The organism is Mycobacteriales bacterium (assembly GCA_035995165.1).
In the GTDB taxonomy this organism is placed as follows: Bacteria; Actinomycetota; Actinomycetes; order Mycobacteriales; family CADCTP01; genus CADCTP01.
This window is the reverse complement of record DASYKU010000080.1, coordinates 1-44574: the sequence shown is the minus strand read 5'-3', so window position 1 is coordinate 44574 and position 44574 is coordinate 1. Positions and strand designations below refer to the sequence as shown.

The 44574-nt window shown below is 72.1% G+C and carries 31 protein-coding genes and 3 pseudogenes; 15 read left to right on the top strand and 19 right to left on the bottom strand.

The features are described 5' to 3' along the window. On the bottom strand, positions 1 to 309 hold a 309-nt coding region (locus VGP36_13140; GenBank protein HEV7655658.1), incomplete at its 3' end, for a helix-turn-helix domain-containing protein. Positions 310 to 353: 44 nt separating this feature from the next. Beyond that, positions 354 to 1028 (bottom strand): hypothetical protein, encoded by a 675-nt coding sequence (locus VGP36_13135; GenBank protein HEV7655657.1) that lies wholly within the window; start codon positions 1026 to 1028, stop codon positions 354 to 356. A 572-nt stretch (positions 1029 to 1600) separates the two neighbouring features. Between VGP36_13135 and VGP36_13130 the strand changes: the two genes are divergently transcribed. Continuing rightward, the gene (locus tag VGP36_13130) at positions 1601 to 2119 is read left to right on the top strand and encodes a response regulator transcription factor (GenBank protein HEV7655656.1); all 519 of its coding nucleotides are present in this window, start codon (positions 1601 to 1603) and stop codon (positions 2117 to 2119) included. Positions 2120 to 2235: 116 nt separating this feature from the next. Here VGP36_13130 and VGP36_13125 read toward each other — a convergent pair whose 3' ends face one another. Next, on the bottom strand, positions 2236 to 3024 hold the full coding sequence (locus VGP36_13125; protein HEV7655655.1) for a tetratricopeptide repeat protein: 789 nt from the start codon (positions 3022 to 3024) through the stop codon (positions 2236 to 2238). A gap of 284 nt (positions 3025 to 3308) precedes the next feature. Between VGP36_13125 and VGP36_13120 the strand changes: the two genes are divergently transcribed. The 3 genes from VGP36_13120 (at position 3309) to VGP36_13110 (ending at position 6306) form a co-directional block, all read left to right on the top strand. Further along, entirely contained in the window at positions 3309 to 4277 is a 969-nt protein-coding gene (locus VGP36_13120; GenBank protein HEV7655654.1) for an alpha/beta fold hydrolase, read from the top strand. Between the two features lie 122 nt (positions 4278 to 4399). Beyond that, positions 4400 to 5215 carry a hypothetical protein gene (locus VGP36_13115; GenBank protein ID HEV7655653.1) on the top strand — a complete coding sequence of 272 codons (816 nt, stop codon included), beginning with the start codon at positions 4400 to 4402 and terminating at the stop codon, positions 5213 to 5215. Continuing rightward, positions 5212 to 6306 carry an LLM class flavin-dependent oxidoreductase gene (locus tag VGP36_13110; protein ID HEV7655652.1) on the top strand — a complete coding sequence of 365 codons (1095 nt, stop codon included), beginning with the start codon at positions 5212 to 5214 and terminating at the stop codon, positions 6304 to 6306. The genes VGP36_13115 and VGP36_13110 overlap by 4 nt, the downstream gene beginning before the upstream one ends. 40 nt (positions 6307 to 6346) lie before the next feature. Here the strand turns inward: VGP36_13110 and VGP36_13105 are convergent. The 5 genes and pseudogenes from VGP36_13105 to VGP36_13085 form a co-directional block, all read right to left on the bottom strand. Further along, positions 6347 to 6725, bottom strand: a pseudogene (locus VGP36_13105) (IS6 family transposase). Positions 6726 to 6835: 110 nt separating this feature from the next. Next, positions 6836 to 10510, bottom strand: coding sequence for a hypothetical protein (locus VGP36_13100; protein ID HEV7655651.1), 3675 nt, complete (start codon positions 10508 to 10510; stop codon positions 6836 to 6838). 290 nt (positions 10511 to 10800) lie between these two features. Then, positions 10801 to 11940, bottom strand: coding sequence for a hypothetical protein (locus tag VGP36_13095; protein HEV7655650.1), 1140 nt, complete (start codon positions 11938 to 11940; stop codon positions 10801 to 10803). 280 nt (positions 11941 to 12220) lie between these two features. After that, positions 12221 to 12845, bottom strand: a pseudogene (locus VGP36_13090) (transposase). A gap of 160 nt (positions 12846 to 13005) precedes the next feature. Beyond that, positions 13006 to 13193, bottom strand: a pseudogene (locus tag VGP36_13085) (transposase). Between the two features lie 312 nt (positions 13194 to 13505). On the opposite strand from VGP36_13085, the gene VGP36_13080 reads away from it, so the two are divergent. The 5 genes from VGP36_13080 (at position 13506) to VGP36_13060 (ending at position 21286) form a co-directional block, all read left to right on the top strand. Beyond that, on the top strand, positions 13506 to 14399 hold the full coding sequence (locus tag VGP36_13080) for a hypothetical protein (GenBank protein ID HEV7655649.1): 894 nt from the start codon (positions 13506 to 13508) through the stop codon (positions 14397 to 14399). A gap of 933 nt (positions 14400 to 15332) precedes the next feature. Next, on the top strand, positions 15333 to 16565 hold the full coding sequence (locus VGP36_13075) for an alpha/beta fold hydrolase (GenBank protein HEV7655648.1): 1233 nt from the start codon (positions 15333 to 15335) through the stop codon (positions 16563 to 16565). Then, positions 16562 to 18001 carry an MFS transporter gene (locus VGP36_13070; protein HEV7655647.1) on the top strand — a complete coding sequence of 480 codons (1440 nt, stop codon included), beginning with the start codon at positions 16562 to 16564 and terminating at the stop codon, positions 17999 to 18001. Before VGP36_13075 ends, VGP36_13070 begins: the two co-directional genes overlap by 4 nt. A 109-nt stretch (positions 18002 to 18110) precedes the next feature. Beyond that, on the top strand, positions 18111 to 19604 hold the full coding sequence (locus VGP36_13065; protein ID HEV7655646.1) for an oligopeptide:H+ symporter: 1494 nt from the start codon (positions 18111 to 18113) through the stop codon (positions 19602 to 19604). Then, positions 19601 to 21286, top strand: a complete 1686-nt coding sequence (locus tag VGP36_13060) for a thiamine pyrophosphate-binding protein (protein HEV7655645.1) — start codon at positions 19601 to 19603, stop codon at positions 21284 to 21286. Before VGP36_13065 ends, VGP36_13060 begins: the two co-directional genes overlap by 4 nt. A gap of 218 nt (positions 21287 to 21504) precedes the next feature. Here VGP36_13060 and VGP36_13055 read toward each other — a convergent pair whose 3' ends face one another. Then, positions 21505 to 22188, bottom strand: a complete 684-nt coding sequence (locus tag VGP36_13055; GenBank protein HEV7655644.1) for a replication initiator — start codon at positions 22186 to 22188, stop codon at positions 21505 to 21507. A gap of 80 nt (positions 22189 to 22268) precedes the next feature. On the opposite strand from VGP36_13055, the gene VGP36_13050 reads away from it, so the two are divergent. Further along, positions 22269 to 22526: a helix-turn-helix transcriptional regulator gene (locus VGP36_13050; protein HEV7655643.1), complete on the top strand. Its 258-nt coding sequence runs from the start codon at positions 22269 to 22271 to the stop codon at positions 22524 to 22526. A gap of 280 nt (positions 22527 to 22806) precedes the next feature. On the opposite strand, the gene VGP36_13045 is transcribed toward VGP36_13050, so the two are convergent. From VGP36_13045 to VGP36_13025, 5 genes are read right to left on the bottom strand one after another with little or no spacing between them, the layout of a single operon-like run. Next, complete coding sequence (locus VGP36_13045; protein HEV7655642.1) at positions 22807 to 23691, bottom strand: hypothetical protein; 885 nt, start codon at positions 23689 to 23691, stop codon at positions 22807 to 22809. Further along, positions 23691 to 25124 (bottom strand): metallophosphoesterase, encoded by a 1434-nt coding sequence (locus tag VGP36_13040; GenBank protein ID HEV7655641.1) that lies wholly within the window; start codon positions 25122 to 25124, stop codon positions 23691 to 23693. Before VGP36_13040 ends, VGP36_13045 begins: the two co-directional genes overlap by 1 nt. Positions 25125 to 25170: 46 nt before the next feature. Next, entirely contained in the window at positions 25171 to 28620 is a 3450-nt protein-coding gene (gene lysX, locus VGP36_13035) for a bifunctional lysylphosphatidylglycerol synthetase/lysine--tRNA ligase LysX (protein HEV7655640.1), read from the bottom strand. A 6-nt stretch (positions 28621 to 28626) separates the two neighbouring features. After that, positions 28627 to 29937, bottom strand: a complete 1311-nt coding sequence (locus VGP36_13030; protein HEV7655639.1) for an alpha/beta hydrolase-fold protein — start codon at positions 29935 to 29937, stop codon at positions 28627 to 28629. Further along, a complete protein-coding gene (locus VGP36_13025) occupies positions 29934 to 31289 on the bottom strand; it encodes an amino acid permease (GenBank protein HEV7655638.1) in 1356 nt (451 codons plus the stop codon). The genes VGP36_13030 and VGP36_13025 overlap by 4 nt, the downstream gene beginning before the upstream one ends. Before the next feature lie 270 nt (positions 31290 to 31559). On the opposite strand from VGP36_13025, the gene VGP36_13020 reads away from it, so the two are divergent. Continuing rightward, positions 31560 to 32381: a BTAD domain-containing putative transcriptional regulator gene (locus tag VGP36_13020; GenBank protein HEV7655637.1), complete on the top strand. Its 822-nt coding sequence runs from the start codon at positions 31560 to 31562 to the stop codon at positions 32379 to 32381. A 48-nt stretch (positions 32382 to 32429) separates the two neighbouring features. On the opposite strand, the gene VGP36_13015 is transcribed toward VGP36_13020, so the two are convergent. From VGP36_13015 to VGP36_12995, 5 genes are all read right to left on the bottom strand, one after another. Beyond that, on the bottom strand, positions 32430 to 33587 hold the full coding sequence (locus tag VGP36_13015) for a cation:proton antiporter (GenBank protein ID HEV7655636.1): 1158 nt from the start codon (positions 33585 to 33587) through the stop codon (positions 32430 to 32432). A gap of 77 nt (positions 33588 to 33664) precedes the next feature. Continuing rightward, the gene (locus VGP36_13010) at positions 33665 to 33868 is read right to left on the bottom strand and encodes a hypothetical protein (protein HEV7655635.1); all 204 of its coding nucleotides are present in this window, start codon (positions 33866 to 33868) and stop codon (positions 33665 to 33667) included. A gap of 350 nt (positions 33869 to 34218) precedes the next feature. Continuing rightward, positions 34219 to 35670 (bottom strand): NAD(P)/FAD-dependent oxidoreductase, encoded by a 1452-nt coding sequence (locus VGP36_13005; GenBank protein HEV7655634.1) that lies wholly within the window; start codon positions 35668 to 35670, stop codon positions 34219 to 34221. A 417-nt stretch (positions 35671 to 36087) separates the two neighbouring features. Continuing rightward, entirely contained in the window at positions 36088 to 36369 is a 282-nt protein-coding gene (locus VGP36_13000) for a hypothetical protein (GenBank protein HEV7655633.1), read from the bottom strand. Between the two features lie 23 nt (positions 36370 to 36392). Then, positions 36393 to 39017: a LuxR C-terminal-related transcriptional regulator gene (locus VGP36_12995; protein HEV7655632.1), complete on the bottom strand. Its 2625-nt coding sequence runs from the start codon at positions 39015 to 39017 to the stop codon at positions 36393 to 36395. Between the two features lie 262 nt (positions 39018 to 39279). Here VGP36_12995 and VGP36_12990 point away from each other — a divergent pair, with 262 nt between their 5' ends. The 4 genes from VGP36_12990 to VGP36_12975 form a co-directional block, all read left to right on the top strand. After that, complete coding sequence (locus VGP36_12990) at positions 39280 to 40236, top strand: MBL fold metallo-hydrolase (GenBank protein ID HEV7655631.1); 957 nt, start codon at positions 39280 to 39282, stop codon at positions 40234 to 40236. A gap of 283 nt (positions 40237 to 40519) precedes the next feature. After that, positions 40520 to 41431, top strand: a complete 912-nt coding sequence (locus VGP36_12985; protein HEV7655630.1) for an alpha/beta hydrolase — start codon at positions 40520 to 40522, stop codon at positions 41429 to 41431. A gap of 947 nt (positions 41432 to 42378) precedes the next feature. Beyond that, a complete protein-coding gene (locus VGP36_12980) occupies positions 42379 to 42975 on the top strand; it encodes a DUF308 domain-containing protein (GenBank protein HEV7655629.1) in 597 nt (198 codons plus the stop codon). Between the two features lie 505 nt (positions 42976 to 43480). Continuing rightward, positions 43481 to 44574: sialidase family protein (locus tag VGP36_12975; protein HEV7655628.1), on the top strand; the 1094-nt coding region annotated here is incomplete at its 3' end.

Below are 44574 nucleotides of genomic sequence, written 5' to 3'. Positions count from 1 at the left end.
CGTCACCCCGAGATGCTCCGGCGGCGGTTCCAGAGTGGCCTGCACGATCGCCGTCTCATCGATCTGCCGTGGCCGCCCCGACTTCGGCCGGTCCTCCAGACCACCGATCCCCTCGGCCGCGTACCGGCGCCGCCACGCGATCACCGTCGGCTTCGAGACCCCCACCCGATCCACGATCTCGTTCGTCCCGGCACCGTCGGCCGCCGCCAGCACGACCCGCGCCCGCATCACCAACCCGGCCGGCATCGACGGCGACCGCAGCCACCGCTCCAGCTCCGCGCGGTCCCGCGGCGGCACGTCCACGGCCATAGTCAACGCCATGAACCACGGTCCCACGAAGTAAAGCTACTTACCTAGCACGACACTAGCAGCACCGGGAAGACCCGCTCCGGATCGGCCAGCCAGGTCTTGTCCGCCGCCACCGTGACCGTGTAAGACGGCGCGGCGCCGGTCACCTCGTACCGGACCCCGGTCGAGGTCTGCCGATCCGGGTCCCCCGATGAGTCCCGCAACACCGGCGCCGGCAGCGCCGCGACCGTCTTCCCCGTACCGTCCACAAGGGACAGCGACCGGTCCGGCTCCGGGCGGAGGGAGTAGCCCGCCGGCACGGACAAGTCATAGGTGTATGAGGCCGGAGCCGATGGCGACCGCAGCCGCAGCGTCTGGTCCACAGAGCCGGCCCGGGTCGACACCAGCAGATCGGCACCCGGCAGCGCGTTCGGGTAGGTGGCCGTCGAGCCAGCCACCGCCGCCGCGGCAGTTGCCGACGCGCCGCGCAGCCGCATCGACACCACCGCCGGACCCTGCGAAGCAACCAGCGGCGCCGCGGCCGTCGCCGGCACCTGCACCGCGTACGAGTCCGCCGCCACCCCGATCGCCCCGGAGGGCTGCCGGACCAGCCGGTCGTCGATCGGCGTCCACCGGCCCTGCCCGTCCCGGTAGTTCACCGGCACCGGAGACGCCACCGTCCGGAAGCTCCCGTCACCGCGGACGTACGTCCGCGACATCCGGGTGCGCAGCGAGGGCACCTCGCCGTCTTTCGCTACCGCCGCCAACGAAGCGGTCGGCTCCACCGATCGCGGCAGCGCGGACCCGTCCGCCGACTGCAGCGTGTCCCAGGCAGCCGCCGTCGGCGGCAACACGGCAACCGCCGGCTCAGCCGTCGCCGGTGGCATGTCGACGGCGAGCAGCAACCCCGCCGTCACGGCCGACGCGACCGCTCCGGCCAACGCCCGCCCCACCCGGCCACGTCCCACACTTCGCACTCGCCTACCCCGCATCACAGCCGCCTCCCACCACACCACGACGTCCGTACCGGCGCGAAGCAACCGGCATGGACCGCGATCCCCCGATGTGGGGGGTCCTCGACGTTCCGGATGCTTTCAGCGGGCGGCACTGCCCGGACAGGTCGTTAACCGGCCATTGACCGGCAACTTGGGCAGTTGCGGCTGTCCACCGCCATCGACCTGGATAGAGAGGACCGGGGTGGTTGGACAGACCACGAGACGTGAACGCCCGCGCTGGTTGCATGACCCGGTCGACGCCCCGGACCGGGTCGCGTCACGACGTGCGCGGCGAGGCGCGACGGGCAGGAGCGACAGTGCTGACAACCGTTGACACGATCGGCCGCCAGGACTGCGGCAAGCCGCATCGGTCTCCGAACGCGGCCCAGCCTCCAGGTGAGCCGCCCCACCCGCGCGTCGAGCCCGATCCGGCTCCTGGGAGGGAACCCGCGGAGCGGTCCCCGGCGATCCGCCTGCTCATCGTCGACGACCATCCCTTCGTCCGGCAGGGACTCGAGCTGCTGTTCGGCACGGTGCCGGGCGTCGAGGTCGTCGGCCTCGCGGCGGACGGCCTGGAGGCGGTCGAGCTGGCGATCTCCCTGGCCCCGGAGGTCGTGCTGATGGACATCGGCATGCCCGGCCTCGACGGCATCGAGGCGACCCGCCGGATGACCGCGGCCAACCCCGAGCTCGCGGTCATCATCCTCACCGGCTACACCGACTCCCGACGCCTGGACCAGGCTCTGCAGGCCGGCGCCCGCTGCTGCCTCTTCAAGCACGGCGGCGACACAGAGGTCATCGACACGGTCCTCAGGGCGGCTGGAGGACGCCGGTAGTCTCGAGCCGATCGATGCACGGCGGTGCCGTGACGCCGGCCGCGGGCAGGACGCTCAGCACGGCGTCTCCGCCGGGATGGCCTCCGTCCCGCCGCCGCCGGGGTCCGGTCACAGGGTCAGCGCGAAAGGGCGGCCAGGGTGGCGCGGATGCGGTCGCCCCGCCAGGGCTCGAACCGAGAGGCCAGCTGCACGGCCCGGGTCAGCAGGTCCCGGGCCTGGTCCGCCGTCCCCTCGGCGGCCGCGACCAGACCCAGGCCCTCCTGCGCCCGGGCGCACCAGTAGCCCGCCTCCGTTTGCGCGAACCGGTCCCGGGCCGCGGCGAACTCGGCCGCCGCGGACCGCGGGTCGCCCAGCTGAAGCTGCGCCTCGCCGATACCGAGCCGGGCCAGCCCGACGATCTCCACGTCCGCCAGCTCCTCTCGCCCGCTGCGAGCGCCCAGCCCAGTGTGACGAGCGCGTCGGGCGGGCCCACACGTCGGGAGCTCGGCCAGACCCAGGTGCGCCGTCACGGTGGCGAGCAGATGTCGGTCGCCGAGCTGCTCGATCAGCGCGACCGCCCGGCGCAGGTACGGCAGGGCGTCTGCCGGTCGCCGCTCCCGCAGGTACGTCTGCGCCAGCACCGTCAACGCAATGGCATGGCCGCGCAGGTCGCCGGCCCGCTCGTGCACCGCCGCGGCCGCGGTGAAGCGGGTGCGCGCGGCCGGCAGGTCCAGCAGCGTGATCTGGACCATCCCGCGCTCGACGTTGACGTGGGCGGCGGACGCGTCCAGTCCGGCCGCGAGCAGGTCCGCGTGGGCCGACAACAGCTCGGTGAGGGCGTCCGCCGGTCGCAGGGTGAATCGCCGCATCGAGCCCAGCCGCAGCCGGGCCGCCCTCGCGCCGAGCAGGTCCCGGCCGCGTCGCACTCGGCGGCGGCGGCGCTGAGCGCCGCCGCGGCGAGGTGCCGGGACATCAGGTCTCCTGATGGGATGCGGGTGCCGCCAGGAGGCGGCCGGATCTTCGCACCGTGCCAACGGCCGTCGATAGTCCGTCGACATCCGGTCGACAGACCGATCGTGCAGTCCCGTCCGACGATCGAGCCGAGGACCGACTTGCGGGCGTGTTCTCCTGCTTTCTGCGTTGATCGCGGGTGTGCGAGCCTGGACGGGTGGGGCCGAGGATCAGGTACTGCAGCACGCCAGCGGGCCGCGTGGCTTACTCGACATCGGGCACTGGCCCGGCGCTGCTGTGCGACTCGGGCTGGATCACCGATCTCCGTGGGCAGCTGGAGCTGTTCTCCTTCGGCCCCTTTGTCGAGCGACTGGCTGAGCGGTTCACCGTGATCCGCTATGACAAACCCGGCTGCGGCCTGTCGGACCGGGAGGGGATTGATCTGTCGTTCGACGGGCAGGTGGCTGCGGCGCTGGCGGTGGCCGATGCGGTTGGCGCCGCCCGTTTCCGCCTGTTCGGGGCCTCGCAGGGCGGCCAGCTCGCCGCCGCGCTCGCGGCGAGGTATCCGGATCGGGTCGAGGCGCTTGTGGTGTACGGGATGTGCGCCAGCGGCAGGGATCTGGCCCCTGCTGAGATCAGGGAGTCGGTGGTCGCGCTGGTGCGGGCGCATTGGGGCCTGGGGCTGAAGGCGCTGACCGGGACGTTCGTCACCGATCCCACGGCCGAGGAATTGGCCGGGTTCACCACGTTTCAGCGGGCGAGCGCTTCGGCTGCAGTGGCTGCCCGGCTGCTGGAGGTCTACTACGAAACCGACGTCAGGGCGCTGCTTCCGGCGATCCGGGCACGAACGGCGGTCCTGCACCGCCAGGCGGACAGCGGTACCAGGTTCGAGCTGGGGCGCGAGGTCGCCACCCTGATCGGGGGCGCGACGCTGATCCCGCTGCCGGGTTCCAGCCACCTGTACTACCACGGCGACTGGCCGGCGGTGCTGGAGGCGACGCTCAGCTTCCTGTCCGAGCCGGTGAGCACGGGACCGCGGCTTACAGATCGCGAACGTGAGGTGGCCGAACTGGTCGCCGAGGGATTGACCAATCAGTCCATCGCCAGGCGCCTGTCCGTCGCGCCGCGAACGGCCGAGGCGCACGTGGAGAACATACGGCGCAAGCTGCAGGTGCGCTCCCGTGCCCAGATCGCGGCGTGGGTCACCGAGTACCCGCTGCGCCCCTGAATGACTGGGTAATTCGCCCGACGCGGGAGCCGGCGAGAGCACCGCGAACGGAGAAGGACGCGGCCATGTGTCCGTAGTTCACCCGATGCCGCATCAGGCCCCGGTGGTCCTAGCGTCGAGCCATGTCACACATCGCCGAGTCGGCCTGTCCTCCGAGGCCAGGCGAACGCTCACCACTGGCCCGAACGCCCGGGCTGATCATCCCGTCCCGGTTCCGCGGCCCCTCGCGCAGCGGTAACGGTGGCTACGTCTGCGGACGCATTGCCGCGTACGCCGATGGCCCGGCGACGGTCACGCTGCGCCGGCCGCCGCCGCTGGCCAGGCCGATGGCCGTCGAACAGGGCGATGACCGCTCGCTGCGCATCCTTGACGGCTGCACGCTGATAGCAGAGGCGACCCCCTCGCCCGGGCCGCCGGCGGTGGAGATACCACGCCCGGTTTCGATGGCGGAGGCGTGCATGGCGGCCGGCCGCGCACCATATTTCCAGGACCCGATCTTCCCCCACTGCTTTGTCTGCGGGATGAGTCGCCTGCCCGGCGACGGGCTACGGATCTTCCCCGGGCCTGTGCCTGGCCGAGCCGTGTGGGCGGCGCCGTGGACCCCAGATTCCTCGGTTGCCGGCACGGACGGGAGGGTGCGGCCGGAAGTGGTCTGGGCGGCGCTCGACTGTCCCAGCGGAATCGCAGCCGCCGAGGACGCCTGCCTGGGCAAGGACACCGCGATCGTGCTCGGCCGGATGACGGCGAGCCTGGCGATGCTGCCTGCGCCGGGCGACCAGTGCCGGGTGATCGCCTGGCCGGGCGGGGGTGAAGGCCGCAAGCTCACCGCCGGGTCGGCACTACTCGGTCCTGCCGGCGAGGTAGCCGCCGTGGCCTGGACCGTGTGGATAACCACGCCACGGCCCGTTCCGACGCTGGCTGGGGACGAAGCGTCATGACGACGCAGCGCCGCGGTGTGGGGCTCACGCCGATGGAGACCAGGCGAGATGTCATCGTCCGAGCCGCCATCCTCGCCGACGAGCTGGGCTATGAGGTCTTCGTGGTGCCCGAGGGCTGGGGTCTGGACTCGACCCCTGTGCTGGCCGAGATCGGGCTGCGCACCACCACGATCCAGGTCGCCTCCGGCGTTCTGTCCGTCTGGGGACGCACCCCGGCGACGCTGGCGATGACCGCCGCCACTCTCCAGCAGATCTGCGGCGGGCGGTATGTGCTGGGCCTGGGCGCCAGCACCAAAGCACTGGCAGAGGGGTTCCACGACATCCCGTTCGAGCACCCGGCCGGAAAGCTGCGCGACACCGTGACCGGTGTCCGCGCCCTCCTCGACGGCCTGCCCGCCCAGCTCCGCCGGCCTTCGGGCGCGCGTCCACTCCGCCTGGGCCAGCCGCCCGCTCCCGAGCTGCCCATCTGGGTCGCCGCGCTGGGCCCCCACACCGCCCGGGTGGCCGCCGAGCTCGGCGACGGCTGGATCCCGGCACTGGTGGCCCGCGACCGTCTCCCGGCCCGCGCCGCCGAGCTCAACCGGCTCCGCGAAACCACTGCACCAGGCGCGAAACCCCTCACGGTCGTGGCCGGGCCCATCACCGCGGCCGGCGAGAACGCTGACGCGGGCCGGGCCACCGTCGCATCCTGCATCGCCTGGTACCTAGGCGCCATGGGCGACGTCTATCTCAATTCCCTGTCCGGCCAGGGCTATGCCACCGAGGTCGCAGCGGTCCTGGCCGCAAACCCGCGGCCCAGCCCACAACGTGGGATCGTTCCGCGCGAGGCCCAGGTCATCCTCGACCAACTCGCCGCCTACGGGACCGGCGACCAGATCCGGCAGCAGCTCACGGCCTGGGAGCAGGCCGCCGACATCGTCACGATCCTTCTGCCACCAGGCATGTCCTGGTCGAGCATCGAGGCCACCCTCCTGGCCGCAGCACCGAGCACCGCGCCCGAGACCGGTCGCGGAGAACTCGCCACCACCGGCGATGGCACGCTCAAGCCGATCAGCCGGGCACTGCAGCCTGCAAGGCCGACATGGTCCTGACCCCGCCGGTTCGGCGCGCCGCGATACGAACCAGTTGGGAGCGGGCGGCGGCGGTGTCCCGCTGTTCGGACAGCAGTACGTCGATGACCCGCCCGTACCGGTCGACCGCGCGGTAGAGGTACGGCCACCGGCCGGCGATCTTCACGGACGTTTCATCGACGAACCACCGATACGCCAGTGGCGTGCCGGAGCGGACGCGCGGCGTCGGCGAACAGCGGCGTGAACCGCTGTACCCACCGGTGGACGGCGACGTGGTCGACCTCGACGCCGCGTTCGGCTAACAGCTCTTCCAGGTCCCGGTAGGAGAGGCTGTATCGGAGGTACCAGCGGACCGCGACCGTGACCACCTCGGGTGGGAACCGGAACCCGGCAGACGCCGACCGGTCGACGTTCGGACGGACGGCTCGAGGTCGACGCACCCGTCCAGCCTCCTCAGCCAAACCCGCTGCCTCCGCCGGGGTTCCGCGGATGCACCGGTCCCCGTGCGGATCGACATGCTCGTCCCTTCACGAAGCAGTGGTTATGGGTGTCACTCGGCGACCGCAGCGATCGCCTCACCGATGTCGATGGCGACGGTGGCGTAGTTGCCGAAGGTGTCGATGTAGAACTTGATCCACGCGGTGTCGTTGCCCAGCGCGTTGAGGGTGTAGCCAGCAGCGATGACGGCGTCGATGTAGGAGAGGTCGGAGATGACCGGCGGGATGATCGCCAGTGTCTTCTCGCCGTCGTTCGTGGCGTTGGAGTAGGAGTACCACGAACCGAGCAGGAGGTTGGCGAACGAGGCAAGGCTCTGCAAGGTCGGGACCGCGTTGTCGTTGAACCTCTTCCCGGCCTTTTTGTCGAAGGACGCGATGACGAAGCCGGCAGCCTCCATCAGCCAGGGAATGACTCCGGCGATCATGGACGGGTACAACAGCTTGTACTCGTTGCCCCAGAGTGCGCCGTCTTCGAAGTCGCGGTCGTGGAGGGGCGCGGGGGTCTGGCCGGTGTTGCCCGGTGGCACAGGCCACTGGAAGATCATGATCAGCATCGGGCAGATGATGTCGATCAGGGTGAAGAAGTCCAGCAGCGTTAAATCGAACGGGGTCGGCGTCCCGCCGGTGTAGGCGATCATCTCGATCCCGGCTTCGTTGGTGGCCCACACGAACTGGGTGACCGCTGCCGCGACGTCGAGTCCGAACCCGGCCCAGTCCGCGTCGCTGGAGCCGACCGCTGCATTGCTCGTCGGCTGGTCGAAGGGGAACAAGGGCTTGGTGCCGTCGCCCGCGGCGACGGCCCACAGGGCATGCAGCATGCTGGCCGGGTAGGCGACGGCCAAGGCAGTGAGGTGGAGCACGCGGGGCGTCCAGTCGACCCCGACCAGCCTGAGGAGCTCCCCGATGAAGGGAGGTGGGAACTCCGAGGTGATCAGGTCGTTGAGCGACTCGATAAAGGCCTTCAGCAGGTCGAGCAGGCTGTCGACCAGGTCGTCCAGGAGGGTGAGGACGTCGTCGGCGACGTTCTCGAACCCGGTGAACAGGTCGGTCATCTTCTCCGCGTTGAACGACGTGGCGGAGGTCGCTGCGTCCTCCAGCAGGTCGGCGAGGAGCTTCGCCATGTCGACGATGGTGTCGACCACCTCGTCCACGTCGTTGGCGAGGTCGGTGGCGAACGCGGAGAAGTTCGAGTACTGGATCGCGTCCAGGGCCCCGCCTTCCAGCGCGCCCAGGTCGGAGGTGAGCTTCTTCATGAACCACTTGCCCGGCGAGTGACCCAGGAAGTGGAAAACGTCCTGGGCTCCCTTGAAGTGCGACTTCGAGTCGTCGCCACCGGTCCCCGAGTCCGGTGTGGGCTGCTCGGTGTGCGTGCCGAACAGCTCGTCCTCCAGCTGGTCCTGCAGCGTGGTGAGCTTGGTGTTCACATCGGTCTCGAGGTTCTTGAAGAAGTTGTCGGCCTGGTGCTCGAGGCTGTTGATGGCGTCGACGGTGAAGTCCACGAGGTTCTCGACCCACGCCTCCATGTACTTCGCGTTGCTGCCGGCATCGACCAGAGCGCTCAGGACGACGTCCTTGACCCAGTTCCAGACGTGCTCGATGTCGGTGCCGAGGGAGACGAAGAAGCTGCTGACCGCGTGGTAGGCGTCCTCGATCCCGCTCACGACCCAGTTCATGAGTCGTTCGATGCCGTCGCCCAGGTCGATGACCAGGTTGATCGTCCACTGCGCCGCGTCCGCGGCCCACGTGGTGATCATCTTCTTGACCGCCATGGCGGCGTGGCGCAGACCGTGGTAGGCGGACTTGGCGTCGTGCTCCGCCTTGTCCCACCAGTGGGTGTCGCCGGTCTTGTGCGAGTCGTACGCCGTCGGGTCGCTGCTGGTCGCGAAGGACGGCGCCGAGCCGGTGAAGTCCAGCAGACCGGCCTGAGCTGTGCCACTGGGGTTGGTCGGGTCGTTGGGGTTGTTCGTGGGCAGCGACATGACATGGGCCATAGCGGTGGCGACCTGGTCCGACGCTGCGGTGCCGGCCGTGACCAGGGTGGGCATGAGCGGAGCCGACGGGGCGTAGCTCTGGGTGTTGCCGTCCCAGGTCCCGTTCTGCGCGCCCATGAGCGCGGTGCCGGTCAGCGGCGTGCCGCCGACGCTGTTGAGCGGGCTGGTGCCGGCGAGGAAACCCTGGACGTCGGTGTTCGGCACGATGGTCAGCGGCGGGCCGTTCGGCTTGCCGTCGGCGTCCAGGGGCAGTGCCGTGAGCTGGGCGGTGTCGAGCTCGCTGGTGGGGATGCTCACGCTGAGCTCCCCGCTGGCGGCCTGGGTCAGCGTGACGGGGCTGCTGGGGAGCAGGACGATCGAGGTGTTGTTCTGCCAGATGTCGATGGGCAGGCTGGTGCCGAGCTCGATGGAACCGTTGCCGCTGCCCACGCCGACGCCGTTGGCGTCGTACAGGCCGAGCTCGCAGCGCCAGGAGACGACCTCGAGGCTCGTCGCGGCGTCCTGGTGGACGACGTTCTGGGTCCAGCCCGTGACGGACTTGGTCAGCACGTTCAGCACACCGCCCGGGTCGACGGCGAACAGGGTGGTTTGGTTCGGGTCGGTGGGCACGCTGAACACCGCGGCGAGACCGACGCCGATGGGGATGGCCGAGCCCCATTGCGCGTCGTTGTTCTGGTCGGTGTATTGGGCGGTGGTGCTCAGGGTGTCGTTCGCGTCGAGCAGGTTGACGGTCCACAGCCCGCTGGACTGCCACACGCTGACCGCGTTGTTCCCCACCGTGGACTGGTCGGACAGGATCTGGTCGTTGCCGTTCTCGTCGACGAAGACGGTGCCGGCCGTGATGTTGTTGGCCGGGTCGTTCGTCCACTGCAAGGCGTAGCCGGGCTGCCCGGTGGTGCTGCCCGGCGTGGCCCAGGCCCAGATCAGCTCGGTGACGTCGATGGAACCGATGTCGTCGTTGATGGAGCCGTCGTTGAACTGCGCAGTGGCCTGGTCACTGAAGGGAACCTCCGTGTAGCCGGTCAGGTTGCCGTCCGTGGTCAGCACGAGCGAGTAGCCGACCGGGTTGGCGCTCGCGCTGGTGTCGAAGAGCACGATGTAGTCGGCGGCCGCAGCGGACGTGGAGTCGAGGGTCTGCAGCAGCTGGTAGTTGAAGTCGCCCGAGCTCCAGCCGGGTCCGGTCACCCAGCCGACCAGATACGTCGTCTGGTCTTCCACCGCCGACGCGTAGAAGTACGCGTGACCGGCGGGGTCGATGCCGCCCTTGAGCGCCCCGAAGGTGGCGTCCTCGGGGCTGATGTCGAGGTCGATGTAGCCGAGGTCGTCGTAGCTCGCGCCGTAGCCGGCATCCCACTCCGTGGCCGAGTCGAGCTGGGTGAGCCAGGCAGCACCGGGACTGCTGCTCGGGTCGGTGAGCACCATCAGGTAGACGGTCGAGTCGTCGGCGGCGACCGCGATATCGATCGGATACGGTGCGTACGCGCTGGTGTCGATCTGGGTGAAGCTCCAGCCCGAGGGGACCGACAGGTTGCGCTGCAGATGGCTGACCGAGGCCGGGTTGTCGTTGATGCTTGCGCTGAACACGATCGCCTCGACGACGTTGCCGTTCATCGGGTTGACGAACGGGATGACGCGGTCGCCGTTGCTGATGTCGAGCAGGATCTCGCTGGTCAGGAAGTAGTCCTCGGTCAAGTTGCACGAGGCGCGCACGGTGAACGGGCTCGGGTTGGGTGTCACCGACGTAGCGGGCGCCGGGGCCGGCAGGGTGGTCCCCGTGGCGGCGGCCGCCGGACCTGGAGCCGGCAGGTCGCCTGCCGCCATGGCACCCGGGGTGCCGAGGCCGGGGCCGGCCAGGACGCTGCGACGCCCCACACCGGGCGAGCCGGGCGAGCCGGAGGTCGGCCGGCGTGGATGCCGTCTCGCGAACCCTTCGATGGCGCCCTGGGCCGGGGAGACGGGACCGCTGTCGCTCATCGTGGTGGGGTCCTTTCCGACGGTGCGAGGAAGCTGAGACCCACCGGAGCCGGTCATCGTCCGACAGACGTGAGGGTGGCGAAGGAGTGGTAGCGACCGATGTGCAGACCGAGGAGCTTGACGTGGTCGGGCATCGGGACCCGGCGCGCGCGCAGCACGTCGTCGGTGCCGCCGGTGCCGTGCTGACCCCAGCCGGAGTGACCCCACGCGTAAACCCGGTTCGGCGCCCGCAGATACGAGGTGTCACCACCCGCCAGGACCTGCACCACCCGCCCCCTGAAACCCGGGACGACGACCTTCACCGGCTCCTCGTGGTGACTGGTGTCGCCGGTGCCCAGCTGGCCGAACCTGTTCAGACCCCACGCCAGCACCACCCCCCGCGTGGTCAAGGCCAGCGTGTGATTGTCACCCGCACTCAACGAGCTCACCCGACCCCATGACGGATGCAACGTCAGCGTCTGCGGCATCGCACGCCCGAACGCGTTCACGCCGAAGGTCACCAGCTCGCCATCGGGGGTCACCACCACCAGATGCCGTTGCCCCGCATCCACCAGCTCGGCCCCCGCACCACCCGGCAGGGTCAGCCGGACCGGCGCGGCCACCGTCCCCACCCCGCCGCGAGTCGCCCCCACCCCACCCGACGGGACCGCATCCCCCAACGGAGTGGCATGTCCCCAGGCATACAGCGCGCCGGTCGTACGCACCGCGAACGAGCACGCGTTGCCCGTCGCGATCTTGGTGACCTTGCCGTCGCCGGGCACCTTCACCGAGACCGGGCGCAGACACCGATCCGCCAGCGGCCCCGACCCCACCTGGCCCAGGTCGTTACGGCCCCACCCGTAGACCAGACCGTCCTTGCTCAACGCGACCACATGATCGTCACCCACGGCGATCGCCACGATGTGCGGGTGACCCTGCAGCACCACCTGGTCAGGAGCGAAGCGGTGCCGCGTCGTACCGTCACCCAGCTGACCCCACCGGTTGCCACCCCACGTGAACACCTGCCCGGCATCGGTCAGCGCGACAGTGAAGTCGGTGCCTCCCTGCACGTCGACCGTGCCCGGCGGCAGCCCGACCCGCGTCGGCGACAGCACCCGTGCGGTGTGCCCCGCACCCAACCCGCCGTAGTTGTTGTAGCCCCACCCATACGACTTGCTGGTAGCCTGGCCATGCAGCTTGGCGTCGGTCGGCATGCGTGCTCTCCCTCGTGCGCATTCGCCCGAGTGGAGTCAGCGAGTGACCTCAGTCCTGCTCTCCCTACCGGGGGGGCGCGCCCTGATCGCGATGCTAGCCTTGCCACCCGTCGCGCGACAGGATTGACCTTGCCTTTATCCCGCTCTTTAGGTAATGCGTAGATCTCGGCTCGGGCGATCTTGTTCGGGTGGGCGGGCTTGTTCTGCGGGTGGGGACGTGTGGGACTGGCCGGCGCGGTGGTCGGAGTCTCCGGGTCTGTCTACTGTGGATGGTCTGGGACTGGTGGCGCCACCCGTCGTGGTCGGTGAAGGTGAGCTGGGCGCCGGGGTGGGGTCGTTCGCGGCGCACGATCACCCGCATCCCGGCCGGCCACCCGGCCCCGGTGAGATCGCCGAGCATCCCGGTCAGCTCGGCGACGTCCGCGCCGTCGCGGAGGCTGCCGTCGGCGTCGACCGCCTCGACCCAGGCGGTCTCGGGCAGCGCGAGGATCGCGGCCTGGACGGTGGCGGTCATGGTGAACCCGACGGAGAACCGCAGGTCGACTCTCGCCGCGCTGGGCCCACAGTTGTTCCCGGGCCGTGGCTCGGGCCGCCCGCAACCGGTCCAGCCCGGCCGCGTCGACCTGGTCCAGGACCCGCCATGCAGTCGCCGTGGACGCGACCGGCCCGAAGAGCACCGGTTGGTCCCGCAGCACCGCCAGGTCGCTGATGCACCGCCCGCGATCCGCCAACAACACCGCGATATCGGTCAGGACCCGACCAGGGTCGTGACCCGAGCGGCGTTCCCGCGACCCGGCCAGCGCCTCGCTGAACGCCGCGGTCAACCCGGTCCGGTCGGCCAACCCGGCCAGCAACCGGGACCCGGCGTGTGACACCACCCCGGCCCCGTCCGTAGTCACCCTCATGGGCGGTCGTGCAGTTGTAGGGTGCACCCGCGAAGTGCCTCTCCGTGCGATCCGATCAGAGCCTCAGCAACTCCGATCCAACCGCCCTGAGCAGGCACTTTCGCGCGTCCAGACCCCGTGTCGACGCCCAACCTCAAGTCCCTACTGCAACAGCCGGGTTAGGGATCGCCACGTCCACGGTGCCGGCGCGGGTGTCGAAGTCCCGGCGCCGGTAGCCGTTGCGGGTGTTCGTGCGTTCCGGACTGCGCTCGCCGCAGACCGCGTCGGCCTCCGCGGACATGAGCGTGCGGCCTGAGCCAGCTGCTCAGACAAGAAGCGGACAGGGTCGACACTGCTCGGTGCGGTCATCCGTCGGTCTCCTGAGGACTGTGGAAGGTCTCCAAGATCACGCGATGGGCGCCCCACACGACTACGCCACGCCCGTCACCGGGCGGTCGCACACCACTCTGGTGGACGCCACTGGCGGGACCTCTACGGAGCTCGGCGGGTAACGCACATTTCCCCACGACGAGAGTCGGCCGGCCTCGGTCCTGATACATCCGTCGGTTGCCCATCGGCTTCCCAGCGGTTGCCCACCGCCCGGCTCCACTGTCTCGGCGTGGCCTCGCCATGCCGGTGTCCGTTCGGGGCCGGCTCGCTCCCAACCTTCGGGGGTTGTGAATGAACGCACTCAGATTGCGGCGGTCCGCGGGCCGGCTCGCCGCGCTGGCGGCCTCGCTCGCCGTGATGACCGGCGCGCTGGTCGGCCTGCAGCTGGCCGGGGCAGCGCCGGCGGGCGCTGTGACCGGCATCCACAAGGTGACCGGTACGGCGTCGCCGAGCAACTCACTGCCTGCCAAGACGGCATCGGCGCTCTGTCCGGTCGGCGAGCGGGTGATCGGCGGGGGCGGCTGGGCCTTCCCCAGTACGGCGGACGCCGACCGGGTCGCGCTGACCGAGCTGCGGCCGGTGCACCCGGCCAGCGGCCAGGACTCGTACGTGGTGTCCGCGGCGGAGGTGACGCCGAACATCAGTTCGAACTGGTCCGTACAAGCGTTCGCGATCTGCGCCGGTCCGGTGAGCGGGTTGAACATCGTCAGCAGCGTCTCGAACCCGTTCCGGGAGGTCGACGCCTTCTGCCCGGCCGGGCAGAGCGTGCTCGGCAGCGGTGCCCTGGTGAACAACGCGGGCAACCACACCAGGCTGGTCGAGGCGACCCCGTTCCTGGCCGGCGACCGGGTGCGGGCGGCGGCCCAGGACGACGGGTCCGCGGCGGTCGGTCAGTGGACGGTGACCGCGTACGCGGTCTGCGCACCCACGCCGGCCGGCTACCAGGTGGTCTTCGCGCCGTCGGCGACGAACCAGTCCGAGCCGGAGAAGGTCGCCTTCGTCAGCTGCCCGGCCGGGACGCGGGTGCACGGAGCCGCCGCACTCGTCGCCTCGCCGGCACCAGGAATCGCCCTCCAGGTGGTGTACCCGTTCAACGCCCTCGACAAGGTCGAAGCGTTCGGGGTGGAGACCCAGCCGAACAGCTTCAACTGGGACGTCCGCGCGGTGGCCATCTGCGCGACCTGACCACCGAAGCGACCATCGCCGGCCGGCGCCAGCACGGCGCCGGCCGGCACCCGGCCGTGCGGCGGTCGGTCGGCGAGGTCGTAGGCGGCAGCCGCGTCGGCACCTGCGGCGACGTCGAGACGCGCCCGCAGCAACGGGTTGGTCCTCGCCGCGAACACGAGCTGCTCCACCAGCCACGCCGGGTCCTGACCGAGCAGGAACTCTCCCAGCCGCCGGTCGGACACCAGCTCAGGCCGCGGTCCGCCGATCTCGGCACCATCCGCCAGCCAGGCGACCGCGACGCTTGCAGAAGACACCCTCCGACCCGTACGGACACGCGCACCGTCCGCGCAGACCGGACTCGATGACCTCCAGACGCACCCGGTAGACGTTGGTGCCGTCGACCGTCGCGGACACCGTCGTCCCGTCGACCTCCACCCGGCGCACCCGACCCGCCGCAACGTACGCCTGACCCGTTCGAACGAGCGGCCGGCAGCCAGCATGTGCACCGACCGCTCACTCACCCCACAGGAGCCGCTGACCTGCATATTTTGTATTCATGCAAGTCAGCGAGGTAGCGCGCCGTTGCGCCGGGACGGTGCCGCGTGCCGGTGCCGTACCGGCCCGCCAGCGATGTTCCACCATCCGGTGCTGGCGGTGCGGTGCCCCGCCGCCTGACGGCGTCAGCGCCTCGCCAAGCGAGGTACTGCAGAAGGGTCGTGGACATCCCGCAGTCGTGACATCGATACATCGGCATGCTTCGCTGTCTGGATGGCCCTGTCGCAAGGTGTCAGCGCCGGTACGCATCGGGTCTTCCAGGGGCAGCCGGGAGCGGGTGTCGATCCGGACTCTGCAGCCCCCGACTTCAATGCCACATCAACAGCCCCGGCCCCTCTGGCTCACCATCGACCGCCGTTTGACCGGGATCGGATCGGGGCGGCGCAGGCTCCGCCCATGACCACTTTCCTGAAGGACGAGCTGCTCGACGCGCAGGTGCAGCGGACCCTCGGCACCGCCGGTGCCGGCGGCGCCGACCTGGGCGAGTGCCTGGCCGCCGTCGCTGCGGTGGACGGGACCGACCTGGACTCCTGGCACGCCGCCTGGACCGCGGTGGCCGACCGGCTGCGCCGGCTGGCCGAGGCGGAGGAGGCGGCGGGCAACCGCGAGTCGGCCCGCGGGGCGTACCTGCGGGCGGGCAGCTACTACCGCACCGCCGGGGTGCTGCTTTTCACCGCGCCGGTGGACCCCCGGCTGGCCGAATGCGACGCCCGGCAGCGGGAGATGTTCACCGCGGCGTTCCGGCTGATGGACCTCCCGCCGGAGCGGGTGCGGATCCCGTTCGAGGGCGGCACGCTGCCGGGCTGGTTCTTCCCGGCCGCCGCCGACGGGCAGCCGCGGGCCACGCTGATCCTGACCGGCGGGTACGACGGGCCGTGCGAGGAGCTCTACCTGCTCACCGGGGCCGCGGCGCTGCGCCGCGGCTACCACGTGCTGGCCTTCGACGGTCCGGGGCAGGGCGCCGCCCTGCTCCAGCAGGGGCTGACGATGCGGCCGGACTGGGAAACCGTCGTGGCCGCGGCCGTCGACCACACGGTCGCGCGGCCCGAGGTCGACCCGGAGCGGGTCGCCCTGGTCGGTCTCAGCCTCGGGGCGCACCTCGCCCCCCGGGCGGCGAGCGCCGAGCACCGCCTCGCGGCCCTGGTCGCCGACTGCGGCGCATTCAGCCTGTACGAAGGGTTCCTGGCCCGGATGCCGGCGTCGCTCGCCACCGGCCTGCGGGAGAACAGAGCCTGGGCCCGCCTGGCGGTGCGCGTCGTCACGGCGCGGGTGCTCCGCAAGCCGACGGCCGGCTGGGCGCTGCGCCGCGGCATGCAGGTCCACGGCGTGCGCAGCCCGCTGGCGTACCTGGACGTGCTGCGCGACTACACCCTCGCCGGCCGGGCCGAGCGGATCACCTGCCCGACCTGGGTGTGCAACGCGGAGAACGACGACATCGGCGCCTCGGCGCCGGAGCTGGTCGCCAGGCTCACCTGTCCACACGAGTTCGTGCGCTTCACGGCGGCGGACGGCGCGGGCGACCACTGCGAGGCCGGCGCGCGCAGCCGCTACCACGCCGAGTCCTTCCGCTGGCTGGACGCGCTGCTGCGACCCCGCGAGGACTCGGAACGCATGAAGCCGGCATCGTGAGGACCGACAACCGGTGGCTCGTGCTCGTCGCGATGACGTGCTCGCTGTCCATGATCATGCTCGACCAGACGGTCGTCTCCGTGGCGCTGCCGTCCATGACCAGGGACCTGCCGCTGACGCCGTCCGGGCAGCAGTGGGTCGTCAGCGCGTACGTGCTGGGTATCGCCGCCGTGGTCGCCTTCGGCGCCCGGGCGGCGGCCCGGCTGGGTCCGGTGACGTGCTTCCGGATCGGCGTGGTGGGCTTCTTCGCCGCCTCGGTGGCGTGCGCGCTCGCGCCGCACGGCGGCGCCGGGCAGTCCTGGCTGCTGGCCGCCCGCGCGACCCAGGGGGTCGGCGCGGCGCTGATGATCCCGGTCTCCGGGACGCTGGTGATGAATGCGTTCCCGATCGCCCAGCGGGGCAGGGCGATGGGCCTGTACGCCGGCATCAGCCAGATCTTCCTCGCCCTCGGCCCGCTGATCGGCGGCCTCCTGACCGAGCACGTGTCCTGGCGGGCGGTCTTCTGGCTCAACGTGCCGGTGGGCCTGGCCGCGCTCGTGCTGGTGCACCGGGCGGCCCCGGACAACCGGCGGGACGTCACCGCCCGGGTCCGGCCGGCGCAGCTGGCCCTGCTCGTCGCCGGCATGGCCGCGACCGTGCTGGCCGTCCAGGAATCCAGCCAGTGGGGCTGGACCTCGGTGCGGACGGTCGCCGTGCTCGCCGCCGGCCTGGCGCTGCTCACCCTGTTCGTGTTCACCCAGCTGCGGGACACCGACCCGATCGTGGCGGTGCGGATGCTCGCCGGCCGCGCGTTCGCCGGCAATGTCGGCATCGGCTTCGCCATCCAGTTCGGACTGCTCGCCGTGGTGGTGTTCACCTCCCTCTACAACCAGAACCTGCTGCACTTCAGCCCGGTGGTCGCGGGGGCGTCGGCGCTGGCCGTCGTGCTGCCCATCACGCTGGCCTCCCAGCTCGGCGGGCGGTGGTACGACCGGGCCGGGGTGCGCCCGCCGGTCCTCACCGGACTGGTCCTGTGCCTGCTCGGGATGGTCGCGTGGACCGCGGCCACGCCGCACCTGCAGTACCGGGACCAGGTGCCCGGGATGATCCTCATGGGACTCGGGATCGGGCTCACCATCTCCCCCAACAACACCGACGCGCTGTCCTGCAGCGGCCCGGCCCAGCGGGCGCAGGCCTCCGGCATCCTGCAGACCTTCCGGCAGCTGGGCGGCACGCTCGGGGTCGCCGTCCTGAGCACCGTCGTGCTCGGCTACGAGCACCGGACGCCGGGGGCCGCCGTCACCCCGGCCCAGCACGCCGCCGACGCGATCACCGTCGGCTTCGCCGCGGCCGCGGCGGTGTTCGCCTTGGCGCTCGTCTTCGGCTGGTTCTTCCTGCCGCGCGGCCGGCGGCTCGGTGCGGCCACCGGCCAGGAGCCCGCCGCGGCGCTCGGCTGACCGGTCCGCCCGGGTCGAACGCCGGTTCAACCGGCCCGGGCGGCGTTCCACCGCGGTTGGTCCGGCGACTGCCACGGTCCGACCGACACACCACAGAGGGAGACCGACCATGACGATCGAGGCCACGCCGGCCGGCGGGACCGGCCCGACGCCCCGGCACCGGGCTCCGGCCCGCGCCCTCGCGACGCTCTGCGGCGTCGAGGGCTGGGAACGGTTCTCCTTCTACGGCATGCAGGGCGTCCTGCTGCTCTACCTCTACCACTCGGTGGGCAGCGGCGGGCTCGGACTGAGCCAGTCCACGGCGACCGGGATCGTCGGCGCGTACGGCAGCGCGGTCTACCTGTCCACGATCGCCGGCGCCTGGCTGGCGGACCGGGTGGTCGGCAAGGAGCGGGTGCTGTTCGGCAGCGCCGTCCTGATCATGCTGGGGCACCTCAGCCTGGCCGGGGTGCCGGGCCGGGCCGGTCTCGCGCTGGGGCTGGCGGCGGTCGCCACCGGCAGCGGCGCCCTCAAGGCCAACACCACCGCCGTCATCGGCGGCCTCTACCGCGACGACGACGTCGGCCGGGACGCCGGCTTCGCGCTCTTCTACCTCGGCGTCAACATCGGCTCCCTGTTCGGCCCGCTGCTCACCGGTGTCCTGCAGGTCACCTGGGGCTTCCACGCGGCCTTCGGCGCCGCCGCCGTCGGGATGGCCCTCGGACTGGCCCAGTACACCCGGGGCCGGCGTGCGTTCGCCGCCGCGTTCCGCTCGCCGCCGAACCCGCTGTCCCTCCGCGGCCGGATGGTCATGGCCGGCGCGGCCCTGCTGGGCGTCGCGCTGGTCGCCGAGCTGGTCCGGACGGGCATCCTGACCGCGGCCAACCTCAACGACGTCGTCCTGTGGGTCGTCGTCGGGAGCACGGTCGCCCTGTTCACGGTCTTGCTCGGCAGTCCCAGAGTGACGGCGCGGGAGCGGCGCCGGGTTCGCGGGTTCGTGCCGATGTTCCTGGCCAGCACGGCCTTCTGGGCGCTGTCCCAGCAGCAGTTCACCGTGCTCACCGTGTACGCGGACCAGCAGCTGAACCGGTCCCTGTTCGGCTGGCAGCTGCCGGTCGCCTGGATCCAGTCGATCAACCCGGTGTTCATCGTCGCGCTGTCCGCGGTCTTCGCCGCCGGGTGGACGCGGCTCGGCGACCGGCAGCCCTCCCGGCCGGTCAAGTTCGCGCTGAGCAACCTGATCATGGGCGCCGCGTTCCTGCTGTTCGTCCCACTGGCGAGCACCCGCCCGAACAGCGTCCCGCTGCTGCCGGTGGTCGGGATCCTGCTGCTGTTCAGCGTAGCCGAGCTCCTGCTGTCGCCGGTCGGGCTGTCCGTCGCGACGGCCGCCGCCCCGCGGGCGTACGGGTCGCAGATGGTCGCCCTGTTCTACCTGTCCATCGCGCTCGGCACGTCGCTGTCCGGCGTGCTCGCCGGCGTCTATTCCACCGCCCACCAGATCGGCTACTTCACCGTGCTCGGCCTGTGCTCCGTCCTCATCGGACTCGCCCTGCTCGCCGCCGCCCGCCGGACCACGACCGCGCTGGCCCCGTCCACCCACGACACCGGAGGAACCTGGTCATGACCGCCACCTACACCGTCGGCGATTACCTGCTCGACCGGCTGGCCGAGCTCGGCGTCGACCGCGTCTTCGGGGTCCCGGGGGACTACACGCTCAGCCTGCTCGACCACGTCGTCGCGCACGACCGGCTGTCCTGGACCGGCTGCACCAACGAGCTCAACGCCGGGTACGCGGCCGACGGCTACGGCCGGCTGCGCGGGATCGCGGCGCTGTGTACCACCTTCGGCGTCGGCGAGCTCAGCGCCATCAACGCGGTCGCCGGCAGCTGGGCCGAGTTCGTCCCGGTCGTGCACGTCGTCGGCGCGCCGTCCAGCACCGCACAGGCCGCGCAGCGGGTCGTGCACCACTCGCTCGGCGACGGCGTGTTCACCCATTTCCTCGACATGCACGCGGACATCACCTGCGCCCGGGCGGCGCTCACCGCGGCGACCGCGACCGCGGAGATCGACCGGGTGCTGGCCACGGTCCACGCCCGGCGGCTGCCCGGCTACCTGCTGCTGCCCGTGGACGTCGCGGAGCTGCCGGTCGACCCGCCGGCCGCGCCGCTGCCGGCGCCGGTCCCGGTCACCGACCCGATCGCGCTGAAGGCGTTCACCGAGGCCGCCCGCCGGCTGCTGGCCGGCGCCGAGGACCTCGCGGTGCTGGCGGGCGTGCTGGTGCAGCGGCTCGGCGCGGCCGACCGGCTGGCCGAGCTGCTCGGAGCCGGCAGCGTGCCGTATGCCAGCACGTTGTGGGGCAAGAGCGTCGTGGACGAGAGCGGCCCGGGCTACGCCGGCATCTACGCCGGCGCGGCCAGCGACCCGCGGACCCGGGCCGCCATCGAGGAGGCGCGGGTCCTCGTCGTCGCGGGGGTCGAGTTCACCGACCTCAACAGCGGCTTCTTCACCCAGCGGCTGACCCGGGAGCGGACGGTCGAGCTGGGCCCGGACACCGCCAGCGTCGGCGCCGCCCGCTTCGACCGGGTCGCGCTCCCGGACGCCCTGGAGCGGCTGACCGGGCTCGTCCGGCAGCGGACCCGGCCCGGCGCGGTTCCCGTCGTCCCGGCGGCCGCCCCCACCCCGGCCCCTGTGCCGGTCGGCACCGGCCCGCTGAGCCAGGAGTCGCTGTGGGCCGCGGTCGCGGCCGACATCCGCCCCGGCGACCTCGTCCTGGCCGACCAGGGCACGTCGTTCTACGGCCTGGCCACGCACCGCCTACCACCGGGCGTGACCTTCCTCGGGCAGCCGCTGTGGGCGTCCATCGGCTGGACGCTGCCGGCCCTGCTCGGCGCCGGGCTGGCCGAACCGGGCCGGCGGGCGGTGCTGGTGATCGGCGACGGCGCCGCGCAGATGACGGCGACGGAGCTCTCGTCGGTGCTGCGGCACGGCATTCCGGCGACCGTGGTGGTGGTCGACAACAGCGGCTACACGGTCGAGCGGGCCATCCACGGGCCGGACCAGCCGTACAACGACATCGACGCCTGGGACTGGACCCTGCTGCCCGCGCTGTGCGCGCCGGGTGCCGGCACCCTGGTCCGGCGGGCGGCGACGGAGCGGGAGCTGGTCGAGGCCCTGGCCGACGCGCGGACCGACCCGGGCCGGCCCGCCTTCCTCCAGGCATTGGTGCCGCGGCTGGACGTCCCGCCGCTGCTGACCACCCTGGCCGCGGCGGCCGCGGCCGCCAACGCCGCCCGGCCCGCCGGCTGACCGGCGGGCACGGGCTCAGGTTCCGGGCCGGTGGAGTGGCGGCGACACCCCGGCGTCGATGAGCCGCTGCAGGCCGGACCGGGCCGCCCCGGACGGGTCACCGCTCATCGCCTTCACCGCGGCGCCGGCCGGGCCCGGGGTCGGGACCCGGCGGGACGACGCACGGGTCTGTTGCGTCCAGCGTGCCGGGGCAAGCGTCGGGCGGGGAGAAGCGCAGGTCACATGGCCAGCGCGAGTTTGCTGAAGGCTGCGGCCAGGCGGAGTGGCGGTGGGACGTCGGTGGTGAGGTGCAGCCCGAGCAGCGCCGCGACGTCCTTGACCGTGTAGGTAGCCGGACCGGGCGGCTGACGCAGAGCCCGGATCTGCGAGGGAGTGGTCGGAAGAACCGCCGCCATCGGTGGTGCCTCTCCGTCTACTGTGGACTGGACATCTCCTCGCGGGCAGTACGCCGTCGCCAGCAGCGCCTCCGCCGTGGTTCGCCAACCAGAGCCGGCGTAGCTCCAGGAGCCGACGACCAACGTGGTCTCTTCGACGTGCTCGCGGGTCTCGACCAGCTCGCGCCGGCGCCAGGTCCGCCGGGAGGCCCGCAGCGCGCGGAGGGTGGTCGAGTAGCGGCGGGAGCGGGTGCCGAAGTGGCCGCCGAAGCCGAGCATGTGTGCCCAGCGGCGTAGGCCTCCCCAACCGTCGGCGTCGCCGAGGATCCAACAGGCGTCGACCAGCCGGCGGGCGTGCGTGTGCGGGGTCGGCGTAGTAGTCCACTGTGGACGCTGTGAGCCGCTTGGAGATGTGGCCGGTGTTCTCGGTGGACTTGGTGGCGTACTTGGCGAGGTAGGCGACGACGGCCCGGTCGGTGACGTCGCCGTCTCCGCGTGGCCGCAGCGGCCGGATGTCGAGCTGCTCACCCCAGGCGATCCGCCAGGCGACGGCCGGGGTATTCCAACATCTCGGAGCCGGACCCTGGGTCATCAGGGCAGGCAATGAGATGCGTGCCTCGGGCCGAACCCGCCGCCGCCACGACGATGTCTCGGCGGGCACGCTCACCCCGCAGGAACGTGAGATCGGCCTGATGGCGGCCTCCGGCATGTCCAACAAACAGATCGGCGAGAGCCTGTTCCTGTCTCCGCGAACAGTCGGGACGCACCTCTACCGCGCCTTTCCGAAGCTCGGCATCACGTCGCGAGCAGCGCTGCGCGACGCCTTGACCGAGGCCGCCCAAGGCGACACGTCCTCCGGAGACTAGGTGCGACCTCGCTTCGGACCTCTCTCCCGAGCCCTGTCCTGGAACCGGCCGATCGAGGTCCACCTCGGCCACGCAGAACCGACCATCCCCAACTTTGACCGAGCCGGATCCCTGCCACCTACCTGACGCGGGACACCCCGCATCCCGGGCGCCCACCGACTGTGACGGCACACTGCACAACAAGGGCTGCTCGTCCCGCGCGATCCGAAGTGATGGCGCGCTCCAGCCGCCCGTCACCACGAAGTCCGGGCAGCGGCCCGGGCGGCGGCCCGTGCCCCGCTCACCGGCCCGGGGACGGCCGATCGGTGGTGCCGGCGGGAACGCGGTCACGGTCGAGCCGGGTGAGCAGCCAGGCGGCGAGCACGGTGACCACGAACCCCAGCCCGGCGAGCCAGCCCAGGCCGGGCCGGGCCCGGTCGCCGAGCAGCAGCAGCCCCGCCATCGACGGAGCGACGGTCTCCGCGACGACGACCACAGCGGCCACGGTGGTGACCGGTCCTTCCCGCAGCGCCGATGCAAAGGTGACCAGGCCGATCGCGCCATAGCCGAGCAGGGCCCACAGCAGCGGGTCGGCGAGCAGGTGGAGCAGTCCCTGGGACAGGAACGAGCCGTCTCCTGCCGACAGCAGCCGCGCGGTCAGGGCCACCCCGCCGTACGCGAGTCCGCTGACCGCCGCGAGTGCGGACGCGGACCAGTCCGTCGGTCCGCGCCGGCTGACGAGCCAGGCCAGCACGGTCAGCACGGCCACCCCCGCGCACAGCCCGACCCACAGGCCAGTCGTCTCCGGTCGGGCTGCCTCGGCGGCGGCGCTGCCCGCCACCGCGACCAGCCCGGTGCCCAGCAGCCCGAGCACCGCCCAGCCGCGACGACCCAGCCGGAGGCCGAATACCACGGCGGCGACCACCGCCGTCACGCCGATGCTCGCGGCCACGCCGGCCTGCACGGCGAATACCGGCAGCCGGCGCAACGCGAGCAGCGACAGCAGGAAGCCGGCGCCGTCCAGGGCCGTACCGGCGACGTAGGGCAGCCGGCGGAACAGCCGGACGATGAGGAACGGGTCGGCGCCGGAGCGGCGGTCCTCCTGCCCCGCAGCCACGTCCTGGAACACCGTCGCGGTGCCGTAGCACAGCACGGTGGCCACCAGGGCGACCAAGGCGAGCACCATCAGTCGCTCCGGTCACCGGACCGGGGATCCGCGGCCGCCGGCAGTCCGGACCAGCGCTGAGAGCCGAGCGGGTCCTCGCTCGCCCCGGCCGCGGCCGCCCCGGGGGTCCAGTCCGGCCGCAGCGGCCCGGGCCGGGGAAGCGCCCGCGCCGAGACCACCTTGCGCGCGGGCGCGGGCTTCGACGGCGCCGGACGCCCCCGCATCACGATCCGCTCCACCACCGACAGGCGCCCGGGCGCCGCGAGCGGCCGCTCCCACAGGCTCACCTCGGCCCCGCCGACCGCGGGCAGCACCTCGACCCAGGTGCACGGGTACGCCGGCACGAAGACCGGCGGCAGCGCCAGCCACGTACGCACCGGGATCAGCGCCTGGATCCAGCAGCCGCTGTCCGCGACCACCCGGCCCCGGCCGCCCGGCACCAGGGCGGCCCGGTGGGTGTGCCCGGCCAGCAACACCGACGCGTCCGGGTCGCGGACGGTGAGCAGCTCCCCCATGGCGGCGGCCCGGTTGGCCAGGTCGGTGGCGTCGTCGTCCGGGGTGCCGCCGTAGACCGCGGCCGCATCCCGCAGCGACCGGCCCAGGAATGCGGCCAGCACGACGAACAGGGCCACGTCGACGAGCACGACGGCGAAGAGCCAGACGAACGCCCGGGAGGCCATCCGCGCCACCTCCTCCGACCGGCCGTGCAGGTCGTGCAGGACCAGCGTGACCACCGGCACGTGCAGCAGGATGAACACCCCGACCAGCGGCAGCGCGAACCGGCGCAGCATCCGGCGCAGGAAGCGGTAGAAGAAGTTGGACACCAGCCACACCGGGACCGCGGCCGACGGGCGGACGTTGTCAATCTGGTCCAGCCGGAGGTCGGGACGCTCCGGGGCCATCAGGTCGAAGCGGTTCACCACTTCCTGGACGACGTGGTCGCCGGCCGGGGTGTCCAGCGGGTCGTACGGGTCGGTGTGCCGGTTGTAGACGTCCATCGCGTGCCCGTGCTCGGCCAGCACGGTGACCGTACGGCCGTCGGGGCAGTGCACCTCCACCTGCGCGTGCAGGGCGAACCTGTCGACCCCGAACGCCTCTCCCACCTGACTCCGGGCCTCGGCGTCCCAGGCCAGCGCGGAGTCGTGGTTCCCGACCAGGTAGACGACCGTGCCACCGGTCCGGCCGGCGATCCGGGCCACCGCGGCCGCGACCGCCCGGGCGTCCGCGCCGGCCAGCACGCGGCCGACCGCCTCGACCGGGGTCCCGCCCGCCTGCAGCAGGTCGAGGATGTCCCCGCCGAGCATCAGCAGGACGTCGCCGTCGTGCCGGCCGAGGTCGTCCAGCAGCTCGACCAGCTCGTCGGTCGCGCCGAAGTCGGCCACCGGGCCGCCCCCGGTCAGGTGCACGTCGGAGACGAACACCAGCCGCCCGCTCGGACCGACCTCGAGCGCCACCTCCCGCGGGCACGGGAGGACGTCCCCAGTGGACGCTTTCGGCACGTCAGCGCCCCTCCGGCCGCAGCTGCGGGAAGAGGATGGCCTCCCGAATCGACGGGAGGTCCGCGAGCAGCATGACCAGCCGGTCCACGCCGACGCCGAGGCCGGCGTTGGGCGGCAGCCCCAGCTCCAGCGCCCGCAGGTACGGCTCGTCGACCACCATCGCCTCCTCGTCGCCGCCGGCCTTGGCCAGCGCCTGCTCCTCCATCCGGGCGCGCTGGTCGAGCGGGTCGGTCAGCTCGCTGTAGGCGTTGGCGTACTCGCGGCCGGCGATGACGAGCTCGAACCGCTCGGTGACCGACGGGTCGTCACGGTGCGGGTGGGCCAGCGGCGAGATTTCCTTCGGGTGATTGGTGATCAGCGTGGGCTGCACGATGGTCGCCTCGACCCGCTCGTCGTACAGCTCGTCGACGAGCTTGCCGGCCCCCCAGCCCGGTTCCCAGGCCACCCGCTCCCGGTCGCACAGCTCCCGCAGCTTCTCGACCGGCCAGTCGTAGGACAGGTCGGGGACGCCGAAGTGCTCGGCCACCGCGTCCAGCATGGTGACCTCGCGCCACTCGGCGCCGAGGTCGATCCGCTTGCCCTGGTAGGTCACCACCAGCGGTCCGACCGCGCCCGCCGCCTCCCGGAACAGCTCCTCGCACAGCCGCATCATGTCCCGGTAGTCGGCGAACGCCTCGTTGGACTCCAGCATCGTGAACTCGGGGTTGTGCCGGGTGTCCACGCCCTCGTTGCGGAACATCGGGCCGAGGTCGAAGACCCGGTCCATGCCGCCGACCAGCAGCCGCTTGAGGTAGAGCTCGCTGGCCACCCGCGCGTACAGGTCGATGTCGTACGCGTTGTGGTGGGTGATGAACGGCCGCGCCGTCGCGCCGCCCGCCTGGACCTGCAGGATCGGCGTCTCCACCTCGACGTACTGCCGCGCCGCCATGGAGGCTCGCAGGGTCTCCAGCACGGTCGAGCGGAGCCGGAACTGCCGGTGCGTCGCCGGGTTCATGCTCAGGTCGAGCTCGCGTTGCCGGGACCGCACCTCGACGTCGCCGACACCGCGCCACTTGTCCGGCAGCGGCCGCAGCGACTTGGTGAGCAGCTCGACCGCGGTGGCCTTGACCGACAGCTCGCCGCGCCGGGTCCGGACGACCGTGCCGGCCACCCCGATCCAGTCGCCCGGGTCGAGATCGAGCGCGGCCCGGTAGCGCTGGGTCCCGAGCACGTCGACCGCCAGCATGATCTGCAGCTGGTCGGTGCCGTGCCGGATGGTCCAGAACGTCACCCCGCCGATCGCGTGCCGGAGCATCAGCCGGCCGGCCACCCGCACCTCGTCGTCGGTCTCGTCACCCGCGGACAGCCCGTCCCAGCGCCGCCGGACCTCGGCCAGGGTGGCCGTCCGGGTGAAGCCCACCGGGTACGGGTCCACCCCGGCGTCCCGGAGCCGGGCCAGCTTGAGCCGGCGGGCCCGCTCCAGCCGGCTCGGCGGCTGCCGCTGCTCCCGCGCCGGGGGCGCCGCGGCGGGCCGAACCGTCGCCGGGGCGGTGCCGGCGGGTGCCATCCCGGCGGGTGCCGTCCCGGCGGGTGCCGTCCCGGCCGGCTCGATACCGGCCCCGGCGGTCCCAGCGACGGCGGTCCCGGCAACCGCACCGACGAGGGTGGCCGGAGCCGCGCCCGCCGGCTCCACCGCGCTGCCGGCCCGGGGTGTCCCGGCACTGGACCGGCGCCACGGCAACCGGACCGGGCTCTCCACGAACCCCTCGGCCCGGCCCATCGCGATCGCCACCCGCGGCAGGTCCTCCATCGACTGGATCGCGCAGTACCGCGGCACCCAGTCCGGGCCGAACTTCTGGTTGAACAGGTACAGCGACTCGATCTGGAACCAGCGCGACGCCCGGTGCAGGAACCACGCCTGGGCCCTGGTCCACGGCGAGGCGCCGGTGAGGTCGGCCGCGGTGATCAGCCCGCGCAGGAAGGCGAAGTTCAGCGACAGCCGGCGGACGCCCAGCCCGGGCAGCTGCAGTGCCGCCTCGACGATGAGGAACTCGTTGATCACGCTCGGTGCGGACTTGTCCCGGCGCATGACGTCGAGGCTCGCACCGTCCCGGTCCCAGGGCACGAGGTTGAGGAAGCCCAGCACCGTGTCCTCGGGGCCGCGGGCCAGGACCACGACCGAGTCGCGGTCCCGCGGGTCGAACAACCGGCCCAGCGACATCGAGAACCCGCGCTCGGCGCTGCCGCCCCGCCACCGGTCCGACAGCGCGACGAGCTCGGCGACCGTGCCGGGGTCGAGGTCCCCGGACCGGCGCACCTGGGCCCGCAGCCCGTCCCGGCGGCCACGGTTCCAGCCGCGCTTGGCGTGCTGGCGGCCCTTCGCGTCGATGTCGAAGTCGGTCAGGTCCAGCACCGCCTCGTCACCGAGGTACATCCGGTGCAGCCCCGCCCGCTCGTACGCCTCGACCGCGCTCTCCGAGCAGCCGATCACGGCCGGCACCCGGCCCTGGGCGGCGGACCGCTCGGCGAAGGCGCCGATGGCACCGGGCCAGCTGGCCGGCGGGCCGATCGGGTCGCCGGCCGCCAGCGCCACCGCGCCGGCCACCCCGTACGAGACCATGCCGGCGCCGTCGCGGGCCGAGATCCGGTCGTCGCGGGTGGCGAAGTAGGCCAGCGAGTCCTCGGAGTCGACCAGCTCCTGCGCGCTCGGCCCCGGGTCGCCGGCGACCCCGCGGCGCGGTGCCAGCGCGCGGACCAGGACACCGAGCACGCCGGTCCAGAACAGCGCCGCCACCGACGGCGGGAACACCTCGGCGAACCGGCCGCGCAGCGGCAGGTCGCTGCCCAGCCCGATCGCCATCTTGACCACGTCGCGCAGCACCGACCACAGACCGATCCGGCCGACCAGGCCCGGCTCGTTGGACCAGACGCCCACCACGCCGTACACGGCCGTGATCACGACCACGCCGATCGCCGGGCCGAGCACCCGCCGGCGTTCGCGCGGCCCGAACCCGGCGGTGAAGTACTGGTACTGGCCCAGCAGCCAGCCCGCCAGCACGGCCGTCACCCCGACCTCGACCAGGTCCAGGCCCTTGAGCAGATGGAACACCGCGCTGGCGGCCAGGGCGATGACCGCGGCCGCCCAGGCCACCCGGTTGCGCCGGCGCAGGCCGCCGGCCAGCAGCATCAGGGCGATGCCGAGCGCCGCGACCGCGACGAGCGCCCCGGTGGACAGGATCTCCGGGGTCATGAGCTGCACCGCCCGCAGCCGGCTGCGCTCGGCCGGCAGCGCGGCGGAGACCAGGTTCACCAGGCCGGCCAGGAAGGCGACCGTGCCGGCGATCTGGGCCGTGCGGGCGCCGCGGTCGGCCGCCACCGCCCGGTCCGGGACCACCGGCGGCCCGGCCGGCCCGGTGGTCCCGGTCCCGCCCTCGGTCCCGGCTGCGGCGCCCGGGTCGACATGCAACGCCATCGGTGGTCAGCCCCCGCTTCCGTCGGCGGGGACCTTGACCCGCTGGGAGAAGAAGACGAGCCCGTAGGGCAGGTCCATGGACGCACCCCGCCAGGTGTGGGTCGCACCCGCGACGATCTGCAGGGCGACGTCCTGGGTACGCGGTTTCGTCAGGGCGTAGAGCTGGCGGGCGGTCGCCAGCTGGTGGTCCTCGCTCCCGGCGATGTAGATGATCCCCAGCGGCTGGGTGAAGGTCGTCGTCGGGATGTAGAGGCTCGGCGTGTTGGCCTGCAGCAGCTGCTTGTTGCCGCCGAAGAGGCTGGCGAGCACCGCCCCGGGGTCGCCGTACGGCATCATCGAGACCGAGACCGAGAAGATGTCCTGATTGCGCAGGGCCAGGTTGAGCGCGCCGTAGCCGCCGCTGGACATGCCGCCGATGGCCCGGGCGGACCGGTCGGCGATGGTCCGGTACTTCCCGTCGATCGTCTGCGGCACGGTCTTGGTCAGGTAGGTCTCCAGCTGCGGGCCGCCGACCTGGTTGACCATCTCCGAGTCGTGCACGAAGCCGCCGCTGGCGTCCGGGGCGACCGCGATCATCGGCTGGATCAGCCGGTCGGAGATCAGCTTGTCCAGGATCGGCTGCATGTCGCCGGCCCGGACCCAGTCCACCGACTCGCCGGGGTAGCCGTGCAGCAGGTAGATGACCGGGTAGCGCTTGTTCCGGTTGGTGATCGAGGAGTAGCCGGGCGGCAGGTAGACGTACGCGGGCCCGGGCGGCACGTCCAGCTCCGGCGCCCCGATCGACAGCTGCTCGATCCGGGACCCGCCCCGGAGGTCGTTCCCCACGTCGCCGAACAGCGAGCGGACGGTCGGCACGTAGCCGACGTACGCGTTGGCGGTGGCCGCGCCGGAGAGCACGAGCAGCACGACGAGCAGCAGCGCGGAGCCGGACCGGCGCAGCACCGGGCGGGTCAGCCGGCGGTGGGCCCGGTGCCGGCGGACCCAGCGCCACCCCACCGCGACGATGGTGGCGGCCAGCAGCACCCACAGCGCGCCGGCCAGCCACGGGCTCTCCAGGTAGCCGGTGGTCTGCAGGCCGCTGTTCCAGTCGGCCGCCAGCGTGATGCTGCCGGTGCCGTTGGCCGGCGGGGCGGTCGCGCTCGGGTCGGCGAGGGCGTCGAAGGCGTCGCGCTCCCGGGCCGCCCGCCGGACCCAGTCCAGCACGAGCAGTACGGCTGCGGCCACCGCGAGCACCGCGACCAGATACCGCATCGCCCCCCGGCGTGGCGGCGGTGGCGGGAGCTCCGGCGGCCGGACCAGCGTCTCGGACGTGCTCACGGTCGACCTCCGGTGACGGGGACGGGCGCGCCCGGGTCCGGCTCGGGTTCCGCTTCGGCATCGGCGGCCGGGACCGGTCCGCCCGCCCGCGGCCGGCGCATCCACACGTAGACCGGGATGCCGGCCAGCAGCAGCAGGAAGCCCTTCAGGACGATGTCCGCGCCGGCCCCGGCGATCGCCCACAGCGTGTAGGCGAAGGCCAGCCCGGCGATGATCCCGTCCCGGACCAGCCGGCGCCCGGAGAACCGCTCCCGGTCGACCAGCATCAGCATCAGCTGGGCCGCCGCCGTGTACGTGTACGGCACCAGGATCGACAGCGTGGCCAGCAGGATGATCTGGGTGAACTGGTCGACCAGGCTGGCGGTGTAGTTCATCAGGATCAGCGCGGTCATCAGCACGCTGGAGATGATCAGCCCGGGCACCGGGGCGCCGGAGCGGGACGTGCGGGCGAAGATCGGCGGGAAGAGCCGGTCCCGGGCCGCGGCCAGCGGCACCTGGCCCTGCAGCAGGATCCAGCCGTTCAGCGCGCCGAACGTGCCGATCACCGCGCTGATGGCGACGACGGTGCCGGCCCAGTCGCCGAACATCACCTTGGCCGCGTCCGCGAACGGCGCCGTCGACTTGGCCAGCTCGGCCGCGGGGATCACCCCGAGGACGGCGACCTGGCCGAGGACGAAGATGACGGCGGCGGTGAGCGTGCCGACGATCGTGGCCCGCGGGATGGTCCGCTCCGGGTTCCGGACGTCGCCGGCCGCGACGGTGGCCGACTCCAACCCGACGAAGGCGAAGAGGGTCAGGGTGGCGGCCGCGGTGACCGCGTCGAGGCCGGACTCACCGCTGGCGTTGAACGGCCGGAAGTGGTCGAGGTGCACGAAGGCCAGACCGACGACGGCGATGAACAGCAGCGGCACGAGCTTGATCACGGTCGTGACCACCTGGGTGATCCCGCCGGCCCGGACCCCGACGGCGTTGATCCAGGTGAGCACCCAGATCGCGGCCACCGCGACCAGGGCGGCCAGCAGCCTGTTGCCGGCCAGCGAGGTCCAGAAGTCGTCCAGGTAGCTGACGAACCCGATCGCCAGGGCGGCGTTGCTGGTCCAGGTCGCGATCCAGTAGCCCCAGGCGGTCTGGAAGCCGATGAAGTCCCCGAACGCCCGGCGGCTGAAGGTGTAGGGGCCGCCGGTCTGCGGGTACACCCGGCCGAGGTTGGCGAAGACCAGCGCCAGCAGCACCGCCCCGATCGCCGTCACCACCCAGCCGAGGATGCTCAGGCCGCCGTACTTGGCCAGCGAGCTGGGCAGCAGGTAGTCACCGGAACCGACCATGTTGCCGACCACCAGAGCGGTAGTCATGGCCAGACCAAGGCTCCTCGTACGGCTCCCGACCCTGCCGTCCGCCACCAGTCCCCCGTCCGGACCCGTCCTCCGCCGACCCTCCCCGAGGTCGGTAGCCCGGCCGGTGCCCCCACGAGGCGTCCCTGCGATATGGCCACCGCCGGGCCCGACGCTGAAGCACCAGCGCAACTGCAGCGCAACTATGGCGGCGAATCAGGCCAATCCGGTTGTGACCACCTGATCACGCTGCGAGTATGCGACAAAGGGCAAGCTTCGGAAGCGGTGGCCATGGACGTGCGGGTGGCGCTCGCCGGTCGGATGCACGTCGACGCCTGGGGACGAACGCTTGATGAGGACGCGTTGGGCGGCCGACGCGGGCGGGTGCTGTTCGCCTACCTCGTCGTCGAGCGGGATCGGATCATCACCCGGGAGGAGCTGGCCGGCGTCCTGTGGGGCGACGATCTGCCGTCGAGCTGGCAGCCGGCGCTGCGGGTGGTGATCAGCCTCATCCGGACCGCGTTGACCGCGACCGGGCTGCCGGGCGCCGAGACACTGACCGGCCGGGCCGGGAGCTACCAGCTGGTGCTGCCGCCGGGGACGGTCGTCGACGTGGAGGCGGCCGAGAACGACGTGGCCGCGGGTCGTCGGCTGCTGGCCGCCGGCGACCCGGTGGCGGCGGGGGCGCGGGCCGAGACCGCTCGGGCGGTGGCCGCCCGGTCCTTCCTGCCCGGTCAGGAGGCGGTGTGGATCGACCGGCTGCGGGGGCGATTCACCCGGGTCCACGTGGCCGCGCTGGAGGTGGCCAGCGACAGCCTGGTGGCCGTCGGCGAGGCGGCCCGGGCCGTCCTCCCGGCCGAGTACGCCGTCGCACTGGAGCCGTTCCACGACTCCGCCCACCTCAGGCTGGTCCGCGCGCACGCCGCCGCCGGCGACCGCGGGGAGGCACTGCGGGCGTACGGCCGGTTCCGCGTGCTGCTCGCCGACGAGCTCGGCGTCGACCCCTCGCCGGAGCTGGAAGCGGCGTACCTGGAGCTGCTGCGCCCGAACGGCTCCGCCGGGGACACCCAGGCCTCCGGGCCGCCCGGCGCCCGGGTGGCGACCGACCCGTGACGGGGCCGCGCGACCCGTCCGGCCCGGCGCGAGCCGGTCCCGGCGCGGTCAGGCCGGCGGCACCGGCCGCCGGGCCAGCGCCACGGCGATCGTGGGGAAGAGGAGCACCGAGATCGCGCCGGCGCCGACGAGCGCGGCCGCGTTGTCCGACCGGACCGTGCCGTTGCGCAGCCCGATCGTCGCCAGCGCGACCAGCAGCGGCAGCGAGGTCGCGGTGACCAGGGTCATCTGGACCCGCTCCCGGCGCGGCAGCTCGGTGCGGTAGACGAGCATCGACGGCAGCCCGCGCACCGCCAGCAGCAGCAGGACGAACACCACCACCCGCGCCGGCGCGGCCGCGATCGCCCGCAGGTCGAGGGTCATCCCGGAGGAGATGAAGAAGATCGGGATGAAGAAGCCGTAGCCCAGCGCGTCCAGCTTGTCGGCCAGCGCCGGGGCGTCGGCGGGTGCCCACCGCCGCAGCACTATCCCGGCCATGAAGGCGCCGAGGACGGCGTCCAGCCCGGCGTCGGTCGCCACGACGAGCAGGAGCAGCAGCAGGACCATCGTCCACCGCAACAGGGTCTGCGAGGTGGCGTGCTGGCCGGCGGCGATGATCCCGCCCAGCCGGTTGCCGCGGACCACCCGCGGGAGCAGGGAGAGCAGCATCCCGAGCACACCCAACCCGGTCAGTGACAGCAGGGCGGTGAACTCGGTGCTCGCGCCGAGGAACACGGCGATCGCGATGACGGGGAACAGTTCGCCGACCGCGCCGGCCGCGACCACGTTGCGGCCGAACGGGCCGTCCAGGAGGCCGTGGTCGCGCAGGATCGGCAGCAGCGTGCCGAGCGCGGTGGTGGCGAGGGCGAGCGACAGCGGCACCACCGCCTGGACCTCACCGACGAACTTCAGCACGCCGATCAGGCCGGCGGCGAGCACGACACTGACCAGCCACCCGGCGATCGCCAGCCGGCCCCGGCGCTCCCGGAACAGCCGCAGGTCCAGCTCGTAGCCGGTGAGCAGGAAGAGGAAGCCGAGGCCCAGGTTGGACAGCAGATCGATGCTGCCCGGATCCCCCACCCCGAGCGCCTGGGGCCCGATGACGGCGCCGCCGGCCAGCAGCACCACCACCTGGGGCAGCCGCGGGCCGGGCAGCAGATCGACCAGCAGCGGGGCGATCGCCGCCACCAGCGCGACGGCGAAGAGGGTGTCCAGGGCGGCCCTCACCCGCGGGCCACCCCCCTCGGGGCCAGCGTCCGGCCGTCCCCGGCGCCGACCGGCCACTGCGGCGCGGAGCGCACCGGTCAGTAGCCGGACGGCGGCTCGTCCAGGACCCGGGCGGCGCTGTGACTCACCCCCGCCATGATCATGCCGATGCAGGCGCCGATCGCGAGGTTGAGCGCGCCGGTGGCGGTCGCCAGCGCGGCGAGGAACGACCCGGCTGCGTTCGCGGGCGCGTTCCGGTGGCCGCGACCGCGGTCCGGGAGATCCGGCGCGCCGTACACCATTCCGACCACCCATCCGGAATCCGGCCAGCGGCCGTGAGACGACACCGTTGCCCTATGTCGTGGACGATACGCGCTTCCGGCCCGCCGCCAGCGCCATTCCGCGATCGGGGTGCGGCCGGGACGGCGTCCATCCGCACCCCCCTGCTGATCACCGACCCGGACGCCGAGCAGTTCTGGCCCGGCCGGTCCCGGCAGCTCGCCGCGATGGTCCCCGGCCGGGCCGCCTTGGTCCGCTTCATCGCGGCCGAGACGTGGCCCACCTCTGCCGGCCGACCGGCCAGCTGCTCACCGAGAACCGGATGTTCGACCGGCTGGAGACCGTCCTCGCGGCGCCGCCGGGGCGGTAGCACTCAAGCGGCCATCGCGCGCCCGCGGTCGCGGCCGACGAGCTCGGCGACCGCGTCCCGAGCGGACCCGATCGCGCCGTCGATCCACGCCGGGTTCCCGGAGCAGTGCTCGCCGGCGAAGAAGAGGCCGCGCTCCGGCTGGGCCGCACGGCTGCGCTCCTCCTCCGCCGACGCGGCGTCCTGTCCCCAGCGGACGGTGCAGCCGCCGCCGGTCCAGCGGTGCTGGTCCCAGGCGACGCTCGCGGCGCCGAGGACCATGCCGGGCCGGCGCAGCTCCGGATGGATCTCGGCGAGCTCGCCGAGGACCGCCGCGTGCCTCGCGGCGGCGGGCATCCGGCCGAGGGCCTCGGCCTCGTCGCCGAGCGTGTAGCTGGCCAGCAGCACGGCGCCGAGCGCGGGGTCGCCGTCGACCGCCGGGTAGTAGGTCTGCCGCAGCAGCCCGCCGGTGCTGGCGGCAGCGTCGGTGATGCCGGCCCCGGACCAGAAGGCCTCCCGGCAGTGGAAGGCGACCTTGGTCGCGGAGACGTACCGGACCTGCTGGATGACGTCCCGCTTGTCCGCGCTGACGCCGGTGAGCTGCACCCGGCGCAGCACCGGGAACGGGATCGTGCAGACCACGTACCGGCTGCGCCGCAGGACCGTCCGGTCGTGCCGGCGGACCTGCAGCAGCACCTCGTCGGGACGCACCTGGATGCCGACGACCTCGCGGCCGGTCAGGACAGGGCCCTGGATGCGGCGGGCCAGGCGCTCGACCAGCCGGCTGGTGCCGCCGCGGATGCGCAGCAGGCCGTCGCCGGTCTCGGTGAGCAGGTCGTCGAGGAAGCCGCGCAGGTCCCCGCTGCAGGCGGCGCGTACCTGGGGGTGCGCGGTGAAGAACGCCCGGAGGTCCGGCTGGCCGGTGGCGGTCAGATGGGCCTGCAGGTCGAGCCGGTCGAGGCGGTCGAGCAGGACCGAGCGGGCGTCGTGGCGCACCTGGCGCCGGACCGAAAGCGGGGCGACGGCGTCGGCCAGCCCGACCAGCTCGGCGGCGAAGCGGAGCGTCCGGTCCCGGTAGCGACCGGCGGGCAGGCCGGCCCGGAGCTCGCGGAGCGCCGCCGCCACCGGATCGGCTTCCGGCCCGGTGCCGGGGCCGGCTCCGGGCCGGAGGCCGGGGAAGGTGCGCAGCTGGCCGGCCAGCCCGGTCAGGGCCACGTAATCGAGCGTGTGGCGGTGCCCGGCGGGGATCCGCATGGCCCCCAGCTCGGCGACGGGGCCCAGGAGGTCGGGACCAAAGCGGTGACTGTGGATCCGGCCGCCGAGGCGGTCGCTGCCCTCCAGGACCTCGACCCGGTAACCGAGCTGCTCGAGCTCGAAGGCCGCGGCGAGGCCGGCGACGCCGGCCCCCAGTACGGTGACGGTGCGGTCGGAACCACGGCTGTCGCCGGTCGTCACTTCTCCTGGACGGGTACGAATCATGTCCCGGAGGGTGGCGGCACCGGCTCCAACGGCGGTCAAAGCGGCTTTCACCGCGGGGAGTGCGGCGAGACCGGGCGCCGCTACAGGGCGGACGCCATCGGGACGACGGTGGCGGCGTAGCGAGCTTCTCAACCGCCGGCGCTGGCACGGTGGCGAACGACGCGCTCCCGCCGAGCATCACCGTGCCCGACGGCGACGGCGACGCTGTCCGGCCACGTCCGTACGTGGGCCGAACACGCCGCCGTGGTGGACGCGGCATGGCGGGCCGTCGGCGTCTACGACATCAGCGACTACCCCGCCATCACCGGCTGATCGCCGTACCAACCCATTCCGGAGACCGCCGGGCGAGGTGCAGATCCGCACCGACCTCGACGGCCCCGGGCGGACCCGGCCTGGGCCCGTCGTCGCGGGTGACCGTCACGGCAAGCACCCGTCATCCGGTTCGGCGACGCCGTCCAGTGTGAGCCGGCGGATCTCGAGCAGTTCGAGGCCGAGCGCCTCCAGCTGAGCGACGACGCCGTAGAGCGCCGACTGGTCCAGCAGACCAACGAGCACCGTGCGCGGGCCTCGACACTGCGCCACCATCGCCGGGAAGGCGGACAGAGCCGTGACACCGAGATGGCCGTTGACCTCGACGGCGTACCGGGCCTGCCCTGGGTCCATGCGGGGATGGTCGAGCGCCGGCAGGTGAATCCTCATCACCAGGATCCGGTGAGGACAGCTCAGCGGGCCCGGCCGGCCCCGAGCAACCCCAGCTGCCGAGCCCGCTCCACCGCCGCCGAGCGGTCGCGGGCCTGGAGCTTGGCGTAGATGTTGCGGACGTGGGTGTTGACCGTGTTCACCGAGACGGACAGTTCGCCGGCGATCTCTGGTCTGGACAGGTTCGTCGGGAGATAGCGCAGCACCTTCAGCTCGGTCGGGCTGAGTCCATCCACCGCCGAGGAAGGGTGGTCCTCGGCCGGCAGGGATGCGCCGTGCGCGGCGTCGAGGATGTCGCGCAGCAGCGCGGCATGGGCGGTCTCGTGCCGCGGCAGGCTCTCGAGGAGCTCGGCGGCGCCGGTCATCACGAACGGCAGGACCACCCGGTCAGGCTCCGCCAGGGAGAGCGCGGATTCGGCGGCCTGGTTCGCCGCACGCTGGTTCCCGAGCTGCCGGTGCGCCCGCCCGCCGAGCAGGTGCGCCTCGACGATCGTGATGTATCCGGTGACCGGCGCCCGGCCCTCGATCACGTCGCGGACAACGGCGAGAGCGGCCGCCGGATCGCCGTCGGCCAAGGAGATCGCCGCCCGGGCATTCCGGACCTCTCCGGAGCTCGCGCGCTCGTCGTCGAGCGTTGTCAGCGCGGCGCGCGCTTCGCCGGTCAGGCCGAGGCGCGCCTGCGTGGCCAGCAGCCAGCCGGTCACCTGGCTGGCCAGGGCGTGCGATCCCACCAGCTGCGACCGCAGGCGTTCGGCCGCACCGAACTCCTCGAGCGCCTCGGGGAGCCGGCCGCGGCCGGACCGCACCATCCCGGTCCCGATGTGCAGCAGCAGGCTGATGCCCGGACCGGTGTCCGATCCGAGGGCCTGCGCGGTGTGCTGAAGCCACCGCTCGCCGTCGTCGAAATCACCCATCCACGTGGCGACGCCGGCCAGCGTGAGCAGCGCGGGGGCGAGGATGGTCTCCGCGCCCCAGCCGTAGCGCTCGGCAAGGGCCAGCGCCTCCTGGCACCGTCGCCGGGTGGTCGCGAACGAGCGGATCTTCGACGCGAAGCCGAGCTGCGCGAGGCAGGCGACCTCGATGTACGGCCTGCCGTTCTCCCGCGCGAGGGCCGCACCCTCGAGGAGGTGGCGTTCAGCGTCCGGTGTCGCCAGCGACCAGGCCTCGATGGTCCCCAGATTCATCAGCGCGACGGCCCGCAGGTCGCTGTCGCGCCCGATGTCCTCCTCGGGCTGCCCGGTCACCGGCGAGGTCAGGAACTCGACCTGCTCCAGGACGCCGGCGACCGACCCGCGCCGCCGGGCCAGGGACAGCTTCAGCGACGCGACGGCGACCCGCAGACGGCGCCGGCGATCGGGTGGCGTCGTCTCGATGTGAGCCTCGGCGACCGTGAGGTAGCCGGCCGCCTTGTCCAGCCGTCCGAGTGCGACATCGATCGTGGCATGGGCCACGGCCAGTTCGGAGGAGTCCGTCCACGCATCCGGCGGAAAGGCCTCCAGCAGCGCCTGAATGGTCTGGGCCTGCCCGTCCAGGGTGAGGCCGAACGAATGATCGGCGAGCAGCCGGGCTGCGGTGGACCAGTCGCCGGCCGCCTGGCTGTGCTGGATCGCGTCCACGACCCGGCCGTGCTCGGAGAACCATCCGGCGGCCCGCCGGTGCAGCGTCGGCACCTCTTCGGGCAAGGTGCGGCGGAGCTCGAGCCGGAGGAAGTCGCCGACAAGGTGGTGGTAGCGGAACCAGGTGCGGTCCGGGTCGAGGGAGACGACGAACGCGTTAGCCTCCTCCAGGTTCAGCAGGATCCGCTCGTTCCCGGGGCGACCGGTCAGCAGGTCGGCCAGCTCGCCGTTGACCCGATCCAGCAGCGAGGTCCGCAGCAGGAGCCGCTGCACCTCGTACGACTGGCGTTCCAGCATCTCGGCGAGCAGGTACTCGGCGACCGTGCGGTCGGTGCCGGAGAACGCCGCGACGAAACGCTCGGGGTCGGGATGGCCGAGCAGTGAGATCACGGCGAGCCGGAGTCCCGCGGCCCACCCCTCCGTTCGCTGTTGCAGGTCGGCGATGCCGGCCTCGGACAGCCGGATCCCGGCGGCGTCCAGCAGCCGACGCGTCTCGGGTTCGGTGAAGCGCAGATCCGCGGCCCGGACCTCGGCCAGCTCGCCCGCGAGGCGAAGCCGATGCAGGCCCAGTCGCAGATCCCGCCGGGTGGCCAGGATCGCGTGAACGCCAGGCGGAAGGGTGGTCAGCAGCCCCGAGAGCTGCGCGAGTGCCTCCGGCGAGTTGAGCTCGTGCAGATCGTCGATGACCAGCGTGACACCGCCGGCGTCGGCGAGTTCCGAGCACACCCGGTCGACCATCGCGCGCGCGTTGAACTCGGGCGTCGCCACGGGCGGTTCCGCGCGGCCGGTCGGGGCCGCGGCCCGCCGGACCGCCCCGAGCACGGCCACCCAGAACGCCTGCGCGTCGTGCTCGTCGCGGTTCACCTGAACAACGGCGAGCGAGCCCCGGCGGTCGGCCCAGGCGCGCAGCAGGGACGTCTTCCCGCTCCCGGCCGGAGCCGAGATGACCGTCACCTTGCTCGCCGCCGCCCGATCGAGGGCCGCGAGAAGATCCTCCCGGTCGATCAGACCGGTCGTCGCTGGAGCCACCATCACGGGGGGCCTGCCTCGGGTACGCCTGCTCGGTATCCGTGTGGCGTGCTGCGCCCGACGGCCCAGCCGAAGCGCCGCCCCCTCCGTACCAGCCGCTGCGCACAGTGTCAACGACACATCGTCGAGCGCCCCGCGCCGGCGCCCGACCGACGAATCACCGGGATCCGGTGACGTTGGCTCACCATCCCCGGGCCGAGCCTGGCTCCCGTCGCGAAAGGACATACGCCCGCAGGACGGGCCCGGCCTCCCAGGGAGACACACAGTGACATCAGCACCCACGCCGCTGCCCGACTACGCGCCGATCCCGCCGTCGGCACTCGGCCCCGCGCTCAACGCCCAGGGCTTCTACGTCGGACGGGTGGAGCGGAACCTCTACTGGGTCACCGACGGCGTGTACACATCGGCGTTCCTCACCACCGCCGACGGCGTCGTCCTGCTCGACGCGCCGGCCACCATCGGGCACAACCTGCAGCGGGCCGTGGACCAGGTCGCCGCCGAGAACGGGGTGTCCAACCGGGTCACCCACCTCGTGTACTCCCACCACCACGCCGACCACCTCGGCGCCTCGGCGCTGTTCGGCCGGGACGTAGTGCGCATCGGCCACACCGAGACCCGGCGGCTGCTGCTGGGCTACGACGACCCGACCCGGCCGGCGCCGGAGGTCACCTTCGGCGACCACTACAGCCTCCAGGTCGGCGGCGAGCGGATCGAACTGGCCTGGCGCGGCACCAACCACGCCGCCGACAACCTTTTCATCCACCTGCCCGACCACGACACGCTGATGCTGGTCGACGTCGTGCTCCCGGGCTGGGCCCCGATCTACAACATCAACGTCTCCACCGACATCCCCGGCTTCGTGGACGCCCCGGACGTCGCCCTGTCCTACCCCTGGCGGCACTACATCGGCGGCCACATGGGCCGACTCGGCACCCGCGACGACGTCGTCGTGCACCGGCAGTACTTCGCCGACATGACCGAGAGCGTGCGCGACGCCCTGGCCACGGTCGACCCGACGCCGTTCTTCGTGAGGTACGGAACGAACAGCTGGGCCGGGGTGAAGACCTACCTCGACACCGTGACCGAGCAGGCCGCCGCCCCGGTCATCCAGAAGTACACCGGGGTACTGGCCGCCGCCGACGTCTTCACCGCCAGCAACACCCTCGCCCTCCTCGAGTCGATGCGTCTCGATCTCGGCGCCGGCATCCAGATCCACCCCTGAGTCCGGGATCGATCCCAGGTCGGACCCTCCGGGGGATGCGGCCAGCCTGACGGTGAGCCGCCGTTCCTCACCCGGAAGGGTCGGGATCGGCCCTGTCGCTGCGACCTGGATGGGTGCGATACCCAGGCAGCTGGGCGTTCCCGGCTTTGGCCTCGGCCCTCCTGCTCCGGGACACAGGCACGTCGATCGTCTGAGCGCCCGGCCAGAGATGTCAGCAGTGGATCGACAGGGGCGCGCCCGCCCGGGCCGCCGCCACACCAATCCAACCGAAGGGAGTTCCTCCGTGAGCGCCGAGCAGCGAGAGATCCTCGATGGGATCCTGCGGCAGTCAGCCTTCCCCGCCGACATCGACGTGAGCGAGCAGCGCCGGCTGCTCCGAGAGCTGACATCGGCGCAGCCGCTGCCCGCCGACGTGACCGTGACCGCAGCCGCACTGGGCGGCGTCCCGACGGCCGAGATCACCGTGGACAGGATCGAGCCTCGCCACGTTGTTCTGTTCTTCCATGGCGGCGTGTACGTACTGGGGGACGCCTTCGCCGCCGCTGACCTGGCCTCGCAGATCGGCCGCAGGACGCACGCCAAGGTCATCTCCGTCGACTACCGGCTCGCCCCCGAGCATCCGTATCCGGCGGCGGTCGACGACGCTCTTGCCGCCTACGAGGCCCTCCTCCGAAACGGCACAGCCCCTGCGGACATCGCCTTCGCGGGAGAGTCCGCCGGCGGCGGGCTCGCCGTCGCCACCCTGGTCAACGCCCGCGATCACGGGCTGCCCCTGCCAGCCGCGGCCTTCGTCATGTCACCGTATGCCGACCTCACCCTGGCCGGGACGACCATGGAGACCAAGCGCGAGGTCGACCTGCTGATGAGCCGAAAGAACCTCCAGTCCCGAGTCGCCGACTACACGGCCGGACAAGACGCCGCTCTTGGCCTCATCAGTCCGATATTCGCCGATCTGTCCGGCCTGCCGCCCCTGATCATCCAGGTCGGAACTCACGAGGTTCTCCTCGACGACGCCGTCCGCCTCGCGCGACAGGCCGCCATCGCCGACGTCGAGGTCACCCTCGACATCACCCCTGGGGTGCCGCACGTCTTCCAAACCTTCTATCCGATCCTCGACGAAGCGGCCGCGGCGCTGGACAGAGCCGGACAACTCCTGTCGGCGCATCTCGCCAGCACAGAACGCGTCAACGCCTAGCGAACGACAGGAGCTCTGCCTGGCCGTCGGCGACGACGACCTGGCCAAGGAGATGCTGACCGCCTGACGGTGACGCCGCCGTCCTTCAGATACCGGTCTCCAGGGCGGCCCGTCGCAGCGTCCCGACGGCGATTGCGACCGTTCGGGGCGAGATTGGAATCGTCCGGAAGACCCGGCGCGGACGGCTCCGAATACCACGGCTTAGGAAATGCTCCATGTCGCTCTGCAGAGCGGGCGCGAGCTGGCCACCGACCTTGTGGCTGTACGACAGGAACGCGTCGTACTGGCCGGTCCGACGCGGGATTCGCGGGGATCGTCCATCCGCCGGTTCCTTCTGATCGTGGACACTGAACTGTCGCTGCGTAGCCTCGGAGACCCGTCGCCGCGGATCGTTTCACGAGATCGATCCGAGACGAGCGACACCGCGAAGTGCCTCTCGACACCACCCCGGAAATCCGGTGCTCTCCTCTGCGCGCCTTCCACCAGATGTACTGCCCGGGGACGCTGGTTGTGTGACGACACGGTCTGAACGATCTTGATGTGGTGAGGACCTCCTGGCGCGGCGTGGAGTTGTATCCGGACTCGCAGGCGTTCATCGAGTCCTGGTTCGGCCAATTCAAGAACGCTGCGCCTGGCGCGCCGAGTGGGAATCCATCGACCAAGCCAGACGGGAGATCGACACCTACGTCGAGGGCCACCACGACCGTCCCCACTCCGGCCTCGGCTACCGCACTCCGGCCGAGGTCGCCACCACCTGGCAAGGTCCGCAGGAACTCCAATCCCGAGCGACCTGACCCGTCAACGCGACGGCGTCCACGTCACCATGCGACCGATGCACGCCCCACTCCAGGTCGATTCACGAGTCTCGTCATTGTGGCCGTTTGCGAAGCAGTGCATGATAAGCCGCGATTGGCGATTTGGGTGCTCGTGAGGTCGGGGTGAGGATCATGTTCGACGAGGGACGGGTGCTTCTGCGGGAAGGCACCCGCTACTGGTGGGTCCTGGTGGTGTCCGGGATCGCCTGGCTGGTTATCGCCTGGGTGGTGCTGCGAGCGAACGTCACGTCGCTGGCCACGGTGGGCGTCCTGCTCGGCGTCCTGTTCATCGTCGCCGGCGTGAACGAGGTGTTCTTCGCCGGCGCGGTCACGAGCGCCTGGAAGATCCTGCACTATGCGATGGCGGCGATCTTCCTGCTCGGCGGCCTGTGGGCGTTCATCCGCCCGATCAACACGTTCTTCGCGCTGGCGTCCGTGCTCGGGCTGATCCTCATCTTCTCGGGTGCCTTCGAGATCGTCCGTGCAGTCGCCTCCCGGGAGGAGAACCGATACTGGTGGCTCGGCCTGATCACCGGCATCCTGCTGATCCTGCTCGCCTTCTGGGTGTCCAGCTCCGATCGCGTCTTCGACCTGGCCAACCGTGCGTTCCTGATCTTGTTCTGGGTCGGCTTCATGGCCCTGATCCGCGGGTTCACCCAGATCATGCTGGCCTTCTCAGTACGCCGCGCCGGACGGGAGCTGGACGCCGAGGCCCGTTCGCTCCAGTGACCTCGCACTCGACGTCCCAGCCCATCTGCGCATCGCGACCGCCTTCACCGAGCTCGCGGCCGCGGTGTAAGCGCGTCGCCCACCGGGCCGGCCTCGCCCAGTCCGCCTAACGCAACAGCGCTTGTCTGAGTGGACCGTCGCTAGTCACCGTCGCGGCCACTATGAACTCGCCACGACGTCACACCATCGCTCCGGCTGACGGCAGCATTCACCGAACTCGCCCTGACCACATGTTCCGCGGTCTATGTGCCCATGGCATTCCGCCAAGGGCGATGGGTGCCGGGTTGCCTTCGGCCGGCACGGTCGCGGACGCCGGACTGTCACCGTCGCTCCCGCCTTGTCTTGGCGAGCTCAGCCAGTGTCTGTCCGCGGGGAGATCGGAAGTTCCGGGTGGTCCGGTGTGACGCCCCACGGAGCAACGCGGGCCACTCCCTCGGCGGTACGGGAGGCTCGGCCGGGCTGGCATGCTGGGTCAACGCTGTTGACCCTCGGTGTGGAGGCTGACGTGCGGATGCGAATCGCCGTCGTGGTGAGTTCCGTGGCGCTGGTGGTCGGCGCCGGGCTCGCCGGCAGTCCGGCGTACGGGTCACCCGGGTCCCGCACGACGGTGGAGCACGTCGGCCAGATCGCCCGGCAGGACATCGCGCCGCAGCCCGGCTCCGAGCCCGACACGCTCGTCGAGCCGGACGTGGCGGTGTCACCGCGCGACCCCAGGATCGCGGTCGCGGTCGCCCACGACGGTCGCTTCCCGGACGGCGGCGCGGTGGACATCTCCTACGCCTGGACGCACGACGGCGGCCGGAGCTGGCATCACGCGCCGATGCCGTTCCTGACCAAGGCGCTCGGCGGCACCTGGGACCGGGTCTCGGACCCGGTCGCCGCGTTCGGCCCGGACGGGACCGTCTACGTCTCGACCCTGCTGTTCATGGTGGATAGTTGTCCGACCGCCGTGGGTGTGTCCCGCTCGACCGACGGGGGCCGGACGTTCGGTCGGCCCGTGCTCGCTCACTTCTCCGCCAGCTGCGCCGTGTCGGACGACAAGAACTGGCTGGTCGTCGACACGTCGCCGCGCAGCCCGCACCGGGGCCGGCTCTACCAGTTCTGGACGCCATTCCTGGGTGACGAGGCGGGCAACGCGTTCGCGTCGCCGCAGGTGCTGCGCTGGTCCGACGACCGGGGCCGGCACTGGAGCCGGACGGTGAACGTCTCCGCCACCGACGTGTTCACCCAGGACTCCCAGCCGATGATCCAGCCCGATGGCACCATCACCGACGCCTACCTCAACTTCGGCGCGGACAGCGGGCGGGAGGGTCCGGAGGCCCGCGAGACCGGTGCCGAGACCGAGGTGCAGCGCCCGGACGCGGCGGCGGCACCCGTAGGCGACCTGATGGCGGCCAGAACGTCACACGACGGCGGCGCCACCTGGAGCCCGGAGGTCACCATCACCCACGACGCCGGGGAGGGGCCGGCCGGGATCCGCTGCTGCCTGCCCTCGGCGACCGCCGATCCGCGGACCGGGCGGCTCTACGCGACGTGGGACTCCGCCTCTCCCGACACGGTCGCGCTGTCCACATCCCGCGACGGGCGGCACTGGTCGGC

What these genes read in the sequence shown, in the direction of transcription:
- VGP36_13115 (HEV7655653.1), top strand. Translation starts at nt 4,400, where the DNA reads ATGTCACACATCGCCGAGTCGGCCTGTCCTCCGAGGCCAGGCGAACGC.
- VGP36_13110 (HEV7655652.1), top strand. Translation starts at nt 5,212, where the DNA reads ATGACGACGCAGCGCCGCGGTGTGGGGCTCACGCCGATGGAGACCAGG.
- VGP36_13095 (HEV7655650.1), bottom strand. Translation starts at nt 11,940, where the DNA reads ATGCCGACCGACGCCAAGCTGCATGGCCAGGCTACCAGCAAGTCGTAT.
- VGP36_13080 (HEV7655649.1), top strand. Translation starts at nt 13,506, where the DNA reads ATGAACGCACTCAGATTGCGGCGGTCCGCGGGCCGGCTCGCCGCGCTG.
- VGP36_13075 (HEV7655648.1), top strand. Translation starts at nt 15,333, where the DNA reads ATGACCACTTTCCTGAAGGACGAGCTGCTCGACGCGCAGGTGCAGCGG.
- VGP36_13065 (HEV7655646.1), top strand. Translation starts at nt 18,111, where the DNA reads ATGACGATCGAGGCCACGCCGGCCGGCGGGACCGGCCCGACGCCCCGG.
- VGP36_13060 (HEV7655645.1), top strand. Translation starts at nt 19,601, where the DNA reads ATGACCGCCACCTACACCGTCGGCGATTACCTGCTCGACCGGCTGGCC.
- VGP36_13050 (HEV7655643.1), top strand. Translation starts at nt 22,269, where the DNA reads ATGCGTGCCTCGGGCCGAACCCGCCGCCGCCACGACGATGTCTCGGCG.
- VGP36_13045 (HEV7655642.1), bottom strand. Translation starts at nt 23,691, where the DNA reads ATGGTGCTCGCCTTGGTCGCCCTGGTGGCCACCGTGCTGTGCTACGGC.
- lysX (HEV7655640.1), bottom strand. Translation starts at nt 28,620, where the DNA reads ATGGCGTTGCATGTCGACCCGGGCGCCGCAGCCGGGACCGAGGGCGGG.
- VGP36_13025 (HEV7655638.1), bottom strand. Translation starts at nt 31,289, where the DNA reads ATGACTACCGCTCTGGTGGTCGGCAACATGGTCGGTTCCGGTGACTAC.
- VGP36_13020 (HEV7655637.1), top strand. Translation starts at nt 31,560, where the DNA reads ATGGACGTGCGGGTGGCGCTCGCCGGTCGGATGCACGTCGACGCCTGG.
- VGP36_13010 (HEV7655635.1), bottom strand. Translation starts at nt 33,868, where the DNA reads ATGGTGTACGGCGCGCCGGATCTCCCGGACCGCGGTCGCGGCCACCGG.
- VGP36_13005 (HEV7655634.1), bottom strand. Translation starts at nt 35,670, where the DNA reads ATGATTCGTACCCGTCCAGGAGAAGTGACGACCGGCGACAGCCGTGGT.
- VGP36_13000 (HEV7655633.1), bottom strand. Translation starts at nt 36,369, where the DNA reads ATGAGGATTCACCTGCCGGCGCTCGACCATCCCCGCATGGACCCAGGG.
- VGP36_12995 (HEV7655632.1), bottom strand. Translation starts at nt 39,017, where the DNA reads ATGGTGGCTCCAGCGACGACCGGTCTGATCGACCGGGAGGATCTTCTC.
- VGP36_12980 (HEV7655629.1), top strand. Translation starts at nt 42,379, where the DNA reads ATGTTCGACGAGGGACGGGTGCTTCTGCGGGAAGGCACCCGCTACTGG.